General features: G+C 64.9%; 54 protein-coding genes (2 of these 54 only partly in view). 33 read left to right on the forward strand and 21 right to left on the reverse strand.

Translation table 11 applies throughout. From position 1 onward, the window contains the following. The 3 genes in view from ABIC75_RS04965 to ABIC75_RS04975 are tightly spaced (at most 5 nt apart) and all read right to left on the reverse strand, a layout consistent with a single transcriptional unit that may run on beyond the window. Window positions 1–664: the 5' portion of a hypothetical protein gene (locus tag ABIC75_RS04965; RefSeq protein WP_354012735.1), read on the reverse strand. Its footprint begins 281 nt before the window's first position; the window shows 664 of its 945 coding nt (coding positions 1–664); it begins with the start codon at window positions 662–664; the stop codon falls past the left edge of the window. Between the two features lie 5 nt (window positions 665–669). Continuing rightward, window positions 670–1,335, reverse strand: coding sequence for an acetyltransferase (locus ABIC75_RS04970; protein ID WP_354012736.1), 666 nt, complete (start codon window positions 1,333–1,335; stop codon window positions 670–672). Continuing rightward, a complete protein-coding gene (locus ABIC75_RS04975) occupies window positions 1,320–1,757 on the reverse strand; it encodes a sugar 3,4-ketoisomerase (RefSeq protein WP_354012737.1) in 438 nt (145 codons plus the stop codon). Before ABIC75_RS04975 ends, ABIC75_RS04970 begins: the two co-directional genes overlap by 16 nt. Before the next feature lie 235 nt (window positions 1,758–1,992). Between ABIC75_RS04975 and ABIC75_RS04980 the strand changes: the two genes are divergently transcribed. From ABIC75_RS04980 to ABIC75_RS05020, 9 genes are all read left to right on the forward strand, one after another. Then, entirely contained in the window at window positions 1,993–2,607 is a 615-nt protein-coding gene (locus tag ABIC75_RS04980; protein ID WP_354012738.1) for a cytochrome b, read from the forward strand. Between the two features lie 52 nt (window positions 2,608–2,659). Then, window positions 2,660–3,997 carry a cytochrome C gene (locus ABIC75_RS04985; RefSeq protein ID WP_354012739.1) on the forward strand — a complete coding sequence of 446 codons (1,338 nt, stop codon included), beginning with the start codon at window positions 2,660–2,662 and terminating at the stop codon, window positions 3,995–3,997. 61 nt (window positions 3,998–4,058) lie between these two features. Then, on the forward strand, window positions 4,059–4,415 hold the full coding sequence (locus tag ABIC75_RS04990; protein WP_354012740.1) for a c-type cytochrome: 357 nt from the start codon (window positions 4,059–4,061) through the stop codon (window positions 4,413–4,415). Between the two features lie 283 nt (window positions 4,416–4,698). After that, window positions 4,699–5,349: a hypothetical protein gene (locus ABIC75_RS04995; protein WP_354012741.1), complete on the forward strand. Its 651-nt coding sequence runs from the start codon at window positions 4,699–4,701 to the stop codon at window positions 5,347–5,349. A gap of 74 nt (window positions 5,350–5,423) precedes the next feature. Next, window positions 5,424–6,008, forward strand: a complete 585-nt coding sequence (locus ABIC75_RS05000) for a sigma-70 family RNA polymerase sigma factor (RefSeq protein ID WP_354012742.1) — start codon at window positions 5,424–5,426, stop codon at window positions 6,006–6,008. Beyond that, window positions 6,005–6,637 (forward strand): zf-HC2 domain-containing protein, encoded by a 633-nt coding sequence (locus ABIC75_RS05005; protein ID WP_354012743.1) that lies wholly within the window; start codon window positions 6,005–6,007, stop codon window positions 6,635–6,637. The genes ABIC75_RS05000 and ABIC75_RS05005 overlap by 4 nt, the downstream gene beginning before the upstream one ends. A gap of 10 nt (window positions 6,638–6,647) precedes the next feature. After that, entirely contained in the window at window positions 6,648–7,976 is a 1,329-nt protein-coding gene (locus ABIC75_RS05010; RefSeq protein WP_354012744.1) for a S8 family serine peptidase, read from the forward strand. 74 nt (window positions 7,977–8,050) lie between these two features. Further along, the gene (gene folE2 / locus ABIC75_RS05015; RefSeq protein ID WP_354013071.1) at window positions 8,051–8,944 is read left to right on the forward strand and encodes a GTP cyclohydrolase FolE2; all 894 of its coding nucleotides are present in this window, start codon (window positions 8,051–8,053) and stop codon (window positions 8,942–8,944) included. 151 nt (window positions 8,945–9,095) lie between these two features. Then, complete coding sequence (locus ABIC75_RS05020; RefSeq protein ID WP_354012745.1) at window positions 9,096–9,302, forward strand: dodecin; 207 nt, start codon at window positions 9,096–9,098, stop codon at window positions 9,300–9,302. A gap of 41 nt (window positions 9,303–9,343) precedes the next feature. On the opposite strand, the gene ABIC75_RS05025 is transcribed toward ABIC75_RS05020, so the two are convergent. Next, window positions 9,344–9,694, reverse strand: a complete 351-nt coding sequence (locus ABIC75_RS05025; RefSeq protein WP_354012746.1) for a putative quinol monooxygenase — start codon at window positions 9,692–9,694, stop codon at window positions 9,344–9,346. Between the two features lie 203 nt (window positions 9,695–9,897). Here ABIC75_RS05025 and ABIC75_RS05030 point away from each other — a divergent pair, with 203 nt between their 5' ends. Further along, window positions 9,898–10,692: an SDR family NAD(P)-dependent oxidoreductase gene (locus ABIC75_RS05030; RefSeq protein ID WP_354012747.1), complete on the forward strand. Its 795-nt coding sequence runs from the start codon at window positions 9,898–9,900 to the stop codon at window positions 10,690–10,692. A 60-nt stretch (window positions 10,693–10,752) separates the two neighbouring features. Here the strand turns inward: ABIC75_RS05030 and ABIC75_RS05035 are convergent, their stop codons facing one another. Further along, window positions 10,753–11,958, reverse strand: coding sequence for an aminotransferase class V-fold PLP-dependent enzyme (locus ABIC75_RS05035; protein ID WP_354012748.1), 1,206 nt, complete (start codon window positions 11,956–11,958; stop codon window positions 10,753–10,755). 305 nt (window positions 11,959–12,263) lie between these two features. Between ABIC75_RS05035 and ABIC75_RS05040 the strand changes: the two genes are divergently transcribed. Then, on the forward strand, window positions 12,264–12,422 hold the full coding sequence (locus ABIC75_RS05040; protein ID WP_354012749.1) for a hypothetical protein: 159 nt from the start codon (window positions 12,264–12,266) through the stop codon (window positions 12,420–12,422). Window positions 12,423–12,608: 186 nt separating this feature from the next. Here the strand turns inward: ABIC75_RS05040 and ABIC75_RS05045 are convergent, their stop codons facing one another. Continuing rightward, entirely contained in the window at window positions 12,609–12,848 is a 240-nt protein-coding gene (locus ABIC75_RS05045; protein ID WP_354012750.1) for a hypothetical protein, read from the reverse strand. A gap of 494 nt (window positions 12,849–13,342) precedes the next feature. Here ABIC75_RS05045 and ABIC75_RS05050 point away from each other — a divergent pair, with 494 nt between their 5' ends. Beyond that, window positions 13,343–14,173 carry an alpha/beta fold hydrolase gene (locus tag ABIC75_RS05050; RefSeq protein WP_354012751.1) on the forward strand — a complete coding sequence of 277 codons (831 nt, stop codon included), beginning with the start codon at window positions 13,343–13,345 and terminating at the stop codon, window positions 14,171–14,173. 67 nt (window positions 14,174–14,240) lie between these two features. On the opposite strand, the gene poxB is transcribed toward ABIC75_RS05050, so the two are convergent. The 3 genes from poxB to ABIC75_RS05065 all read right to left on the reverse strand — a co-directional run bounded on the left by poxB (window position 14,241) and on the right by ABIC75_RS05065 (window position 19,514). Then, a complete protein-coding gene (poxB, locus tag ABIC75_RS05055; RefSeq protein WP_436407886.1) occupies window positions 14,241–15,950 on the reverse strand; it encodes a ubiquinone-dependent pyruvate dehydrogenase in 1,710 nt (569 codons plus the stop codon). Window positions 15,951–16,116: 166 nt separating this feature from the next. Then, window positions 16,117–18,504: an isoamylase gene (locus ABIC75_RS05060; RefSeq protein ID WP_354012753.1), complete on the reverse strand. Its 2,388-nt coding sequence runs from the start codon at window positions 18,502–18,504 to the stop codon at window positions 16,117–16,119. Window positions 18,505–18,689: 185 nt separating this feature from the next. After that, window positions 18,690–19,514 (reverse strand): plasmid replication/partition related protein, encoded by an 825-nt coding sequence (locus ABIC75_RS05065; RefSeq protein WP_354013072.1) that lies wholly within the window; start codon window positions 19,512–19,514, stop codon window positions 18,690–18,692. A 143-nt stretch (window positions 19,515–19,657) separates the two neighbouring features. Between ABIC75_RS05065 and ABIC75_RS05070 the strand changes: the two genes are divergently transcribed. The 5 genes from ABIC75_RS05070 (at window position 19,658) to ABIC75_RS05090 (ending at window position 25,805) form a co-directional block, all read left to right on the forward strand. After that, on the forward strand, window positions 19,658–20,599 hold the full coding sequence (locus ABIC75_RS05070; RefSeq protein WP_354012754.1) for a peptidylprolyl isomerase: 942 nt from the start codon (window positions 19,658–19,660) through the stop codon (window positions 20,597–20,599). Between the two features lie 100 nt (window positions 20,600–20,699). Continuing rightward, window positions 20,700–22,859, forward strand: coding sequence for an AsmA family protein (locus ABIC75_RS05075; protein ID WP_354012755.1), 2,160 nt, complete (start codon window positions 20,700–20,702; stop codon window positions 22,857–22,859). Window positions 22,860–22,910: 51 nt separating this feature from the next. Then, complete coding sequence (locus ABIC75_RS05080; protein WP_354012756.1) at window positions 22,911–23,840, forward strand: DMT family transporter; 930 nt, start codon at window positions 22,911–22,913, stop codon at window positions 23,838–23,840. Window positions 23,841–23,938: 98 nt separating this feature from the next. After that, window positions 23,939–25,051: a calcium:proton antiporter gene (locus ABIC75_RS05085; RefSeq protein WP_354012757.1), complete on the forward strand. Its 1,113-nt coding sequence runs from the start codon at window positions 23,939–23,941 to the stop codon at window positions 25,049–25,051. Between the two features lie 112 nt (window positions 25,052–25,163). Continuing rightward, entirely contained in the window at window positions 25,164–25,805 is a 642-nt protein-coding gene (locus ABIC75_RS05090) for an NAD(P)-dependent oxidoreductase (protein ID WP_354012758.1), read from the forward strand. A gap of 103 nt (window positions 25,806–25,908) precedes the next feature. Here the strand turns inward: ABIC75_RS05090 and ABIC75_RS05095 are convergent, their stop codons facing one another. The 3 genes from ABIC75_RS05095 to ABIC75_RS05105 form a co-directional block, all read right to left on the reverse strand. Continuing rightward, window positions 25,909–26,832, reverse strand: coding sequence for a copper resistance protein B (locus ABIC75_RS05095; protein WP_354012759.1), 924 nt, complete (start codon window positions 26,830–26,832; stop codon window positions 25,909–25,911). Continuing rightward, window positions 26,829–28,556, reverse strand: coding sequence for a copper resistance system multicopper oxidase (locus tag ABIC75_RS05100; protein WP_354012760.1), 1,728 nt, complete (start codon window positions 28,554–28,556; stop codon window positions 26,829–26,831). The genes ABIC75_RS05095 and ABIC75_RS05100 overlap by 4 nt, the downstream gene beginning before the upstream one ends. Before the next feature lie 81 nt (window positions 28,557–28,637). Then, a complete protein-coding gene (locus tag ABIC75_RS05105) occupies window positions 28,638–28,997 on the reverse strand; it encodes a hypothetical protein (RefSeq protein ID WP_354012761.1) in 360 nt (119 codons plus the stop codon). A gap of 1,062 nt (window positions 28,998–30,059) precedes the next feature. On the opposite strand from ABIC75_RS05105, the gene ABIC75_RS05110 reads away from it, so the two are divergent. From ABIC75_RS05110 to ABIC75_RS05120, 3 genes are all read left to right on the forward strand, one after another. Further along, window positions 30,060–30,941, forward strand: a complete 882-nt coding sequence (locus ABIC75_RS05110) for a 23S rRNA (adenine(2030)-N(6))-methyltransferase RlmJ (protein ID WP_354012762.1) — start codon at window positions 30,060–30,062, stop codon at window positions 30,939–30,941. 83 nt (window positions 30,942–31,024) lie between these two features. Further along, the gene (locus tag ABIC75_RS05115) at window positions 31,025–31,540 is read left to right on the forward strand and encodes a Slp family lipoprotein (RefSeq protein ID WP_354012763.1); all 516 of its coding nucleotides are present in this window, start codon (window positions 31,025–31,027) and stop codon (window positions 31,538–31,540) included. Window positions 31,541–31,590: 50 nt separating this feature from the next. Then, on the forward strand, window positions 31,591–32,499 hold the full coding sequence (locus ABIC75_RS05120) for a cation diffusion facilitator family transporter (protein ID WP_354012764.1): 909 nt from the start codon (window positions 31,591–31,593) through the stop codon (window positions 32,497–32,499). 9 nt (window positions 32,500–32,508) lie between these two features. Here the strand turns inward: ABIC75_RS05120 and ABIC75_RS05125 are convergent, their stop codons facing one another. Both ABIC75_RS05125 and ABIC75_RS05130 read right to left on the reverse strand, forming a co-directional pair. After that, window positions 32,509–32,901, reverse strand: coding sequence for a VOC family protein (locus tag ABIC75_RS05125; RefSeq protein ID WP_354012765.1), 393 nt, complete (start codon window positions 32,899–32,901; stop codon window positions 32,509–32,511). A gap of 12 nt (window positions 32,902–32,913) precedes the next feature. Further along, window positions 32,914–33,288 (reverse strand): MmcQ/YjbR family DNA-binding protein, encoded by a 375-nt coding sequence (locus ABIC75_RS05130; RefSeq protein WP_354012766.1) that lies wholly within the window; start codon window positions 33,286–33,288, stop codon window positions 32,914–32,916. A 180-nt stretch (window positions 33,289–33,468) separates the two neighbouring features. On the opposite strand from ABIC75_RS05130, the gene ABIC75_RS05135 reads away from it, so the two are divergent. The 5 genes from ABIC75_RS05135 (at window position 33,469) to ABIC75_RS05155 (ending at window position 41,413) form a co-directional block, all read left to right on the forward strand. Continuing rightward, window positions 33,469–34,077: a GNAT family N-acetyltransferase gene (locus ABIC75_RS05135; protein ID WP_354012767.1), complete on the forward strand. Its 609-nt coding sequence runs from the start codon at window positions 33,469–33,471 to the stop codon at window positions 34,075–34,077. Window positions 34,078–34,242: 165 nt separating this feature from the next. Continuing rightward, the gene (mfd, locus tag ABIC75_RS05140) at window positions 34,243–37,695 is read left to right on the forward strand and encodes a transcription-repair coupling factor (RefSeq protein WP_354012768.1); all 3,453 of its coding nucleotides are present in this window, start codon (window positions 34,243–34,245) and stop codon (window positions 37,693–37,695) included. 1,153 nt (window positions 37,696–38,848) lie between these two features. Then, complete coding sequence (locus tag ABIC75_RS05145; protein WP_354012769.1) at window positions 38,849–39,766, forward strand: LysR family transcriptional regulator; 918 nt, start codon at window positions 38,849–38,851, stop codon at window positions 39,764–39,766. A gap of 60 nt (window positions 39,767–39,826) precedes the next feature. Then, window positions 39,827–40,246 carry a VOC family protein gene (locus tag ABIC75_RS05150; protein ID WP_354012770.1) on the forward strand — a complete coding sequence of 140 codons (420 nt, stop codon included), beginning with the start codon at window positions 39,827–39,829 and terminating at the stop codon, window positions 40,244–40,246. Between the two features lie 12 nt (window positions 40,247–40,258). Next, the gene (locus ABIC75_RS05155; RefSeq protein WP_354012771.1) at window positions 40,259–41,413 is read left to right on the forward strand and encodes a calcium:proton antiporter; all 1,155 of its coding nucleotides are present in this window, start codon (window positions 40,259–40,261) and stop codon (window positions 41,411–41,413) included. A gap of 48 nt (window positions 41,414–41,461) precedes the next feature. Here ABIC75_RS05155 and egtD read toward each other — a convergent pair whose 3' ends face one another. From egtD to ABIC75_RS05180, 5 genes are all read right to left on the reverse strand, one after another. Further along, window positions 41,462–42,451 carry an L-histidine N(alpha)-methyltransferase gene (egtD, locus tag ABIC75_RS05160; protein WP_354012772.1) on the reverse strand — a complete coding sequence of 330 codons (990 nt, stop codon included), beginning with the start codon at window positions 42,449–42,451 and terminating at the stop codon, window positions 41,462–41,464. Continuing rightward, window positions 42,448–43,701, reverse strand: a complete 1,254-nt coding sequence (egtB, locus tag ABIC75_RS05165; protein WP_354012773.1) for an ergothioneine biosynthesis protein EgtB — start codon at window positions 43,699–43,701, stop codon at window positions 42,448–42,450. The genes egtD and egtB overlap by 4 nt, the downstream gene beginning before the upstream one ends. Window positions 43,702–43,943: 242 nt before the next feature. Further along, complete coding sequence (locus ABIC75_RS05170) at window positions 43,944–44,297, reverse strand: hypothetical protein (RefSeq protein ID WP_354012774.1); 354 nt, start codon at window positions 44,295–44,297, stop codon at window positions 43,944–43,946. 128 nt (window positions 44,298–44,425) lie between these two features. Next, window positions 44,426–46,621, reverse strand: coding sequence for a bifunctional 23S rRNA (guanine(2069)-N(7))-methyltransferase RlmK/23S rRNA (guanine(2445)-N(2))-methyltransferase RlmL (gene rlmKL, locus ABIC75_RS05175; protein WP_354012775.1), 2,196 nt, complete (start codon window positions 46,619–46,621; stop codon window positions 44,426–44,428). Further along, the gene (locus ABIC75_RS05180) at window positions 46,618–47,142 is read right to left on the reverse strand and encodes an alpha/beta hydrolase (RefSeq protein WP_354012776.1); all 525 of its coding nucleotides are present in this window, start codon (window positions 47,140–47,142) and stop codon (window positions 46,618–46,620) included. The genes rlmKL and ABIC75_RS05180 overlap by 4 nt, the downstream gene beginning before the upstream one ends. Before the next feature lie 79 nt (window positions 47,143–47,221). On the opposite strand from ABIC75_RS05180, the gene ABIC75_RS05185 reads away from it, so the two are divergent. From ABIC75_RS05185 to ABIC75_RS05200, 4 genes are all read left to right on the forward strand, one after another. Beyond that, window positions 47,222–47,788 carry an N-acetylmuramoyl-L-alanine amidase gene (locus tag ABIC75_RS05185; protein ID WP_354012777.1) on the forward strand — a complete coding sequence of 189 codons (567 nt, stop codon included), beginning with the start codon at window positions 47,222–47,224 and terminating at the stop codon, window positions 47,786–47,788. 56 nt (window positions 47,789–47,844) lie between these two features. Further along, window positions 47,845–48,708 carry an acyl-CoA thioesterase II gene (tesB, locus tag ABIC75_RS05190; RefSeq protein WP_354012778.1) on the forward strand — a complete coding sequence of 288 codons (864 nt, stop codon included), beginning with the start codon at window positions 47,845–47,847 and terminating at the stop codon, window positions 48,706–48,708. A gap of 91 nt (window positions 48,709–48,799) precedes the next feature. Further along, entirely contained in the window at window positions 48,800–49,192 is a 393-nt protein-coding gene (locus ABIC75_RS05195) for a putative signal transducing protein (protein WP_354012779.1), read from the forward strand. Between the two features lie 78 nt (window positions 49,193–49,270). Beyond that, window positions 49,271–49,981, forward strand: coding sequence for an arginyltransferase (locus ABIC75_RS05200; protein WP_354012780.1), 711 nt, complete (start codon window positions 49,271–49,273; stop codon window positions 49,979–49,981). 33 nt (window positions 49,982–50,014) lie between these two features. Here ABIC75_RS05200 and ABIC75_RS05205 read toward each other — a convergent pair whose 3' ends face one another. Together ABIC75_RS05205 and purT are read right to left on the reverse strand one after the other, a co-directional pair. Next, the gene (locus ABIC75_RS05205; protein ID WP_354012781.1) at window positions 50,015–51,535 is read right to left on the reverse strand and encodes an FMN-binding glutamate synthase family protein; all 1,521 of its coding nucleotides are present in this window, start codon (window positions 51,533–51,535) and stop codon (window positions 50,015–50,017) included. Between the two features lie 126 nt (window positions 51,536–51,661). Then, window positions 51,662–52,843, reverse strand: a complete 1,182-nt coding sequence (purT, locus tag ABIC75_RS05210) for a formate-dependent phosphoribosylglycinamide formyltransferase (protein WP_354012782.1) — start codon at window positions 52,841–52,843, stop codon at window positions 51,662–51,664. Window positions 52,844–52,988: 145 nt separating this feature from the next. Between purT and ABIC75_RS05215 the strand changes: the two genes are divergently transcribed. The 4 genes from ABIC75_RS05215 to ABIC75_RS05230 all read left to right on the forward strand — a co-directional run. Further along, window positions 52,989–54,482: a transglutaminase-like domain-containing protein gene (locus tag ABIC75_RS05215; RefSeq protein WP_354012783.1), complete on the forward strand. Its 1,494-nt coding sequence runs from the start codon at window positions 52,989–52,991 to the stop codon at window positions 54,480–54,482. Between the two features lie 60 nt (window positions 54,483–54,542). Further along, complete coding sequence (locus ABIC75_RS05220; RefSeq protein WP_354012784.1) at window positions 54,543–55,418, forward strand: SPFH domain-containing protein; 876 nt, start codon at window positions 54,543–54,545, stop codon at window positions 55,416–55,418. Further along, entirely contained in the window at window positions 55,408–55,599 is a 192-nt protein-coding gene (locus tag ABIC75_RS05225; protein ID WP_354012785.1) for an Arc family DNA-binding protein, read from the forward strand. Before ABIC75_RS05220 ends, ABIC75_RS05225 begins: the two co-directional genes overlap by 11 nt. Window positions 55,600–55,699: 100 nt before the next feature. Then, a protein-coding gene (locus ABIC75_RS05230; RefSeq protein ID WP_354012786.1) for a hypothetical protein crosses the window boundary here: on the forward strand, window positions 55,700–55,849 show its 5' portion. 54 nt of this gene lie beyond the right edge of the window; only the first 150 of its 204 coding nucleotides appear in the window; the start codon lies at window positions 55,700–55,702; its stop codon lies beyond the right edge, outside the window.

Here is a 55,849-nt window from a genome sequence, read left to right on the forward strand (position 1 = left end):
TGCGGTACACGCGCGGGCGACCGATGCGGTATTCGCTGCCGCGCGGCATCAGGCAGACGTGATCGTCGCGCGGAATCTCGGCCAGGTCGCGCGTGCTCACACAACGAATGTGGTAGCGGGGAAAAGGACGCCCGTCGATGACTTCCCAGTCATCACCCACGGCATACCAGAGGCGCCATTCCCCGCCATGGAACATCGCCGAATGCACGGCTGCAATGGTGCTTCGGCCCGGCGCGCGATCCAGGATGGGCGTTTCCTGCACGCGTTCGAATCGCTCGCCGCCATCGGTGGATACGGCCAGGCCCGTGAAGGCCAGGAACTTGGCGCGCGCCACGCGCTGGAAGCCGACATAGAACATGTGCAGGCCGCCCGGCGCCTGCACCACGTCGCCGAGAATCATGCCGTTGTCGTCGAAACAACCGCCCCGCCCCACGTCGAGTACGGGTTCGGCGCTGACGCGAATGACTTGCGACGGATCGTCCGAGCGCACATCGACGTAGCCGATGCGGCTCACGCCGTCGTCATCGCGAAACCCTGCGTAGACGCGGATGGTCTCTTCGTCGAGCCGCCACGGCGTGGGAGTGAGCGCGGAATGGCGCATCCATCCGCCCACGCCCTGCTGCGCGGTATCGAATACCAGCCCTTGCTTGCGCCATGTCGCCACGGCGTTCAGAGCCTCACGTCGAAACTGGAACGGTCCGGCACCGCCTTGGCCGGCGAGCCGACATAGATGCGTCCCTGCTCGGTATCGCGGTGCACCAGCGCACCGGAACCAATGACATTGTCGGCCGCCACTTTCACGTGGTCGTTGAAGGTGGTGTTGACGCCGACGAAGCTGCTCTCGCCGATTTCGCAGAAACCGGAAATGACCGCATGCGAGGCCACGAACACATGATCGTGCACCACCGTGCGGTGGCCCACGTGGTTGCCGCTCCACAGGATACAGTTGTTGCCGATGCGCACGAACGGCTGGATCACGTTGTTCTCGAAGATGAAGCTGTTCTCGCCGATCTGCGCGTTGCGCCACACGAAGGCGCGCGAACTCACGTAGGTGGCGAAGCGGTAGCCGCGCTGCTTGGCATCGAGATAGAAGCGCGTGCGCAGGCGATTGAGCTGGCTCGCCGGAATGGCCACGAAGGCTTCGAACTCCGACGGCGGAAAATACGCTTCCAGTTCCTCGTACGGCACCACCGGCTTGCCGGCCAGCGTGGACCCCGTGAGGTATTGCCGTTCGACGCTGAACCCCGCCACTTCGTAGTCACTGTCGTGCTCGAAGTATTCGCAGGCGATCTGCGCCATTTCCCCTGCGCCGATCAGGACTAGGCGCTTTGGCATGCCACCATTTCCGTGGGATAGACGACGCCACGCACTTCGCGCAGGAAGTCGTCGTAGTTGGTGATGTAGTCGGCGGGGTCGTAGAGGTGGTCGGCCAGCACCATCAGCACGCAGTCGTCGCTGAAGTCGTACAGCTCACGCCACACCATGCGGCCCATCAGCAGGCCCTGCGATGGATCGTTGAGCACCACCTCGAAGGGGCCGCTGCCGTCATCGAGCAGGAAGGTGACCGAGCCACGCACTGCCACCGCCAGCTGGTGCAGGTGGCGGTGTGCATGCTTGCCGCGATGCACGTCTCGCTGCGTCGCGAAGATGTAATACACGCGACGAATCTCGAAAGGTACGTTTCGGTCCTGCTCGAGGGCTATGAGCATGCCGCCGTGATCGCCATGCTTCTGCAATTGAACGCGTTCGATTTCCATGTGCTCATCCGGTCTTCAGAGTGTCGACGACGGCTCTTGTCACTGAGTGCCGGACCGGTCCGTAAAGGTTGCGTCACATGGGGATCGTCAGGTTCGCCACAACCTTTCCGCGCGCACGGGGCACTTACCGCCACAAAGCTCGTTTCATTCCGCGTGCCTTTCCCTCCCCCGCAGGTCCTCGTGGGTGAAGTGCGCGTGATGTGGACGACCCGCGGTGAAGTTCAGAGGCCCCGACATGGAATGGCAGAAAGAAGCTCCGCCAACGACGAATGCCAGCGCGGCGCCCCGGTCCGCCGCCGGCAACCCGGCGCCTGAGGCGCTGCCGCGGCGGCCGCGCGCCCTGGTGGTGATGCATTGGCTGACGGCGCTGTTCCTGGCCATCGCCGCCGCCCTCATCCTGATACGCGACGACGTGGACGGGCGCAGCCTGCGTCTGTGGCTGCTGGAAGGCCACCGCCACTTCGGCCTGTTCGTGCTGCTGCTTTTTCTTGCGCGCGTCGCTTACCGCTTCCGTGCGGGCAAGCTGCCCAGCGAGGGCAACACCTCGGCCTTGATCCGCATTGCCGCGGGCACGACGCACATGGCGCTGTACGCCCTGCTGTTGATCCAGCCGGTGCTGGGCTGGGCACTGAGCAGCGCCGAAGACAAGCCCGTGCACTTCTTCGGCATCACGCTGCCTGCACTCGTGGCCAGCGACGAAGACCTCGCCGACACCCTCACCGTGTGGCACCAGAACATAGCCTGGGTGCTGCTTGCATTGATCACCCTGCACATCGGCGCGGCGCTGTGGCACCACTTCGTGCTGCGCGACCGGACGCTTCGCATGATGCTGCCCGAGCGCCGTCGCTGATGAGTGCCGGAGTTTACGCATGCCGACACCCCTATCGAGACAAGGAGCTTTCATGTCGCCCTCACTGACCCGACACCTGATGCGCCGGGCCGCGTACGCGCCGTGGGCGCTGCTCGTCGCCGTGCTGATGCTCGCCAGCAACAGCGCGCATGCCATTCCCGCGTATGCACGCCAGACCGGCTCTGCCTGCGCGGATTGCCACGCCGGCGCCTATGGCCCGGCGCTCACGCCGTACGGCATGCGCTTCAAGCTCAACGGCTATACCGATACCGACGGCCAGGGCACCAAGATCCCGGTCGCCGCGCAGATCACCGGCACGCACAACGTGCCCGCGCGCGGCGACGACACCACGCAGCTCAACGAAGTGGATGTGTATCTTGCCGGCCGCATCAGCGATCACCTCGGCGGCTACGTCAAGGTGTTGACGGACAACCAGGGCAATGACCACTTCAACACCAAGCTGAGCAACGTGGACCTGCGCTTCGTGGCGAAGGACCTGAAGATCGCCGGCAAGGACACCACCATCGGCGTGAGCGTGAACAACAGCCCGGGCTTCGACGACCCCATCGGTGCGATGCCGTATACGTCGGGCCTCGGGCCGCCGGCTGTCTCCGGCACCCTGCTGAATCTTTCCAGTGCCAACACGCTGTACAACCGCGTGATCGGCGGCAGCGTCTACGCGCTCTATGACAACGACTGGTACGGCGAAATCGGCACGTACAACACCATGCCGACCTCGGTGCAGGATCACCTGGGCTACAACCCGGCGAGCGATCCCGGCCATCTCAGCGATACCGGGTACTTCCGCTTTGCGTACATGAAGGACTTGAAGAGCCAGTTCTTCTCCGCCGGCGTGGTGGCGCTCACCACCAAGCGGCAGCTGCCACGCAATGCGCCCAGCGACGACGTCACCGATCTGGGTTACGACCTGACCTATCAGTTCCTGGGCAACCGCGAGCACATCGTGCAGGCGAGCTACGTGAATATCTACGAGCAGCGCGATTACGGCAGCACGCCGGTGGTCGGCGGGGTCGTGGCCAAGCCCACCGGCAATGCGCGCGACCAGACGCTCAGCGTCACGTACACCTTCAAGCAGAGTTACGCGTTACAGGTGGCGCACCTGATCAGCACGGGCAACCAGGACCCGGCGCGCTATCCGCCGTTCGGCAAGCCTGACAGCACGGCCAACATGATCAGCCTGTACTGGACGCCATTCGGCAAGGACGACTCGTTCACCTCCATCGCCAACCTGAAGCTCGCCGCCACGTGGTACCGCTACACCCGCTTCAATGGCGCCAGCATGAACATCTTCGGTGCGCCAGTAGGTGCGCTGATCACCAATGCCAAAGACCTTGATGCATTCACCTTGAGCGCGAGTGTTGCGTTCTGACCGAACCAGGAGCCCCGAAGTGACCAGAACAAGATTTGGGAGAGCGGCGCACTGCGCCTTGATGACGGGAATGTTGTGCTACGGCGCGAGTGCCCTGCCCGCGCTGGCCGGCGACGCGGATGCCGGCAAGGACGTGTTCAAGCAGGAATGCGCCGAGTGCCACACCACCAAGGAAGGCAAGAACAAGAAGGGACCGAGCCTGTTCGGCATCGTGGGGCGCAACGCGGGCAGCATTGCCGACTACAACTATTCGGACGCGCTCAAGAACGCCAAGTGGGTGTGGACCGAGGACAAGCTGCACTGGTACCTGTCACAGCCTGCAAAACAGGCCAACCCGGGCACCAAGATGAAATATTCGGGCCTGGACAATGCCAAGCAGCTCGATGACCTGATCAGCTATCTGCAAACGAACCACTGAGGTATCGGTGCATGTTTACGTGTACACGATCCCTCGCCTGCTACTAACCTTGGAAGGCGCCGACGCGGCTCACTCAAAGGATCGATGTTGCAGGTGGATGGTTTAGCCAGCGGTAGCCGGGCATCTCTACCCGTGGCGAGTCAGCGCCCACGGCGGACGGGCGTGGTCGCCTGACATGGCCATGGCGCGGCACGTTCGCCATCGCATTGCGCTCGCGGCCCTGGCAGCGGGCGGCGGGCTGCCGTGGGCGGCCCAGGCCCAGACCGCCACCGTCAATGGCACCGTGGCGCTGAGTTCGCAACTGGTGGACCGCGGCCTGGCGATCACGCCGGACACCGCCGTGTTGCAGGGCGCCGTCTCGGTGACGCTGCCCTCGGGCTGGGCGTTCGGCGCCTCGGCCAGTGCCGAACTGCGCGACGTCTCGCCGCCGGCCGAAGCGTTCGTGCAGGCCTCCCGCTATTGGCGCATCGCGCCGGACTGGCAACTCCAGGCGGGGCTTCTGTACTACGACTACCCGAGCCGCGGCGGCGGCGCGTTCAACCGTACCGAAGGCAGCGTCAACTGGATCTACCGTGACGTGCTCACCATGGGCCTGTCGGCCATCTACCCCACCGGCGGCACCAGCCGTCAGTTGCGGGGCGCCGCCGACGTGGCCTTCCACTGGCCGCTGCCCTGGGGCTTCGCCTTTTCCGCCGGCGCCGGCTACGCCCAGGCCCAGGTACCCTACTACCGCGTCTACGGCAACGGCAGCGGCGGCAGTTACGGCTATCACGGCGGCGACCGCGTAAACTCCTACGGGTACGGCCACCTGGGCCTGATCTGGGGCCAGGGACCGTGGCGCGTGGAGGTCGACCGGATGATCGTCGACCACACCATGCGGCAGGAAAACCTCGCCGCCTCGCCCTGGGTGGCCACCATTTCCGTGTCCTTCTAGGGATTTCAGGTCGCAGCAACCATTTCGGACCCAGTGGGCACTTACGTGGTAACCCCCATGCCTACGTCCTAGCCATGAAAGACTCCGATATCGATGCCGACGAGACAGACCGCCTGCTGCTCCAGCGCATGGCGACGGGCGATCGCGCCGCTTTGACGACGCTGTACCGCAGCTATCACGGGCGATTGTGTCGATTCCTGTCGAGACTGACGCGCCGCGCCGACCTGATCGAGGAAGTGATCAACGACTGCTTCTGGATCGTTTGGCAGAAGGCCTCGACCTTCAAAGGCGAGTCGCGCGTGTCGACGTGGATCATCGGCATCGCTTATCGCTGCGGCCTGAAGGCGCTGCGACAGCGCGGCGACGAACCGGTGGATGACGAAGGCGTGCCGGAAGATCGCATTCCCGCCCACGACCCCGGCGAGGATCGCGAACTGCGCGACTGGCTGAGCAAGGGCATGGAACGGCTTTCGGCCGACCAGCGCGTGGTGGTGGAACTGGTCTATGGCGTGGGACACACGCTGGACGACGTGGCGGCCATCATGCAGTGCCCGGTGGGCACGGTGAAGGCGCGGTTGTTCCATGCACGAGTGAAATTACGAAACGTACTGCCGGCCTTGGCCGGTGACCAACTCACGCAGAAAGAGAGCGTGCCATGAAGTTGACGAAGGATACTGACAGGGACTGTGCCCAGGCTTGGGAAGCGATGCCGTGGGTACTGCAGGACAGTGCCTCGCAGGAACAGAGCGCCTGGCTCACCGAACATCTCGCCCGTTGCGAGGCCTGCCGCGACGAGTTTGCGCAGCAGAGCCAGCTGCGGCTTGCACTCGCACTACCCACCGACATCCAGCTCGATCCCGAGGCTGGCCTCAAACGCCTGCTGGGTCGCATCGACGCGGCGGAAGCCGAAGAAACACACACCCACGTGCGTACCGGCACCTGGTTCACCCGCGCACTGGTGGCCGCCGTGCTGATACAGGCACTGGGCATCGGCGTGCTCGGCGTGAAGCTCTCGTCCGAGAGTGCGGCGCAACCGTATCGCACGCTCAGTGACCCATCGCAGGCTGCCATGCCCGGCGCCATTCATGTGGTGCCGGATGCGAACATGAAACTGGCCGACTGGAACAGCCTGCTCCACTCGCTGCAACTGCAGGTGGTGGGCGGCCCCAATGACGTGGGCGCCTATACCGTCGTGCCGGTGCATGCAGCGGCCACGCCGGACGCACTGCAGCAGTTGCGCACCATGCGCAGCATCCGCCTCGCCGAACCGGCCACCACCAGCCCGTGAACACGTGTCCATGAAACCTGGTTCGCTGTTGCTTCTGCTGGCCGTGTCGGTGCTGGGTGCGTGCTCGCCCTCGCGCCCGGCGTCCACGCAAGGCACCACCGTGACGCCGGTGGCGTCGGCCAGCGACAACGTGGCCACGATGAACAGCGCGCGCGACATCGTGCTGGCCGTGGCCAATCCGCAGGAGCCGCCGCCGACGCATGCCGGCTCCAGCATGCTTGGCTATGCGCCGCCGTCGAACTACGGCGCGGGACAGCGCGCCATCTCCATGCTGCACGAGATGCGCGAGCACTACGGCTGGCATGAAGTCACCGGCTGGCCGATCAAGGCGCTGAGCCTCTACTGCATCGTGCTCGAACCGCCGGCCGGCATGACGCGCGAGGATCTGCTCGCCGCGCTGGCCAAGGACGAACGCGTGGCGCTGGCGCAGCCGCTGCAGGATTACGCCGTGTATTCCGCGCAGAACGACGCAGGCACGCAGGACGCGGACGGTCCGCACAAGTACAACGACCCGTATGCCGACCTGCAACGCGGCTTCGTGGAAACCGATGCCGCGCTGGCGCACAACACCAGCCAGGGCGATCGCGTGCACATCGCCATCGTCGATACCGGCGTGGATACCTCGCACCCCGATCTGCTGGGCCGCATCCACGACACCAGCAACGAGGTGGACGACAACAACCCCGCGTTCAACCGCGACCCGCACGGCACCGAAGTGGCCGGCATCATCGGCGCCATCGGCGACAACCACGTGGGCATCGTGGGCATCGCGCCCAAATCCGAGATCAGCGTCTACAAGGCATGCTGGTATCCCACCACGGTGGAGGCCGGCGCGCGCTGCAATTCGTTCACGTTGGCCAAGGCGCTGGCAGCCATCCTCGATACCGATGCGCGCGTGATCAACCTGAGCCTGGGCGGACCATCCGATCCATTGCTCAACAAACTGCTCTCGCAATTGCTCGAGGAGCGACGCATCGTGGTCGCCGCGTTGCCACCCGATGGCAGCACACGCGGATTTCCGGACAGCGCCCCCGGAGTTCTGGTGGTGCGCGTGAGCGGCGAGAAGCCCGCGCCGCCCGACGTGCTCAGCGCCCCAGGCAACGACATCCTCACGACCCAACCCGGCGGAGGTTACGACTTCACCTCCGGCTCCTCGATGGCTGCCGCTCACGTGAGCGGCATCGTTGCATTGCTGCTGGCGCTGTCGCCCGGCCTCGATGCACGCACCATCCACGAGCTGCTGCTGAGCACCAGCAAGATGGTGGGCGGCATCCGGCAAGTGGATGCCGCCGCCGCAGTCGCAGCACTGCGCAAGAATTTCGTTTCATCCAGGCGTTGAGTTCCCCCGCTTTATTCCCGTTCACTCCATCGCGGATCCCCACCGTGAAGCAGATCGCCGAAGCCCCCTCCTGCATGCCCGACGTTGCCGTCCAGCCCCACCTCGGTGGCGCGCTCGACTGGGTCGGCATGGACGGTATCGATGCTCCCGTGCGCATCGACGCCGGCAATGGCACGACACAGCAGGTCAAGGCGCGCGTCGGCGCCTTCGTCAACCTGGTGCGCACCGACCGGCGCGGCATCCACATGTCGCGCCTGTACCTGCTCATCGACGAATACCTCGGCGCGACGCCGCTCAGCCCGTTCACGTTGGAACGCCTGCTGCGCGCCTTCCTGCAGTCGCATCACGAACTGGCCGACCGCGCACGCATCCAGCTGCGCTTCGATCAGCTGGTGCTGCGCAAGGCGTTGCGCAGCGATCACTACGGCTGGCGCAGTTATCCGGTGACCATCGAAGCCACGCTGGGCCGCGACGGCTTCGAGGTGTCGCTGGCCACGGACATCGTCTACTCCTCCACCTGCCCCGCGTCGGCCGCGCTCGCGCGCCAGCTGATCCAGGAGCGTTTCGCACAGGACTTTCCAACGACCACGCCCGTGCAGCACGCCGACGTGCTCGCGTGGCTGGGCAGCGAGCAAGGCATCGTCGCCACGCCGCATGCGCAACGCAGCGTGGCGCACGTATCGGCCCGCCTCGCCCACGATGCGCCGCTGGACGTCATCGACCTGATCGATCGCGTGGAAGCGGCACTCGGCACGCCGGTGCAGACGGCCGTGAAACGCGAGGACGAACAGGCCTTCGCGCTTGCCAATGGCGGCAACCTGATGTTCTGCGAAGACGCCGCGCGCCGCATCCAGCGCGCGCTCGATGACGACGAACGCCTCGCCGATTTCCACGTGCGCCTGGAACACCAGGAAAGCCTGCACGCCCACGACGCCGTGGCGTTCGCGAGCAAGCAGCGGCGCGAATAAGCCTTTCGACACCAACGCACGGTAGGCATGGCTCGGGCGCAAGCTGCCCGCCGGGTGGCGTGCCCATTGCCTTCACACCTCGTTGGCGAGCGTGGGTATGGACTGAGCGGACGCCTTGCGACCCGGCACGGCCCCAGCGGAGACCTCACGCATGTCCGAGCATGTCTACAAGTCCATCGAACTCACCGGCTCCTCCAAGACCAGCTGCGATGATGCCATCCGCACGGCCATCGCCCACGCGTCCAAGACCGTGCGCAATATCCGCTGGTTCCACGTCATCGAAACGCGCGGCCACGTAGACGATGGAAAAGTGGCCTACTGGCAGGTGACGCTGAAAGTCGGCTTCACCCTCGAATAGCGCATCCACCGGGTTGTGGTGCACACGCCTGCCCGTCGCGGTCAGGCGTGACGCGCGCGTGGCTGCGTCACACGGGGCGCTGCGTGATGGCTGCGCTTGAGATCCAGGAACTGGATGCTGCGCTCCTCGCGCAACCACTGCCCCAGCGAAGCCTCGTACGCCTGACGGTAAGGCTTGCCGAGATGATGCCTAAGAAAATGTTCCCGGCTGCACGCCCACACCTCGTACAGCACGAAGGTGTCCGGATCGTCGGGCGGCTGATTCAGGTAGCAGGAAACGAAGTCCGGCTCCTCGGCCATGGCGTCGAGGATGCCGAGCATGCCCTGCTCGAGCTGCTGCACGTGTTCGTGCCTGGCGGGAAGACGCACGATGAAAGCGGTGGACTCGTTCATAAGCGGATCTTCGGTTCGATGAAGTCATGGGATGCGATGAATGTTCCAACCAAGGCCTCACGAAGACATCCCGCGCCATCGATGAACACGTGCGACGTCGTCGAACGATGCGCGACGGGCCTTGAGCTTCGCGCCGCCAGCCTCAACGTCGCTAGCTACGCCCTTTGATCACACCCTTTTCGACCTATCCCTGGAGTCATCGCATGCATATCGATCTCACCGGCCGCACGGCCATCGTCACCGGTTCCACCGCAGGCATCGGCCTGGCCATTGCCACCGGGCTCGCCGGCACCGGCGCTCACGTCATCATCACGGGCCGCACGCAGGCGCGCGTGGACGAGGCCATCGCCTCAGTGAAAAGCGCGGTGCCTACGGCGAAAGTCACCGGCGTGGCCGGCGACCTTGGCAGCGCCGAGGGTGCACGCCAGCTCATCGCGCAGGTGCCCGAGGCGGACATCCTCATCAACAACCTCGGCATCTTCGAGCCCAAGGCCTTCTTCGACATTCCCGACGAAGACTGGACGCGCTTCTTCGAAGTGAACGTGCTGAGCGGCGTGCGCCTGTCGCGCCACTACGCGCAAGGCATGGCCAAGCGCGGCTGGGGCCGCATCCAGTTCGTGTCGAGCGAATCGGGCCTGCAGATTCCCGCCGAGATGGTGCATTACGGCACCACCAAGACGGCGCAGCTGGCGGTGTCGCGCGGCCTGGCCGAATCCCTTGCGGGCACCGGCGTGACGGTGAATGCGATCCTGCCGGGCCCGACGCGCTCGGAAGGCGTGGGCGATTTCTTCGCCAAGATCGCCAAGGACCAGGGCGTTTCGCAGGAACAGGTGGAGCGCGATTTCATCCAGACGCACCGCCCGTCGTCGCTGATCAAGCGCCTGGCCACGGTGGAAGAAGTCGCCAATCTTTCCGTCTACCTCGCCTCCGAGCAGGCCTCGGCCACCAATGGTGCGGCGATGCGCGTGGATGGCGGCGTGGTGCGTTCCATCGCGTGACGATCACCGTCAACGAACGCCAACACACCGGCGTTCGTCGACCTCGTTCGTTGAGAACCCTCAGTGTTCCGAGAGCAACCAGTCGGCGCACTGATCGATATCGCTGGTGGCGTGCCAGCCGTGGATCGCAATGCGCAAATAACCTTCGCGCGTGCTGGTGCTGATGCCGCGCGCTTCGGCGCTACGCAGCAGCCGTGCGCAGAGGTCATCGGGAATCGCGAACGACAGCGTCGAACCGATCCTGTCCGCCTGCACCAGCGCATCGAGCCGATGCGCTTCCGTCGCCCACGCCGCGTGTTCCGCCAGCTTCGCCAGCAGCGCGCGCTGCAACGTGGAGATATGCGACTGCAACGCCGTCGCGCCACCGCTTTCCACCAGCAAGCGTATGGATGAAGCCAACGCTGCACACGAGAGAATGGATGGGCTGCCCGCTTCCAGTCGTCGTCCATCCTCGGCCCACAGCGCATCGCTCGGCGCCTGCGTGCCGCCCTGCGAGAAATGATCGGGCGCGGACAACCACGTGCCCAGCGGTACCAGTTGTTGGCGAAACGCGCGATCCGTCCACAGCAAGCCCTGCCCCTGCAAGCCGAGCAGCCCCTTGTGGCCGCCGGTGGCGAACGCGCTCACGCCTTCGAACGACGTCGTCATCGTGCCTGCGCCCTGGATGCCATCGACCACCAGATGCACGCCGCGCGCGCGGCAGCCACGCCCGAGCTTTTCCAGGTCGAGACGGATGCCGTCCTGGTAGCGCACCCACGACACCGCGATGACGCGCGTGCGCGGCGTGATCGCTTCCAGCAGGCGTCGCTCGGGCTCCATGTTTGCGTGAGGCACGGCGGGCGTCTGCGCGGCATGACCATCCCACAGCGCCACTTCCGTGCAGCGCACGCCCTTGCTCGCCAGCGCCAGCCACGGCAAGCGGTTGCTGGGAAATTCGCCCACGGGAATGAGCACCTCGTCGCCGTGCTGCCATGGATAACCCAGCGCCACCACTTCCAGGCCGGTCGAGGTGCACGTCACCAGGCTCATGTCCTGCGCGTCGACACCGAGCAGCGTGGCGCCAATCTCGCGCAGCGCGCGCTGCACGTCGAGGAAATCCTCGTTCCAACGCACTTCCCACGGCCGCAGCTCCGTGCCCAGCAGCGCGTGCATCGCCGCGGCGGAGGCACGAGGCAAGGGACCGTCCTTGCAATGCGAGAACCACAACAGGTCCGTCGGCATGTCGAACAGGTCGCGGGACAACAGGGGAACGTCAACGTGCGGCACGGCGCGTGTACCTCGATGCGTCATGTGGCGGTAAAGATGCGCAAGCTAGCACACCGCTTTGCGTGCACTTCGACGGTCACGCCGCAATCACCTGTGGTCCATTCACGCCGCTTGCACAAAAACGTCCGCGTGGCGTGTCCGCCGTCCGTGCGGCTTGTCCGGACACCGTCCGCGGACACTTCCGCCACAAAAAGGCATCCGCCAAAAATGGCGTAACGGCGCGGTTTTCCAGCGATCTCCGAGGTTGGCACGAGGCTTGCCACATAGACAGCGAAAGCCACCCAACCCCGTCAAGGAGAATGACCATGAAATTCGAGAACGTGATGCTGCACAGCCTGTTCGCTGCCTGCCTGCTGGTTTGCGTGCTGACCCTGGGTGCCATGATCGCCGCTCCGGTCGCCTACTCCAACGCAGCCGTGGCGAGCGCCACGCCGGCCACCGCGACGGCACAGCCGGCCGGTTGAGGAAGAGCCGCTTGCGCTCCTTCCCGATTGCACACATACACGGAGACGGCGGGCCCGTCCGGCCTCGCAAGACTGCTTAGCCCCGGGATATCCCGGGGCTCGACGAAAGACGAAGACGCGCGCGCGCGCGCGCATCAGCGTGAGCCATCGGCAACGGCGGATGGCAACCGGCTCGCCGCGATGAGTTCAGCGTCCGCTGGACGCCTGCCGGCTCAGCTCGGTCAGTCCATGGCGTTCCATCATGGCGTAGACCTGTTCCCACCACCATCGGCGGTCCGCCTGCTCGATGGATGCGGATGGCACATGCACCAGATGTTCGAACGCCGCCCAGAGGTCTTCCTCCGGAGCATCGAGTATGGCCAAGCGGATCAGTTCGGCGTCCAGTTCTGCAAACTTGGTCGCCAGTTGTTCTCTGGAATAACGCACGTTCGTCGTACCATTGCCTGAGTCGCCAACCGTGGCACCGGCACCTTTCTATTCCATTTCGTCGCGGGTCGATGCACGAATCTGGCACGAATGGGTTCCTTGCCCTCGCCTTGCAGGCCGCGTCACTCGCCGACGCGGCCCCGCGCGCAATCACGTTCTCGGTCGCAAGCACCTTGCCGCTTGCGACCGGCGGCCTGCTCGCTTGACGCTGAATTCACCCCCGAAAGAGGAATCTTTTTTGGGTGTGACGTCGGATCGGCGCCTGCTCGATACGTCGGCTTTTCGCAGCCAATAACCCGCCCGGCGTTGGCTGCGCGATGTGCCCGATCCGGATGACATGCAAGCCACAGGGACACCCACGCATGGGAGATCCATCTGTCTCCGCGTTGTCGTGCGCGCCTGGTTTGCTATCGCTCGTTTCATCGCTCCACCCAAGCATTGGCGTCGCTGGCGCCAGGCTTCCGTTCCGCGCAACTCAACAAAGGTGCAAGCACATGGGCAGCAGCACGATCACCACGAAAGATGGCGTCGAGATTTTCTACAAGGACTGGGGCAAGGGCCAACCCATTGTCTTCAGTCACGGCTGGCCGCTGTCGGCGGACGACTGGGACGCACAGATGCTGTTCTTCCTCAGCAAGGGCTACCGTGTCATTGCGCATGACCGTCGCGGCCATGGCCGCTCCACGCAGACCGAAGACGGCAACGACATGGAACACTATGCCGACGACCTGGCTGCGCTCACCGAGAAGCTCGACCTGCACGATGCCATCCACGTCGGCCACTCCACCGGCGGCGGCGAAGTCGTGCACTACGTGGCCAAGCACGGCATGAAGCGCACGGCCAAGATCGTGCTGATCAGCGCGGTGCCGCCGATCATGGTCAAGACCAAGGACAACCCCGACGGCACGCCGCTGGAAGTGTTCGACGGCTTCCGCGAGGCGCTCGCGGCCAACCGCGCGCAGTTCTACGTTGACGTCGCCTCGGGCCCGTTCTACGGCTTCAATCGACCGGGCGCCAAGCCGTCGCAGGGCATCATCGACAACTGGTGGCGCCAGGGCATGATGGGCGGCACCAAGGCCCATTACGACTGCATCAAGGCCTTCTCCGAAACCGACTTCACCGAAGACCTGAAGAAGATCGACAAGCCCGCGCTGGTGCTGCACGGCGACGACGACCAAGTGGTGCCGTACAAGGATGCGGGCGTGCTCTCGGCGAAGCTGCTGAAGAACGCGACGCTGAAGATCTATCCCGGCTTCCCGCACGGCGCACTGACCACGCACCACGACGTGATCAACAAGGACATACTGGAGTTCTTGAAGAGCTGACGCTTGTGCAGCCCCCGCGCCTGGGCGGGGGCTGCCTTTTCCGCGATACGACGCAGCGACCGATCAATCAGCGGAACAGGTTGGTCTTGGCCAGTTCGATCAGCTCGTCGCCGCGACCGTTGATCACGGTGCGCAACGCCCACAATCCAAACCCCTTGGCCTGTTCCAGCTTGATGCTCGGTGGCATGGCGAGTTCCTGCGTGTTGGTGACCACGTCGAGCAAGGCCGGGCCGTCATGCGCCAGGATGTCCTTCACCGCGGAGGGAAGATCCGCCGGATCTTCCACCCGAATCGCATGCACGCCCACCGCTCTGGCCATGGCGGCGAAGTCGGGATTCACCAGCGACGTACCGGTTTCGAGATAGCCGCCGGCCTTCATCTCCAGCGCCACGAAGCCGAGCGTGTGGTTGTTGAACACCACCACCTTGACTGGCAGCTTCTGCTGCACCAGGGTGAGGAAATCGCCCATCAACATGGTGAAACCGCCATCGCCGGAGAGGCTGATGATCTGCCGCTCCGGATACGTTGCCTGCGCGCCGACGGCCTGCGGCATCGCGTTCGCCATCGAGCCGTGCACCAGCGAACCGATGAGCCGGCGCTTGCCGTTCATGGTGAGGTAGCGCGCCGCCCAGATGGACGGCGTACCCACGTCGAAGGTGAACACGGCATCGTCCGCCGCCGCTTCGCTCACCAGCTTGGCGAGGTACTGTGGATGGATGGGTTTGCGCCCGCCCGTGGCCAGTTCGTCGAGGCCCTCGCGCGCCTTGCGGTAGTGCGCAAGGCACACATCGAGATACGCCCTGTCCTGCTTCGGCGTCAGCTTGGGCAATAGCGCGTCGATGGTGGCCTGCACGTCGCCCACCATGCCGACGTCCAGGCGAACGCGTCGCCCGAGGTTTTCCGCGCGCAGATCCACCTGCGCGACCTTGGCGTCGGTGGGATAGAACTGGCGATACGGAAAATCGGTGCCAAGCATCAGCAAGGTGTCGCAGTTCAACATGGCGTGATAGCCGGAGCTGAAACCGATCAGCCCGGTCATGCCCACGTCGTACGGATTGTCGTATTCCACGTATTCCTTGCCGCCAAACGCGTGCACGATCGGCGCCTTCAGCGTTTCGGCGAGTTTCACCACGGCATCGTGCGCACCCGCGCAGCCGCGCCCGCACAGCAGGGTGACGCGCTTGCCGCTGTTGAGCAGTTGCGCCAGGGCGTTGACGTCTTCTTCCGCCGGCACCACCACCGGCGGCTGCAGCGCCAGGGACGAACCTGCCGACGGCTTCGCGTTCAACTCGCGCAGGGCGACGTCGCCGGGAATGATCACTACGGCCACACCGCGCAAACCTACTGCCGCGCGGATGGCGCTTTCGAGCACACCGGGCAATTGCTCCGGACTGGACACGAGTTCGCAGTAATGGCTGCACTCGCGGAACAACGATTCCGGATGCGTTTCCTGGAAATAACCGCGACCAATTTCCGCACTGGGAATATGCGCCGCAATAGCCAGCACGGGCACGCGCGAACGATGGCAATCGAACAGGCCGTTGATGAGGTGCAGGTTGCCCGGGCCGCAACTGCCGGCACATACGGCCAGCTCGCCGGTGAGATGCGCCTCCGCGCCGGCCGCGAAGGCGGCGCTTTCTTCGTGGCGTACATGGATCCAGTCGATGTCGCCGCGCCGGCGCAGCGAATCGGTGATGCCGTTGAGGCTGTCTCCCACTACGCCGTAGATGCGGCGAACGCCGGCCACGTGCAGCGTTTCCGTTACGACATCGGCCACTTTCGTCGTTGCCATCGCTCGATTCCCTGCAAGGAGAAGATGCGTCGCACGCAGCGACGGGTTTCGTCGAGTATGGCGGCGGCAACGTGACAACCTTGTCAGCCCGCCTCGAACCAGAGGCGCATGCGCACCACCCGAACGGGTCGTGCGCATGCGCCGTACGGCACTACTTGGAAATCAGCAGCAACAGCGACTGGCCGCACTGGCCGTACGTGGTCCCTGCCCCGCCGATCAGCGTTTCACTGCCAGGGGCAACGAAAGTATTTGCGCCATCGTTCCAGTTGCAGGTATCGGTAACGCGATACCACTGCGTGCCCGACGGCGGCGCAGGCAAGGTGAAGGTGACGCTGCCCGACCAGCCGTTATAGGCGACGTAGATCGAATTGCTGTCGCCCAGCGAGGGACCGTTGATGGTGTACGCAATCGCGTAGTTGCTGGTGTTGTTCCAGTAGCTGCTGTCCGCCGCTGCGCCGCTGGGTTGGTACCACACCAGTTGGCTGCCGCTGTACCAGCTGGCAGGACGCAGCGCGGGATGTGCCTTGCGGAAGGCGATCAGGCGCTGGGCGTAGGTGTAGAAATTCGTCTGGTCGGTGGTCCAGCTGCTGCTGAGCCAGTTGGCGCTGGAATCGAGGTTGTAGGCGTTGTTGTTGCACTGGAGCGTGCGCAGGTGTTCGTCGCCGCCCTGCATCAGCGGCGTGCCTGCCGAGAGCATCTCGAACGCCATGCCCGTGCGCGCCGCGCGTCGCTGATCCAACGCCGTGCCGGTGCCCGCGGACATGCCCTGGTCCCAGCTGTAGTTGGTGCTGGTGCCGCCGTCGGACGGGCCGTACGGCCAGGCCTGACTGTTGTTGGCGCCATTGCACGAATAGACGTCCTTCAAGGTCATGCCGTCATGCACGTCGATGAAGTTCACCGAGTTCCACGGCGATCGTCCATTGGCCTGGAACAGGTTGGACGAACCGGAGAAGTCGTTCGCATCCTGCGTGATGTGGATGGTCATGCTGCCCAGTTCGTTCTGCGCCTGGCGCAGGCTGTCGCGGAACAGGCCGTTCCATTCGGACCAGCCTTGCGGGAAACCGCCAAGCTGATACGAATTGCCTCCGATGGCCCAGGGCTCCGCGAACAGATCCAGGCCGCTGCCGCCGCCGGACGGGCGCACGGTGAATTCGCGCAGGATGCGGTTGATGGCAACGTTCGAATCCGCTGCATCGAAGTTGTAGCCACCGCTCGGGCAGTTGGGTGCCGATGCGGTGTACGCACCATTGAGGCAGCTGTTGCCCAGCACCGAGGCGAGATCAAAACGGAAGCCATCCACGCCCATCGTGTTGGCCCAATACGCGAGCGAGTCCACGATCAGGTTCTGCGCCACCGTGTTGTACGTGTTGAAGTTCGCGCCCGTGCCGGTGTTGTCGTAGAAATATTGGTTGCCCGACGTGAGTTCGTAATAGGTACCGTTGTCGAGGCCGCGCCACGAATAGATCGTCGCCGTGGCGGGATCGCTGCCCGTCCACGTGCCGCCTTCGGCGGTGTGGTTGTAGACCACGTCCATGTAGACCTTGATGCCGGCGTTGTGGAACGCCTGCACCATCGCCTGGAATTCCGCCGTGGGGCCGCCGGGCGCCTTGTTGTACGCGTAGCGGCGATCGGGCGAGAAGTAGTTCTCGGTCATGTAGCCCCAGTAGTTCTGGTTGGCATCCGAGTTGGGCACCACGTCGTTGGCATCGTTCTGCGTTTCCTGCACGGGCAGGAATTCCACCGCGGTGACGCCGAGGCTGGCGAGATAGCTCGCCTTCAATCCCGCGCCGTAGTACGTGCCGCGATACTGCGCGGGAATGGAGCTGTCCTGTTCGGTGAAGCCGCGTACGTGCACTTCGTAGATCACGTCGTCTTTCTGCGCACGCGTGGGCTTGGTGCCCGTGCCCTGCGTGCTGGGCGCCAGCACCACGCCCTTGGGCGCGTAGATGCCGCTGTCGGTGGTGCGATAGCTGGCGCCGGAGGCAAACACGTTGCCGTTCTGGTTCGACGGGTTCTGCGGATCCTGGCTCACTTCCTGCGCATACGGATCGAGCAGCAGCTTGTTGGGATTGAAACGGTTGCCGCTGGCGTCGACATCAGCAACAAAGCCCGCCTGCGAGCCCTTGCCCCAGCTGCTGTTGTACGGCCAGTTGGGTCCCCACGCGCGATAGCCGTAATACACCGAGCCGGTGATGCCCGCGGCCTGGATCGACGACACCGGCACCGTCACCGCCCATACGCCGCTACCCACCGAACTGAGCGCATACGTGGTCGATTCCTGCACGCCGTAGCCGGCCGAATACAGGTACAGCACCACGCGCGTGGCGGTGGAGGAATAAACACGAAAGGTGATGCTGGTCTTCTGCGCGTTGTAGCTCGCGCCAAGACTCATGCTGTTGATGGCCGCGTGGACTGGTGTGGCGGGCACGGCGGCGAGCACCGCGCAGGCCAGCAGCGCGGCGAGGATCTTCGAGCACTTCATTGGGGTCAGCCTCCATCCTGCTTCGTTGACGATCAGGTCGAACAGCATCGACGCCATGGAGCGCATCCCTGCCGCGGCTGGCGGGCAAGCAACATCACTGTCGTTCGCAAGGCGAGGCTCGCCGCGCGTCTTCCCCTCGCGCAGCAGCCGTTCGGGCGGCAGTGCTGCGCATCGTAGAAAGCATCGCAATGCAGCAACCAGCGGTTGCATACGTATTCATTGCGAACGGCGTCCGCAAAACGTCACTCGCCGGTGGAGCGTTCCCACCGGGCGAGCTGTTCGCGCAAGGCGTCGTTGTCGGCCTTGAGTTCGGCGACCTCCGCGGTCAGCTCCGCAACGCGGCGGCGCAAGGTCGGCAGATCGTCGCCCTCGCCTGCCTCGGCTTCCTTCTTCGGCTTGCGCTTGGCGTCGCGCACGCGCTTGGCCGCCTGCTTGAGTTCGTCGTCGCCGGCCACGGCGGCGGCGCGCTGCTCTTCCTCGGGCAAGGTCGCCACCGCGGCAGCCGCGTTGATCGACAACACGCCAGATTTCACCGCCGCCACCACTTCGGGCGCGGCCTGTTTCTGGATCTTCTCGATCATCACCACCTGGCTGTTGCTGAGCCGCGCCTCGCGTGCGATGGCCTGACGACTGGGCAGCGGTTCGGGCTTGGCGGATGGCTCGGCCACGTCCGCCACGGGAGCCGATGCCGGCGCCTCCACCGCGACGGCCACGTCTTCTTCCACGGGCTTGGCGCGCGAGCGGCGCTCCTGCAGGATCTCGCGCTTGCGCAGCGCCAGCACGCCGCGCTGGAAGTCGGACACGCTGCGCCGCCCCAGGTGTTGCTCGATCATCCACAGGTGCACGTCTTCCATCGACTGGAAGCGCGTGTTCTGCACCGTGTTGAACGGCAGGTCGTGCTTGCGGCAGATGCCGTAGCGGTTGTGGCCATCCACCAGCACATTGCCCCACAGCACCAGCGAGTCGCGGCAGCCTTCCGCGAGCAGGCTGCGCTCCAGCGCCTCGTATTCGTCGGGCGTAAGCGGATCGATATAGGCCTTGAGTTCTTCGTTGACGACGATGTCCATGGGGTCGGGCAAGAGCAGGCAAAGGGGCGGCATTGTAGAGAACCTGCGCCGCTGTTTCGCGACTTGTCACGAGCGCCGGAACGTGCACCACAACGGGGGCGCCGGCTCTGCTACCTTGCAGGCTTTACGACCTGGGGGTTTCCATGCTGCTGCGCCACTGCCTTGCCCTTGCCCTTGCGCTTGCCGTCTCGCTGTCCGCTGCCGTGGCAGCCGACGAAACCAAGCCTGCGCACACGCCCTCGCCCAAGGAACTGCTGGCCAAGTCGCAACCGCTTGAATGGCGCACGCCTGATCCGCAGAACCTGCTGGTGATGCAGCTGCCGCAAGGGCGTGTGCTGATCGAGCTGGCGCCAGATTTCGCGCCGCTGCATGCCGCCAATATCCGCACCATGGCGCACGAGCACTACTACGACGGGCTGGCCATCGTGCGCGTGCACGACAACTTCGTCACCCAATGGGGTGACCCCGCCAGCGACGACAACGGCGACAAGAGCAAGCTCAAGTCGCTGGGATCGGCCAAGGACAAGCTGCCGCCGGAATACACACGCCCGTACGACGCCAAGCTTCCGTTCACGCCGTTGAAGGATGGCGATTTCTACGCGCCGGAAGTCGGCTTCTCCGAAGGCTTTCCCACCGCGCGCGACAAGGCCAAGCAGCAGGAATGGCTCACCCATTGCTACGGCATGGTGGGCGTGGGACGCGACATCGATCCGGAAACCGGCAGCGGCAGCGAGCTCTATGCCGTGATAGGCCAGGCACCGCGCGCGCTCGATCGCAACATCGCCGTGGTGGGCCGCGTGCTGCAGGGCATGGAATATCTCTCCGGCCTGCCGCGCGGCACCGGTCCGCTGGGCTTCTACGAGAAGCCCGAGCAGCGCGTGGCGATCGGCTCCGTGCGACTGGCTGCGGACCTGCCGGCCAATCAGCGCCCGACCATCGAAGTGCTGCGCACCGACAGCGCCACCTTCGCCGCGCTGGTGGATGCCAAACGCAACCGCCTCGACGATTTCTACCGCCTGCCCGTGGGCAAGGTGGATATCTGCAGCGTGAGCATTCCGGTGCGCGACACCAAGACATCGCATTGATATGGATGAACCCTGCCCCAGGCTCGTCACCGCATGACGACACGCCCTTCACCGGGCAAGACGGCAGGATGTCGTTGCAATATCGCGGTGGGAGTCATGCATGCGGCGGCGCTGGAAAATAGTGACATGGATCATCGGCGTCTGTCTGGCGCTGGTCGTGGTGTTGTTGGTCGTCATCGCCACGTTCGACTGGAATCGCCTCAAGCCCACCATCAATGCCCGTGTCAGTGAAACGATTGGACGGCCATTTGCCATCAATGGCGACTTGAGCGTGCGCTGGCGACGCGAGGAGCGCGCCAGCGGCATGGAGAGCTGGGTGCCGTGGCCGGAGTTCGTGGCGCAGAACATCAGCGTCGGCAATCCAGACTGGACCGGCCAGCCGCATTTCGCGCAACTGGACGCGCTGCGCTTTCGCATCTCGCCGCTGCCGTTGATCGTGCATCGGGTGGAAATTCCGGTGCTCTACCTCACCCAGCCCAGCATTGACCTGGAACGCAATGCGCAAGGCCAGGCCAACTGGGACTTCTCGTTCGCCAACGGCGGCGCGCCATCGGCGTGGACGCTCGACCTGCACGCCATCGGCTTCGACCGCGGCCATATCGCGCTCAACGATGCCATCAGCAAGACGGAACTGCAGATCACCATGGAGGCGCTGCAGCGGGCGATTCCTTATGGCGACATCGTGTCGCAACAATCGTCCGACGCGCGCGAACAGGCGAGCAAGACCGTCGGCGCCAGCGCCAAGACGGCGCTGGCCAAGGATGCGGGCAAGCAGGAAAACGAGCCCGGGCGCACCAATGCCGTCTACCAGTTTGCCTGGCAGGCATTGGGCAAGTATCAGGGCGCGGCCGTGGATGGCAATGGCAAGACGGGGGGCGTGCTGGCGTTGCAGCAGACCGATGAGCCCTTCCCGATCCAAGGCGACGTGCACGTGGGCGATACGCATATCGCGCTGGTGGGCACGCTCACCGATCCGCTGCATCTAGCCGCCCTCGATATCCGCCTGTGGTTCTCCGGCAGCAGCATGGCCAAGCTGTATCCGTTGATTGGTGTGACGCTGCCCGACACGCCGCCGTATGCGACCGAAGGCCATCTGCGCGCCAACCTCAAGCGCGGCGCCAGCCATTTCGAGTACGACCATTTCCGTGGGCGCGTGGGCGGCAGTGATCTGGAAGGCGATCTGGCCTTCGACACCGGCGGCGCGCGCCCGAAACTCAGCGGCACGGTGACCTCGCAGCTGCTGCGTTTCTCCGACCTGGCGCCGCTGATCGGCGCCGATTCCAACAGCGAGAAAGAACTGCGCGGCGACGCCACGCCGCAGCCCACCGACAAGGTGTTGCCCATCGAGCCCTTCCGCACCGATCGCTGGCGCGCCATGGATGCCGACGTCACCTTCAGCGCCAACAAGATCGTGCGCGACACCGCGCTGCCCATCCACGCGCTGTCGACGCACCTGGTGATGGACAACGGCGTGCTCACGCTCAATCCACTGGGCTTCGATTTCGCCAGCGGGAAAATCGACAGCAACCTGCGCCTGGACGGCAGCACCACGCCGATGAAGGGCGACATCAAGCTCAAGGCGCGGCATCTGAAACTCAAGGAACTGTTTCCCAAGTTCGAGCCGATGCAGACCAGCTTCGGCGAGATCAACGGCGATGCCGCGCTGAATGCGCGCGGCAATTCGGTGGGCGAGCTGATGGGCACGTCCACCGGCGAACTCAAGTTATTGATGAACGATGGCGCCATCAGCAAGACGCTGCTGGAGACGGCTGGCCTGAATGTGGCCAACGTGGTGATCGCCAAGCTGTTCGGCGACAAGACGGTGAAGATCAACTGTGCCGCGTCGGACCTGTCGGCCACGAACGGTCTCTATCAGACGCAGCTGTTCGTGTTCGACACCGAAGACGCCACCATCCGCGTGGAAGGCACCGTGAACTTCGCCAACGAGAAGCTCGACCTCGACGTGCGGCCGGAGTCGAAGGGGTTGCGCATCCTCTCGCTGCGTTCGCCGCTGTACGTGAAGGGCACGCTGAAGAATCCGGACGTGGGCGTGCAGCCGGGGCCGCTGATCCTGCGCGGCGGCGGCGCGCTGGCGCTGGGCGTTCTGGCGGCACCGGTGGCGGCGCTGCTTCCGCTGGTGGCCACCAGCAAGGGCGAGCCGGACAACACCTGCGCCACCGTGCTGGAGCAAATGCGCGGCGCATCCAAGGCACGCCCGGCGCCTTTGCCGAGCAAGACCAAGGCGTCGACCACGCACTGAATTGCGTCGGCAACGCTAGAATGTCGGGTCTCCCCTCGCCGACATTCGCGCATGCAACCGGTCAACAAGGCCCGCTGGCAGATCCATTTCTGCGTCCTGCTGTGGGGCTTCACCGCCATCCTTGGCAAACTGATCACCTTGCCGGCGCTGCAGCTGGTGTGGTGGCGCATGCTGCTGGTGTCCGGCGCGCTGTTGCTGATGCCCAAGGTGTGGCGCGGGCTGAAGGCGATGCCCGCGAAACTGCGCTGGGGCTATGCCGGCATCGGCGTGCTGGTGTCGCTGCACTGGCTGACGTTCTACGCGGCCATCAAGCTGGCCAATGCCTCGGTGGGTGCCACCTGCATCGCGCTGGGGCCGGTATTTCTTTCGCTGGTGGAACCGTGGATCGCCCGTCGCAAGTTCGATCCGCGCGAGCTGCTGATTGGCGTGGCCGTGGTGCCCGGCGTGGCGATGGTGGTGGGCGGCGTGCCGACGGACATGCGCCTGGGCATCGCGGTGGGCGCGTTGTCGGCGCTGCTGGTGGCGCTGTTCAGTGCGTTCAACAAGCGGCTGGTGGAACACGGCGACCCACTCACGGTGACCTGCATCGAGCTGGGCACCGGCACGCTGTTCCTCACCCTGTTGGCGCCACTGCTGCCGCATGCGGGACCGGCCTTCGTGCTGCCGAGCCTGCACGACGCCACGCTGCTGGTGGTGCTCTCCTTCGGCTGCACGCTGCTGCCCTTTGCCCTGGCCCTGGTGGCGCTGCGCCACATGACGGCCTTCGGCACGCAGATGGTGACCAACCTCGAACCGGTCTATGCCATCGTGCTCGCCATCGTGCTGCTGGGCGAGCAGCGCCAGCTGGATGGCTGGTTCTATGCGGGCGTGGCGGTGATCCTGGCCGCCGTGTTCATGCACCCGCTGCTGACGCGCAAGCAGGCGGCGCCCTCGCAGCCCGAGCTGCTGGGCACTGCCGAAAGCCACAGTGTGGTTGAATAGGCTGCCGTCGCGGCGATGAGGCCGGTCCTTTCCTGCGACACCTGGTGACCAGCGCGACGCCTCGCGTCGCCTCACGGCAGTCGGGGGAGGTGCTTGCGATGACGACGGGCGGTTACGCAAAACTCTTGCGGCGCGAATGGTTCCTTTCCATCAGCGTCGCCACGTCCATCGCCTTTATCTGCTTCGGCACGCGCCTGTTGGAAGGGCTCGACCGTCCGCTGTGGCTGGCGGTGATCTTCGTATGGCTGTTCGCGGTGATCCTCGGTTCGGCACTGGCCGTGGTGCGTCACGCGGAGCATCTGGGCGAACGCCTGGGCGAGCCTTACGGCACGCTGGTGCTGACGCTGTCGATCACCGCCATCGAGGTGGTCAGCATCACCGCCATCATGCTGCACGGGGCGAACAACCCCACACTGGCACGCGACACCTTGTTCGCCGTCACCATGATCGTGCTCAACGGCATGGTGGGCTTGTCGTTGCTGGTCGGCGGCTGGCGGCATCGCGAGCAGCACTACAACCTGCAAGGCGCGAATGCCTACCTCAGCGTGGTGATTCCGCTCGGCATCCTGGCGCTGGTGATGCCAAACTACGCCGGTCCCCTGCAGCATGCACTCTCGTTCGCGCAGGAGGCTTTCCTGGCCGTGGTCTGCACCGGCCTTTACATCGCCTTCCTTGGCCTGCAGACGCGCCGACACCGCGCCTATTTCGCAACCTTGGAGGAAGACGACGCGGCAGCGACGGTGATGCATGGCGGCACCGCGCGCACCGTGTTCCACGCGCTGGCCCTGGCGGCCTACATGATTCCCGTGGTGTACCTGGCGGAAAAACTCGCGCACCCGGTGGATTACGTGGTGGAAACGCTGGGCAAACCTGCCGCGCTGGCGGGACTGGTGATGGCCGTGCTGGTGGCCACGCCCGAAGGCATCGGCGCCGTGCGTGCCGCGCGCCACAACCACATGCAGCGCTCGGTGAACATTTTCCTGGGTTCGGTGCTGTCGACCATCGGCCTCACCATTCCGGCCATTCTCATCATCAGCCACTTCACGGCGCATCCCATTGAACTGGGCCTGCAGCGCACTGACCTGGTGTTGTTCCTGCTGACGCTCACGGTGAGCCTGGTGACGTTTTCCAGCGGGCACACCAACGTGCTGCAGGGCGCCGTGCACCTGATCCTGTTCGTGGCCTACCTGTTCTACATGTTCCAGGGTTGAGGCCACCGTTACCCGGCGTGCCCCGGGGCCAATCATGTGCTCGGCTTTTCCTTCACGTTCGCCGCGCCATCGTTTGCCCTACTCCCCCTATCCCCGCTGGAGAGCCCTATCCATGAAGATCGCCTTGTTCGGCGCGACAGGCCATGTCGGTCACGCCATTCTCGACGAAGCCCTGGCCCGTGGCGCCGAGGTCACGGCCATCGTGCGCGACCCGTCGCGCCTGGCCACGAAGGATGCCCGTGTCACGGTGGTCACCGGCGACATCGCCGATCCCCAGAGCTGGCTGGATGCCGTGCGCGGCGCCGACGTGCTCATCGTGAGCATCTCGGCCCGTCGCGATGGCTCCAATGACGAAGTGCCTGCAAAAGCCGCCACGGTGCTGGACTATCTGCCCAAGGCCGGCGTGAAACGCCTCGTGTGGGTGGGCGGCGCGGCCTCGCTGGAAACATCGCCCGGCGTGCGCGTCATCGACGACCCGCACTTTCCGGAAGCCTGGAAGGGAGAAGCGCTGGGACAGATCAAGGCGCTGGAAGTGTTCCTCCACAGCAAGAGCGACGTGCAATGGACGTATATCAGTCCGGCGGCGCTGCTCGAAGACGGACCGCGCACGGGCAAATACCGCGTGGGCAGCGATCAGTTGCTGGTGGATGGCCATGGCAAGAGCCACATCAGCGTGGCCGATTACGCCGTCGCCCTGCTGGACCGCGTCGACAAGAACGATGCGCGCAGGCAGCGGATCACGGTGGCGTACTGAGGCCGCGTTGCCGGCGCGCCTTCACGCGTCAGCGGCCATGGCAGCTCGCCCAAAGGCGCTGGATCTCAGCGCCTTTCGTTTCATGCCAACGCGAGGCGGCCGATCAGAACCACATCCGCACGCCGGCCACCCACGTCGTCTCGTATGCATGCACTGGCGGCATGCCGGGCACGTCGTCGATCTGTCCAAAGCGCCGCGTCCAGTCCACGCCAACGTAGGGCGCGAATTTCCGCGTGACCTCGTAGCGCAGACGCAAGCCCGCCTCCACATTCGAAAGACCCGAGGAAATGCCCCGCTGCGGATCGTCCTTGCCATAGAGGTTGAGTTCCACTTTCGGCGTGAGGATCAACTTCTGGGTGAAGCGCATGTCGTAGCTGGTTTCCAGGCGAAGCGCGGTTCTGCCTTCTTCGCCCACGTAGAACGCGGCCTGCGTTTCGAACCAGTACGGCGCGAGCCCTTCCACACCCAGCGCCAGCCACTGGCGATTCGGGCCCTGGCCAAAATCCTGGCGCGCGCCCAGTTGCCAGTCCCAGAAGCTCGTCCACGCGTGACTCCATAGCGCTTCGAAGCGCGCATCCTGCGTGCCATCGTTGCCGCGCTCGCCTTCGGTCTTCAGCCACAGGCGATCGATGGCATTGCCATACCAGCCTTCGGCTTCCCAATTCGTTGCGTAGTCGCCGGAGGTGCTGCGGCTGCGTTCGAGGCGATCGACCAGCAGCATGCCAAGCGGTTCGTTGTCGTCCATCTGCATCATCGCGTTCATCTGCGACGGCGACATGTCGTGCAGCACCGTCTGCGGGGTCGATGGCGGCACGTGATCGTTCGGCGGCAACGCGTTGGCATCCATGGTGGCCATGTCGTGTCCGGCGTGCTGCGAACTGTCCTGCGGTGCCGTGGCCTGATGGTTTTCTTGCGATGGCGGCATCGACATGCCCGGCATGTCCTGCATGTCCATGCTTTGCGCCCATGCGGCTACGGGAAGCGCGGCGACGCACGCGGCGATCCAGAGTGAAAGCGTGCGGTTCATGCCACCACCACTTCGCGGAACATGCCCGCCTCCATGTGATAGAGCAGATGACAGTGATAGGCCCAGCGCCCCATGGCGTCCGCACTCACGCGATAGGCCACGCGCTGCGCGGGCTGCACCATCACCGTGTGTTTGCGCGCCTGGAAGCCGCCATCCGGCGATTCGAGTTCGCTCCACATGCCATGCAGATGGATGGGGTGGGTCATCATGGTGTCGTTCACCAGCACGATGCGCACATGCTCGCCGTAGCGCAGGCGTAACGGCTCGGCGCTCGAGTGGCGCTTGCCGTCGAACGACCAGAGATAACGTTCCATATTGCCGGTGAGACGCAGCGTCAACTCGCGATCCACGCGCGACGAAATGGGCGCATCGACGGCATGCAGGTCGGCATAGGTCAGCACGCGACGACCGTTGTCGCGCAGGCCAACGCCCGGATCGTCGAGGTTGCCGCGCGGCGTCGCCACGCGCATGTCCACCTCGGGGCCTGTCTTCAGTGGTTCGGTCGGCGTATCCGCGTGCGACATCGCCATGCCGGGCATGGCCATCATGTCCATGCCGGACATGTCGTGCCCCATGCTGCCGTGATCCATCGCGCCCATCATGTCGCCCATGCTGAGCAGCGGGCGCGGCTCCAGCGCCGGCACGTCGGCCGCCATGCCGGCCCGCGGCGCCAGCGTGGCGCGTGCGAAGCCGGTGCGATCCATGCTCTGCGCGAAGATGGTCCACGCGCGATCGGCCGACGGCTGCACAATCACGTCGTAGGTCTCGGCGGTGCCGATGCGAAATTCATCCACGGTCACCGGTTCGATCGCCTGGCCATCGGCAGCGACCACCGTCATGCTCAAGCCGGGAATGCGCACGTCGAAGAAAGTCATCGACGAACCATTGATGAAGCGCAGGCGCACTTTCTCGCCGGCGTTGAACACACCGGTCCAGTTGCCAGCCGGCGTGCAACCGTTGGTCAAATACGTATAGGCGACGGAAGAGACGTCGGCCAGGTCGGTGGGATCCATGCGCATCTGGTTCCACATGCGGCGTTCGTCAAGCGCCTGGGCGATGCTCGCGCCATGGGCGTCATGCATGAAGTCGCCCGCGGTGCGCTTGCCGACGTTGTAGTAGCCGCTCTGCTTTTTCAGGTTGGCGTAGATCGTTTCCGGATCGAGATCGGTCCAGTCGTTGAGCATCACCACGTAATCGCGGTCGGCCGGATAACGCTCACCATCGCGCGGTTCGACCACGATGGGACCGAGCAGGCCGGTCTGCTCCTGGAAGCGCGAATGACTGTGATACCAGTACGTGCCGGACTGGTTCACGGTGAACCGATAGGTGTATTCGCCACCAGCGGGAATGCCCTCGAAACTCAGGCCCGGCACACCATCCATATCGGCCGGCAACACGATGCCGTGCCAATGGATGGAACTGGTGACCTTGAGCCGATTGCGCACGCGCAACGTCACCGTGTCGCCCTGCCGCCAGCGCAGCAGCGGCGCCGGCAATTGGCCGTTCACGACAGTGGCGATGCGTCTGCGCCCGGTGAAGTCGACCGGCAGCTCGCCGATCTCCAGCTCGAAGTGATTGCCGCGCAACTCTGCGCGCGGCGTCGTCACCTGCGCCATCGCGTTGCCGCGCCAAAGCCCCAGCCCGGCGGCGACGCCGCCGAGCGCGAGCCCCTGTACGAAACGCCGACGCGGCATCTGGAATCCGCGCGGTTCCTGCTTGTTCATTGCCTTGCTCCGTGTCGCGCGCCTGCATGCAGGCGCATCGAATCGGCCGGCGCGTGCCGGCCCGCTGCCTTCAACGGAGAATCAAGCGACCGGTGGCCGCAGCGGCGGATCGTAGACGGGTTGCGGTGCAGCTTCGCCATGCGACTGCCGCGGCGACGAGTCCGCCTGCACGTGCAGCACGTGCGGCACCATCGATTCCGGCACGCTTGCTGGCGCGTGCGCGCAACAGCCGTCGGACATGATGTTCGACGTGTGCGTGGCCATGTGATCGGGCGACGCATGTTGCATGCCCATCACGCCCATCGCCGCCGTCGCCTGAGGGCAGCAATCGTCACGCTGCGGCATCGCCCAGGCCATGCTGGACAGCGCCAGCCACGCGCATAGGGCCAGCACCAGCAAGGTGCGGCAGCGGCGTAGGTGGCGGAAGAGGTGGCGGGTCATGGGGCAAGCATAGCGATGGGGTGGTTGGTGGCTCAACTCTGGAGGTGGGTCTTGTTGGGTTGGGGCTTGTGTTGGGGGGGGTGAGGTGGACTGGTTGCGGTGGTTTTGGGGTTTGTCATCGTGATGCTTCGAGGCGCGCCTAGCTCGTCATTCCTGCGAAAGCAGGAGGCGCTTTACAACAGCCGAATGGCTGGTCATCCAGTGACTTTGCGTCTGGTTGTCGCGATTTCTTAGCTCGCAATTTTGCCGCGCTGCCGCGATCTGGCCGCCTACGCAGCGGGCGTTTCGATCGGCTGCCGCCGCTCGAGTCACTTTTCTTTTGCTGGCCCAAAAGAAAAGTAACCCAAAGAAAATGGCCTTCAAGGCAAAGGCTCATAGCGTTCTGTGGGATACGAGCCTTGCAGGTTTTGGAGCCCGGAACGTCACGATCCCTCTAATCGACGCGGCGGCTACACCGCAACGCGCCGGGGCGAAGAGGGCTTAAAGCAGGATGTCGCTGCGCTACCCCATGGCTGCGATCGTTGGATCTTCGCCAAGCACCGCACCTCTCCCTCTCCCCTTGTGGGAGAGGGTCGGGGAGAGGGGGCGGGTGCTCGCGAAAGCGCAGCTAATTCGCGCTTTGTTCTTGGCTCTACGGGTCCCCGTATGACAGCGGCGGGCGGGTGGAGGAAAGCCCGCAGGGTGGCCGCAGGGATGCGGCCAGTTTTTCGACAGGACACGGATGTCCTGTCGAAAAACCCCGTAACCCGCACGCGGACCTTCCGTCCGCAGGACGGAAGGCGCGTCATCCGGGGGGCCCTTTCTTTGGGTTACTTTTCTTTGGGCAAGCAAAGAAAAGTGACCCAGCCTGCGGCAGCAGGTCGGAAGCCCGCCGCAGGCGAGCAACCTAGCCATATCGCGACAATCAAACACCGAGGCTCTGGATGACCAGCCTTCGGTTGTTGAAAAGCGCCTCCGGCCTGCGCCGGGATGACGAGCAGGTCACTGCACCGCGACAAGAGCCAAAAAGCGCATGGCGACACCCTACCCCTATACTGTCCCACCACCCGGCCCCTCCCCACCATGAACTATCGCCACGCCTACCACGCCGGCAACTTCGCCGATGTCCTCAAGCACAGCGTGCTGTTCGCGCTGATCGAGGCCATGCAGGCAAAAGCCACGCCGTTTGCCTTCATCGACACGCATGCCGGCAGCGGCTGCTATGCCCTGGACAGCACGGAGGCGGGCAAGACGGGGGAATACAAGGATGGCATCTCGCGCCTGCTGTTTCCCGACCTGCATCCGAACAACGGCAAGGCCCATGCCCTGCCTCCGCTGTTGCGCCGCTGGCTGGACGCCATCCTGCGCCTGCCGGGCAATGATCATGGCCTGAAGCTCTACCCGGGCTCGCCATTGCAGGCGGCCAACGCGATGCGCGAGAGCGACAGCGCGCAGCTGTGCGAACTGCATCCGGAAGAAGCCACGCGCTTGCGCGAGCTGTTCCATCACGACCATCGCGTGCACGTGCATCAGCGCAACGGCTACGAGGCGCTCAAGGCGCTGCTGCCGCCGAAGGAGAAGCGTGGCCTGGTGCTGATCGATCCGCCGTACGAAGCGCAGGAAGCGGAATACCGTGTGATCGAAAAGGCGCTCAAGGCCGCGCTGGAGCGCTGGCCTACCGGCGTGTATGCCGTGTGGTACCCGATCAAGCTGCGCAGCCAGGTTCAGCCGTTCCACCGGTGGCTGCAGCATTGCGGCGTGCGCCGCGTACTGCGTGCGGAATTGCTGGTGCATCCGGACGACTCGCCGTTGCGGCTCAATGGGTCGGGCATGGTGATCCTCAATGCCCCGTGGAAGCTGGACGAGGCCCTGCGCGACTCGCTACGCGTGATGGCGCCCATGCTGTCGCAGGAACGTCCCGCCCAGTGGCGGCTCGACTGGCTGGTGGAAGAAAGCGCCAGCTGAACGCGGCGCCGGACTTCCACCCGCTGTATACCCTCCGCGCGGCGAGCCCGTTAAGCTCAAACCAACCCACGCGGAATCCGGCCATGACCCACGTCACCAGCACACTCCTGCGCAGTGCCATTGCCCTGGCCATGCTGACGCTGGCCGCATGCGCACCCGCGCCGATCTACAAACCCTCGACCGCCACCGTGGCCACGGCGCCCAACATCGTGGCGCAGTCGCCCGACCGCTACGCCAACGCCGATGTGATCTGGGGCGGCACGGTGGTGCAGGTGAGCAATTTCCCCGACCGCAGCGAAGTGGAAATCGTGGCCTATCCATTGGACAGCTCGCAGCGACCCAAGCTGGACAACAACGGCGGCTGGGGCCGTTTCGTCGCGGTGATGCCGGGCTTCGTGGAGCCCTTCAATTACCCGACCGGCGCACTGATCACGCTGACCGGACGCATCACCGGCACGCGCCCCGGCAATGTGGGCCAGGCCGCCTACGTGTTCCCGACGGTGAGCGTGGCCCAGTCGCACGTGTGGACGGCTTCGGAGATGGAAGCGGGCAAGTCGAACGTGAGCTTCGGCATCGGCGTGGGCGGCGTCATACACTGAGACCACGCATAGCCGGCTAAACTCAATGCCTTCGTCCAAAGGAAGGCACGATGTCCGGTCAGGCAAACTCACTGAGGGCGATCCTGCTCGCCCTTGGCGCCAATTTCGCTATTTTCATCAGCAAGCTCGTGGCCGCGTTGATCACCGGCTCGGGCGCCATGCTGGCCGAGGCCGTGCATTCGCTGGCCGATTGCGGCAACCAGGGCTTGTTGCTGCTGGGCATGCGACAGGCCGATCGCCCGCCGTCGGATGAATATCCACTGGGCCAGGGCCGTGCACTGTATTTCTGGTCCTTCCTGGTCGCCATCCTGCTGTTCAGCGTCGGCGGCATGTTTTCGATCTACGAAGGCATCCACAAGCTCAACCATCCGGAGCCGCTGAAATGGGCGTGGCTGGCCATCGGCGTGCTGGCCTTCGGCGTCGTTGCCGAATCCATTTCCATGCACGGCTGCCTGCAGGAAGTGAACAAGGCGCGCGAAGGTCGCAGTCTGTGGCGCTGGTTTCGTGAAACGCGCTCAAGCGAGTTGCTGGTGATCTTCGGCGAGGATCTCGCCGCCCTGCTCGGCCTGACCATCGCGCTGCTCGCCGTGCTGGCCACCATGATCACCGGCAATCTGCTCTACGACGCCGCGGGCACCATCGCCATCGGCGCCTTGCTGATGCTGGTGGCCGTGGTGATTGCCAACAAGGTGAAGGATCTGCTGATCGGCCAGGGGGTGGAACCCAAGCGTCGCGAGGAGCTGATGGCCTTCATCAATGCGCGCCCGGAAGTGGATGTGGTGCTCAACCTGCTGACGCTGCAGATGGGTCCGGACGTGATGGTCGCCGTGAAGGCGCGCATGTCGCCGGCGCCCGATCAGACGACACTCATCGAAGCCATCAACAGCGTGGAACGCGCCATGAAGGCCCAGTTCCCGGATATCCGCTGGAGTTTCTTCGAGCCGGACATTGCCGACTGAGCGATACGCTCAGCGCTTGAGCTGCAACAGATCCCACTTGTTGCCATACAGATCCTGGAACACCACCACGGTGCCATAGGCCTCTTCGCGCGGTGTTTCGCAGAACGTGGCACCGGCCGCTTCCATGCGCCGGTAGTCGCGCCAGAAGTCGTCAGTGTGCAGCAGCAGGAACACGCGGCCGCCGGTCTGGTCGCCCACGCGCGCCGACTGCTCCGGCGTGGACGCCTTCGCCAACAGCACGCGCGTTTCGGCGGCGCCCTGGGGTGCCACCACTACCCAGCGCTTGCCACCGCCCATGTCGGTGTCTTCAATCAGCGTGAAGCCGAGCACGCGGGTGTACCAGTCGATGGCTTCGTCGTAGTCGGCCACGACGAGGGCGATGCTGCCGATGTACTGCTTCACGGGTAATGCTCCTTAGGATGGCGGCCACTCGCCCAGTTCCGCCTGCAGCTTCTTGGTGAGCTTGGCGCGGATCAGCCCGTAGGCCGTGCGGATCAGTGCCGACAGCTCGTCGGTGGTGAACCGCTTGGGCTCCACCACCGAAACCCAGCGGGCCCGGGCGAGATAGGGGGCAGCGATCATACCCGGCTGGTCGGTGAGTTCCAGGAAGCGCTCGTCCTCCACCTTGAAGGACACCCGTCCGCCGTCGGCGGGCATGACCGCGAACATCTTGCCGCCCACGCTGAAGACCAGGTCGGCGCCCCATTTGATGTCCTTGGTGACACCGGGCCAGCGGACGCAGAGCTTTTCGAGCTGTGCGGGCGTGATGCCTTTGGACGCAGTAGCCATGGATTTCACTCTCCCTCAACGCAGGCACGGACGTGCTGGCGCATTCTGCACGGGCCAGGGCGAGGCTCCCAGAAATCGCGACCCGGCGATCAATGCGGTGCGACATGACGTCAACAAAGAACACTGACTGGAAGGCCTTTTGTTCATGTTGCACTGCACACAGTACGGTAAAGTATGGGTATGACTCCTGCCATCGACTACTACTCCAATAGCCGCGCGCTCGTACCGCTGCGCAGCCCCGAGCGCTTCGCACGCCCTCGCCTGGTGGAAGTGGGCAAGCCGAAGGGTGAGCGAGTGCAGACCCATGACGGCCGCGAGCTGTTCCTGCGTGGCATCGAGCCCACGGACGTGGCCGCGCTGAAGCGCCAGTTCTCGCGCCTGTCGCCCGAGGACATCCGCCGCCGCTTCCTGCATTCCATGGGCGAACTGCCCGATTCGATGGCCTTTCGCCTTACCAACATCGATCCGGCCATCGAAACCGCCCTGGTGCTGATGGACGAAACCGTGCAGCCGGCCGAGTTGCGTGGCGTGGGCCGCATCTTCGTGGACGAGGCCGCCAACAGCGCCGAGTTCTCCGTGCTGGTCGAGCACGACTGGGCACGCCAGGGCCTGGGCGCCCTGCTCTTGCAGCGCCTGGTCGACGATTGCCGTCGCCGCGGCCTGAGCGAGATCTGGGGTTACGTACTGCTGGAAAACCGCCCCATGCTGGAGCTGTGCAAGGAGCTGGGCTTCGTGCACCGCTTGACGCCGGACGAGCCGGGCACCGCGCAGATCTCGCTGCAGCTCTGACGCGCCCTGGCACAAAGCCACGGGTTCTCGCTGCCCGGGCTTGTCGCGCCGAAGTACGTTCCCATATAGAGAAGTCCATCCGCCCCGGCTCATCCGGGGCGGTCGCGTTACACTTGCCCGCTTTCCAGCGCGGCCGGGTGCCGCGCCTCTGATTGTCGGGTTCGCATGACCAAGTCGATTCCCCACCCTTCCCTGCCCACCAATCCCAAGCAGCGCCGTTTCTGGACGTCGCCGCACGGTTCGTCGCGCGCGCTCCTGGTCGCCGAGGCCGCGCGCACGCACCAGGGACTGCTCGTCGCCGTCACCCGCGACACGCAACGGGCCAGTGCACTGGAAGACGAACTGCGCGTGTTCGCGGGCAACCTGCCGGTACTGCATTTCCCCGACTGGGAAACGCTGCCCTACGACGTGTTCAGCCCGCACCCGGACATCGTCTCGCAACGCATTGCCACGCTTTACCAGTTGCCCAACGTACAGCGCGGCGTGCTGGTGGTGCCCATCGCCACGCTGATGCAGCGCATCGCGCCGCGCAGCCACATCACCGGCGCTGGCCTGGTGGTGAGGAAGAAACAAAAGCTCGATCTGGCCGCCGAACAGCGCCGCCTGGAAGCGGCCGGCTACCGCAACGTGCCGCAGGTAGGCGAGCCCGGCGATTTCGCCGTGCGCGGCGCATTGATCGACATCTTCCCGATGGGCGCGGCCGAGCCGTACCGCATCGAGTTGTTCGACGATGAAGTGGAATCGATCCGCAGCTTCGATCCGGAAACGCAGCGCTCGCAGCAACAGGTGGAACACATCGAACTGCTGCCGGCGCGCGAATTCCCGCTGACGGAAAACGCCGCCAAGGACTTCCGCACGCGCCTGCGCGAGCGCTTTCCCATCGACGTGCGCCGCTGCCCGCTCTACCAGGACATGAAGGAAGGCGTGACGCCCGGCGGCATCGAATACTACCTGCCGATGTTCTTCGAGCAGACGGCCACGCTGTTCGACTACCTCGCCGACAATGCTGTATTCCTGCTGGGCGAAGGCGCGCTGGAATCGGCCGAACAGTTCTGGACGCAGACCGGCGAGCGTTACGACCAGCGCGCGCACGATATCGAACGTCCGGTGCTGCCGCCGGCGGAACTGTATCTGCCACCGGAACTGCTGCGCGAACAACTCAACAAGCGCCTGCGCATCGAAGTGGTGGAAAGCGGCCACGAGCATGCGTTGCCCACCGGCACGCAGCCTGCACCGGAACTGCCGCTCAATCGCAAGGGCGAAGAACCGGGCACGTCACTGCGTCATTTCCTGTCGAGCTATCCGGGACGGGTGTTGATCACGGCCGACTCGGCCGGCCGCCGTGAAGCGTTGATCGAGCAACTGGCCAGTGTGGGTCTGAAGCCCGAGACGATCGACAACTGGTCGGCCTTCCTCGACAACGACAAGCTGCGCCTCGCCATCACCATCGCGGGGCTCGAACAAGGTTTCGCGCTCAACGATCCCGCTTTCACCGTGCTCACCGAACGCGAACTGTTCGGCGAGCGCGTGCGCACGGAACGCAAGCGCCGCCGCGGCGCCGCGCGTGATCCGGAAAGCATTATCCGCGACCTCACCGAGCTGACCATCGGTGCGCCCATCGTCCACGTCGATCACGGCGTGGGTCGCTACCAGGGCCTGGTATCGATGGAACTGGGCGGCATGGAGGGCGAGTTCCTCACCATCGAATACGCCAAGGGCGACAAGCTCTACGTGCCGGTGGCGCAGCTCGGCCTGGTCAGCCGCTATACCGGCACCGCGCCGGAACTCGCGCCGCTGCATTCGCTGGGCGGCGATGCGTGGGAACGCGCGCGCAAGAAGGCCGCCGAGAAAGTACGCGACGTGGCGGCCGAACTGCTCGGCATCTACGCGCAGCGCGAAGCGCGCGGCGGCGAATCCATGCCTATCGATCGCCAGATGGTGGAGGAATTCGGCGCCACCTTCCCGTTCGAGGAAACGCCGGACCAGCTGCAGGCCATCGATTCGGTGCTGCACGATCTGGCCGCGCCACGCGCGATGGATCGCGTGATCTGCGGCGACGTGGGCTTCGGCAAAACCGAAGTGGCCTTGCGCGCCGCCTTCGCCGCTGCCACGGCCGGTCGCCAGGTCGCCGTGCTGGTGCCCACCACACTTCTCGCGCAACAGCACTACCGCAACTTCGCCGACCGCTTCGCCGACTGGCCGGTGAAGGTAGATGTGCTGTCACGCTTCAAGTCGGGCAAGGAAGTGAACGAGGCGCTGAAGCGCCTTGCCGACGGCCAGATCGACGTGATCGTGGGCACGCACAAGCTGCTCGCGCCGGAGATCAAGTTCAAGAACCTGGGCCTAGTCATCGTCGACGAGGAACAGCGCTTTGGCGTGCGCCAGAAGGAACAGCTGAAGAAGCTGCGCGCCGAAGTGGACCTGCTCACCATGACGGCCACGCCGATCCCGCGCACGCTCAACATGGCGATGAGCGGTTTGCGCGATCTCTCGTTGATCGCGACGCCGCCGGCGCATCGCATGGCGGTGCGCACCTTCATCGCGCAATGGGAACCGGCGCTGGCGCGCGAGGCCTTCCAGCGCGAGCTGCAACGCGGCGGCCAGGTGTATTTCCTGCACAACGAAGTGGACACCATCGAACGCGCCGCGCGCGAAGTGCAGGAACTGATCCCCGAAGCGCGCGTCGGCATCGCCCACGGCCAGATGGCCGAACGCGATCTGGAACGCGTGATGGCGGATTTCCATCGCCAGCGCTTCAACGTGCTGGTGTGCACCACCATCATCGAAACCGGCATCGACATTCCCACCGCCAACACCATCATCATCAATCGCGCCGACCGCTTCGGTCTTGCACAGCTGCACCAGCTGCGCGGCCGCGTGGGACGTTCGCACCATCGCGCGTATGCGTATCTCGTGGTGCCCGATCGCAAGGCGATGACGGCCGATGCCGAGAAACGCCTCGAAGCCATCGCCTCGCTGGAAGAGCTGGGTGCGGGCTTCACGCTCGCCACGCACGACCTGGAAATCCGCGGCGCCGGCGAACTATTGGGCGACGAGCAGTCGGGCCAGATCCAGGAAATCGGCTTCGGCCTCTACACCGAATTGCTCGAACGTGCCGTGCGCGCCCTGAAGTCCGGCAAGGTGCCCGACTTCGATCTGAGCAGCGAACACGAAACCGAAGTCGAGCTGCATCTGCCGGCCCTGATTCCCGACGACTACCTGCCCGACGTGCACACTCGCCTGACGCTCTACAAGCGCATCGCCAGTGCCCGCAACGAGGACCACCTGCGCGACCTGCAGGTGGAAATGATCGACCGCTTCGGCCTGCTGCCCGATCCGGCCAAGCAACTGTTCGCCGTTGCCCAGCTCAAGCTGATGGCCACGCCGCTGGGCATCCGCAAACTCGATTTCGGCGCCAACGGCGGACGCATCACCTTCCGCGACAAGCCGGAAGTGGATCCGATGGCGATCATCCGCCTGATCCAGGGGCAGCCGCGCGTGTACAAGCTCGATGGGCAGGACAAGTTGAAGGTGAACCTGGAGTTGCCTGGCGCTTCCGAACGTATTCGGTCGGCGCAGGAGGTGTTGGTGCAGTTGGGGGCGCGGCGGCTGGGTTGAATCGGCGACGCTTCTCTTTGCTTTTGCCTGCGTGCATAGACGCGAGGCATGCGCCTCTGCACCCAACTCGCCAATCCTGCTCCTCGCATAGGGGCGAGAGCAGGAGGCGCGTTTCAATGGCCGAAGACGCCCTAGCTCGTCATTCCTGCGAAGGCAGGGGGCGCTTTACAACAGCCGAAGGCTGGTCATCCAGTGACTTTGCGTTGCGGCTATCGCGACTCCTTTGATCGCGCTTTTGCAGCGCTGCCGCGATCTGGCCGCCTACGCGGCGGGCGTTTCGATCGGCTGCCGCCGGTCGAGTCACTTTTCTTTTGCTGGCCCAAAAGAAAAGTAACCCAAAGAAAATGGCCTTTAGAGCGAAGGGCTCGCAGCATCGTGTTGGGATAAGCCCGAACGCTCGAGGATGGTTGTGGCGGGACACCCATGGGAGGCCACATAGCGAGCACTCCCAAGCGCTGCGCAACGCGCCCGAATCGCAGAGGACTTAAAGCGGAGCCTCGCTCCGCATCGGCCTTTGCATTGACTTCGTTCTTCACGTCCTCTCCGTGCACGGCACTTCTCCCTCTCCCCTTGTGGGAGAGGGTTGGGGAGAGGGGGCGGGTGCTCGCGAAAAAGTTTCTATCTCGTGCTTTGGCTCTGAGTCCTTCGGGGTCCCCGTATGACAGCGGCGTGCGGGTGGAGGAAAGCCCGCAGGGTGGCCGCAGGGATGCGGCCAGTTTTTCGACAGGACACGGATATCCTGTCGAAAAACCCCGTAACCCGCTCGCGTACCTTCCGTCCTCAGGACGGAAGGCGCGTCATCCGGGGTGCCTTTTCTTTTGGCATTGCCACCATCTCGGTGGTTACTTTTCTTTGGGCAAGCAAAGAAAAGTGACCCGGACCGCGGCAGCGGTTCGGAAGCCCACCGCAGGCGAACCAGGTCGCCGTACCGCGACAACCAAGCGCAAAGTCACTGGATGACCAGTCATTCGGCTGTTGAGAAGCGCCTCCTGCCTCAGCAGGAATGACGAGCAAAAGAAGACCAGGGCACTTCCACATTGAGAGGCAAGATTGCCCTCCACGCCCGATCCACGGATAAAACATCGAAGGAAAACCAAACCCAGCGCAGCACCTTGTCGTACCATCCCTTCACACTCGTTCGAAAGGCCCGAACATGTTGTCCGAGGATGAACTGGCACTGCTGGAAGCCATCCGGGAAAGCGGCAGCCTCTCGCGAGCCGCGGCTCGCCTTGGCAAGGCGCCCTCCACCATTTCGCATGCGGCCCGCCAGCTGGAAACGCGCTTCGATGCGCTGCTGTTCGATCGCCGCCGTTATCGCCTGCAACTCACGCCTGCCGGCCAGTTGCTGGCGCTGGAAGCCGCGCGGCTGATGCAGGATGTCTCGCGCCTCAGCCGGCGCGTGAAGCAGATTGCCAGCGGCTGGGAAGACCGGCTGTGGATCGTCACCGACGAAATCCTCGAATTCGAGATACTCGCGCCCGTCATACGCAGCTTCGATGCGCTGCAATCGGGCGTGGCACTGCGCATGACGCATGAAGTGCTTGGCGGCACGTGGGAGGCACTGCGCGATGGCCGTGCCGATCTGATCATCGGCGCCACCAACGAGCCGCCGGCGATTCCCAAGCTGCGCTGGTTCGAATTGGGGGTGATGGAGTGGGTGTTCGCCGTATCGCCACGACACCCGCTGGCCAAGGCTGCCGAGCCACTTGAACGCGAAGTGGTGATGCGCCATCGCAGCGTGGTGGTGGCTGATTCGTCGCGCAATTCGGCTGGGCGCGCCTATGGCCTGCTGGGTGGACAGGCCACGCTCGCGGTGCCGAGCATGGCCGCGAAGATCCATGCACAAAGGGAAAACCTCGGTGTGGGATGGCTGCCTCGCCACCGCGTTGCCGGCCTGCTCAAGCGTGGCGAACTGATCGAGAAGCGCACGGCCGATCCACGCGAGCCGAATGTGTTGTACGTGGCGTGGCGCGGCGACCAGGAAGGCCGCGCGTTGTCGTGGTGGCTGGAGCAGCTGCGCCAGCCGCGACTGGCCAAGCGGCTGGTCCGCGGCATCGAGATCACCGGCTGAGCACGCCATGACGTGCAACCTGCCACCCTCTTTCCATCGTCGTCTTCAGGGGAACGTTGCATGATCACCAACCGCTCGATGCCGCCGGGTGTGATCATTCCCGAGCTGGCTTACCCGGATGTCGTGGCCGCCGCGACGTGGCTGTGCCATGTGCTCGGTTTCCGTGAGCGCCTGCGCGTCGGCGATCACCGCGTGCAGCTGATTTATGCAGGCGCATCCATCGTGGTCACTGAACGTGACGATGCCTCGCACGCAGCAGACCAGGCGCATGCCGTGATGGTGCACGTTGCCGATGTCGATCAGCATCACGCGCACGCTCTCAGCAACGGCGCACGCATACTGCAACCACCCACCGATCACTTTTATGGCGAGCGCCAGTATTCCCTTGTGGACTTAGGCGGCCATCGCTGGACGTTTTCGCAATCCATTGCCGATGTCGACCCCGCCGATTGGGGCGGCATCCCGGGCGATGCACCCTGAGCCGGAGAAACCATGAGCCTCGACTCGACGCGCCCCGAAGGGCAACCGATATTCAACCCGAAGATGCTCATACGCCCCGCCATCGCGTGGGGCACGGTGGCGTTGTTCCTGATCTTCGGTTCGGACTGGATGCAGCACCTGAGCAACCACGCCATCGGCCTGTCACTGTTCGCGTGGCTGTTCCTGGTGATCGTGTGGGGATCGTTCGGCGTAGTGCACGAGGCCGAGGAGCTTGCCGGCCTGCTGGGCGAACCGGTGGGCACGCTGGTGCTCACCTTGTCCATCGTGCTGATCGAGGTGGTGCTGATCTCGGCCGTGATGCTGGGCGCCGGAGACACCGCCACGCTTGCGCGCGACACGATGTACGCGGTGTTGATGATCGTGTTGAACGGCGTGGTGGGATTGGGCTTGCTGATCGGCGGCATTCGTCACCATGAGCAGGCCTACAACCTGCACGGTGCCTCCGCGTTTCTCGCCGTGATCATCCCACTGGCCACCATCGCGCTGGTGCTGCCCAACTTCACCGCGTCCACGCCGGATGGCTCGCTGACCACAGTGCAGGCGGTGAGTTTCTCCATCCTCACCATCGGTCTCTATGGCCTGTTCCTGTGGTTGCAGACGGGCCGTCACCAGGGCTATTTCGTGGCGCCGCGCTCCGATATCGACCAGAGCGTGCCCGAAGAACCGCCGCCGCCGCCGCGCCGCGCGCGCAAGGGTGAGATGGCCTTCCATCTGGTGTTGCTGCTGGTCAACATCCTGCCGATCGTGATCCTGTCCAAGAGCCTCGCCAAGGTGCTGGATTACGGCATTGCAGCGACAGGCGCACCGCATGCGCTCGGTGGCGTGATCATCGCCATGCTGGTATTCACGCCCGAAGGCATCTCGGCGCTGATTGCCATTCGACGCGACCAGCTCACCCGAGCGATCAATCTCTGCCTGGGTGGCGCGGCATCGACGGTGGGCCTTACCGTGCCCGCGGTGTTAGCCATCGGCCTGTTCACCGGCAAGCCGGTGGTGCTGGGCCTGCCGCCGGCCAGCATCGTGCTGCTCGCTTCGACGCTGGTACTGAGCACGCTGACGTTCTCGGGATGGCGCACCACGATGCTGGAAGGCGCGGTACATCTGTCGATGTTCGCGGTGTTCCTGGTGCTGGTGTTCAGTCCGTAGCGAAGGCACGGAACGGGCGCGCTCCTGCACAAGCGCGCCCTGCCCGGCTCAGGCGACGTGCGCGCCGGCGCGCATCAGGTAGTAGACGGCGAACATGCCTTGAGGATCGGTCCATTCGTGGGTCACGGCCAGCCCCGCCTTGCCGGCGAGCGCGGCGAAATCCTCGGGCGAATACTTGCAGCTGTATTCCACTTGCATCGCCTCTTCCTCGGTGAAGCTCACCTGCTGCTTGCCCACGCGAACCTTCTGGTCACGCGTGCTGACGATGAAGGTTTCGATGCGCCCGGCCATGGCGTTGTAGTGCGCACGGTGGCGGAAGCTGGACAGGTCGAAGTCGCTGCCGATCTCGCGATTCAGGCGCACCAGCATGTTGAGCGTGAACTCGCTGGTGACGCCGGCCTTGTCGTTGTAGGCCGCCTCGATGGTCGCGGTGTCCTTCTTCAGGTCCGCACCGATCAGGATGCCGCCGTTGTCGCCCATCTCGCCGCGCATCTTGCGCAGCAACTCGGCGGCGTCACGCGCCTCGAAATTGCCGATGGTGGAACCGGGGAAATAGATCACCGTGCGGCGCGGTGCACGCGGCGGAATCGGCAGGCGCAGTGGCCGCGTGAAGTCCGCATGCAAGGCCTGCACCGGCACGCCGGGGAAGCTCGAGTTCAAGGCCTGCGTGCTGTTGCGCAGCGGCTCCGCGGAAATCTCCACCGGCACGTACGACACCGGTGCATGGAGGTGCTCGAGCAGCATGCGCGTCTTGATGGCGTTGCCGCTGCCATATTCCACCAGGCGCACGTCCGGACCGAGCACGTCGGCGATGTCGCCCGCATGCGCGTCCATCAGCGCGATCTCGCTGCGCGTCAGGTAGTACTCGGGCTGCTCGCAGATTGCCTCGAACAACTGCGAACCGCGTTCGTCATAGAACAACCACGACGGCAATCGCTTGGGCCGCGCGCGCAGGCCGCGCTGCACGATGCCGAGCAGGTCATCGACGGGCGGGCGGCGGTCGTCGTCGCGGATATCGAAAGAAGCTTGCACACTCATCGGTCCTGTCCCAAGCGAATCCCCATGAATTGCCAGCGGGCATGGGGAGGAAAGAAATTCCGGTAGGTCGCGCGAAGGTGTTCGCGTGGCGTTGCGCACGAACCGCCGCGCAGCACCCACTGTCCGTTCATGAATTTGCCGTTGTATTCGCCCAGCGCACCCGCCAGCGGACGGAAGCCGGGATAGCTGACATAGGGCGAGGCGGTCCACTCCCACACGTCGCCGAACATCTGCAGCATCCCTTCGCCGGCCGTCGCGGCCTGTGGATGGAACGCCATCGTATCGAGCAGGTTGCCCTGCACCGGCATGCCGGCGGCGGCGTTTTCCCATTCCGCTTCGGTGGGCAACCGTGCGCCGGCCCAGTGGGCGAAGGCATCGGCTTCGAAGTAGCTGACATGGCTCACCGGCGCATCCGGATCGATCGGCTGCACGCCGGCCAGGGTGAATTCGCTGGAGAGATCTTCCTGCCAGTAGAACGGCCGCTGCCACTGTTCGCGGCATACGGTGTCCCACCCTTCGGATAACCACAGCGAGGGTTCGCTGTAGCCGCCGTCACGCACGAAGGCCGCGTACTCGGCATTGGTGACCGGCCGGTTGGCCAGCGCGTGTGGCTGTAGCAACGTGCGATGGCGGGGCGATTCGTTGTCAAAGGCAAACCCGGTGCCCGGGTGGCCCATCTCCACAATGCCTTCCCGTCCCGCAATGAAGGTCATCGGCACGGAAGTGGTCGCTGAGGACGACGCCAGCGGCGCCGTATACGCAGGCAGCAGCGGGTTGATGAAGAACGCATGCTTGATGTCGGTGAGCAGCAGCTCCTGGTGCTGCTGTTCGTGCTCCAGTCCCAGCTCGACGATGCCCATCGTGGTGGCGTCCATGCCACGCGACAGCCATTCGCCGATGGCCTCGTCCACGCGCTCCCGATAGTCGCGTATCTGCGCGGCACCCGGACGCGACAGCAGGCCCCGACGCGGACGCGCATGCATCGGCCCGACGGACTGGTAGTAGGAGTTGAACAGGTAGTTCCACTCCGGATGCGGCGAACGGTACGCGGGATCGCGCTCAAGCACGAACCGTTCGAAGAACCAGGTGGTATGGGCAAGATGCCACTTCGTCGGACTGGCGTCCGGCATCGATTGCACCATCATGTCTTCAGGCGTGAGCGAAGCACACAGGGCCATGCTGCGGGAACGGATTCTCCGGAACCGCAGCGTCAGCGCCTCGGCTTGCGCGGCCGAATGCGCCAACGTCATCGCGACCTCCCGAATGGGGTGACGCCGACGCCGGCCGTGCCGGTCATTCCTTGAACACCCATACCGTGACCAGTGCGCCGTGACATTCGCGCACGATGCCGGACGGAACGTTCAAAAGGTGTGATGCGAGGATGGGGGATAGTTGACGACGCGGCTTGCCGAGTTGCCGCCATCGTTACCGCGCTGCAAAAAGAAACCCGGCACAAAGGCCGGGTCTCTTGGTAGCGACGAACGCTGGCTGATCAGTGACCGTGACCGTAGTAACGGTAACCGCCGCGATAGTAGTAACCGCCACCGCGATGGTAGTAGCCAGGATGGCCGCCCACGACTACTGCTGCGCCCACGGCCGGGTAAACCACCGGGCCACCGTAGACGGGGCCACCGTAGACCACTGGAGCCGGCGCGTAGTAGACCGGCGGAGGCGGTGCGTACACCACCGGGGCCGGTGCGTAGTAACCCACGCCCGCGACCGGCAGACCGATGCCCACGTTCAAGCTGACGTGGCCTGCGAACGCCGGGGCAACGGCGACACAGCCAACGACCATGGCCGCAGCCACCGCAACGCGCTTGATGGTGGAAATCTTCGTCTTATTCATGAGGTTTGTCTCCCAAGGGAGGCTTGATTCCGACAGAAGGATTCGACCGTGCCTTCTATCGCTCTTTGCCGGGATCAATGCTGTGACTTTTGCGCTGAATCCGGACTGAGTAGAAAGCGTGAAAATGCTTAACGACGCCCCTTGTTCCTGACGTAGTTCACACTGTCGCCCCAAGGCGATTCCTGCGGGTGCAGGCGCAGCAGCCAGCAGCCGTGGATATCCGAGCGGCGGGTGAAGTCGAACGGGATGCTGGGAGCGCTCCAGTCCTCGATGATGAACCGTTCAGCCAATGCCTCATGGTTCAGCTTGAAGCGCCGGAAATTGTTCGAAAACACGATCACGCCATCGCTGGAAAGACGCTCGGCACAGGCCAGCAACAAGGCCGCGTGATCGCGCTGGACGTCGAAGTCTTCCGCGCGCTTGGAGTTGGAGAAGGTCGGCGGATCGACATAGATCAGTCCATAGCGTTCCTTGTCCTGCCTGAGGAACGTCATGGCGTCCGCCTGCATCAGCCGATGCTTGCCGCCGGTGAATCCGTTGAGCGCAAGATTGCGAGAGGCCCAGTCCAGGTAGGTGGCCGAGAGATCCACGCTGGTGGTGTCGCGCGCCTCGCCCGCCGCCGCGTACACGCTGGCCGTGGCGGTATAGGCGAACAGGTTGAGGAAGCGCCGGCCCGAGGCCAGCTCGCGCAGCTTGGCGCGCACCAGGCGGTGATCGATGAACAGGCCGGTGTCCAGGTAATCGGTGAGGTTCACCAGGAAGCGCAGGCCGCCTTCGGCCACTTCGACGAACTCGCCGCGCTGGTCGAACTGGCCGTACTTGGAACCGCCCTTGCCGCGTTCGCGCGTCTTCAATGCGATGCGGTCGCGCGGCACGCCCAGCACCTCACCGGCCACGCGCACGATCTCGCGCAGGCGGTGGCGCGCGGTCTCCACGGGAATCTCCGCAGGCGCGCGGTATTCCTGCACGTGCAGCCAGGGCTCGGCGCCCTCCCTGCCATAGACGTCGATGGCGGCGGCGTATTCGGGCAGGTCCTGGTCGTAGGCGCGCCAGCAATGAATGTCTTCGCGTTCCAGTCGCTTGCGCAGGTGGCGCAGGTTTTTCTCCAGCCGGTTGCGCAGCATCTGCGCGCCTTCGGAGAGCGGCTTCACCTCGCGCGGCGTTTCGCTGCGCGCGTGCAATTCGAACACGAGCAGCTGCGTTTCCAACGCACCGTTGTAGAGCGCGTACTTCTTTTCGGCGCGCAGCGGAATGGCCTTGCCCAGTTCCGCATCGCCCGCCAGCACGGCAGCGCGCCAGCCGGCAAAGCGCTCGCGCAACGTTTCGCCCAGGGCGCGATAGAGGCGCGGCATTTCCACGCGATCACCAAGACGCTCACCATAAGGCGGGTTGGTGATCACCAGGCCGCGCGTGTAACCGGGCGGCGGCGACACATGCGTGGCGTCGTGCTTGTCCAGCGTGAGGAAACCGGACACGCCCGCTTCCTGCGCATTGCGCTTGGCCGTCTGCACCATGCGCGGGTCCGCATCGCTGCCGAAGAAGCAGCTGCGCAATGCGCGCAAGCCGGTGTCGGCGCGCTGGCGTGCTTCTTCCAACAGGCCGCGCCACACGGCAATGTCGTGCTGCGCCCAGCCGAGGAAACCGTAGTACTCGCGGTGCAGGCCCGGCGCGACGTCGGCGGCCATCCAGGCGCCTTCGATCAGCAACGTGCCCGAGCCGCACATGGGATCAAGCAGCGCGCCGCCTTCGGCATAGGTCTCAGGCCAGCGCGCGCGCAACAGCATCGCCGCGGCGAGGTTTTCCTTCAGCGGTGCTTCGCCCTGCACCTCGCGCCAACCTCGACGGTGCAGCGGCGCGCCGGCCAGGTCGAGCGAGAGCGTCGCACGGTCACGACGCAGGCGCAGGTTGATGCGCACGTCCGGCTCGTCGGTATCCACGCCGGGACGCGAACCATCGCGCTGGCGGAACTGGTCGACCACGGCGTCCTTCACGCGCTGCGCGATGAACTGGCTGTGGGTCAGCTTGCTCTGCGCCGAGTTGGCGTCCACCGCCAGGGTGGCATGCGAGGCAAGGTGCGCGGACCAGTCGATGGATTGCACGCCGGCATAAAGCGCGTCGTCGGTGGCGGCATCGAATTCGGCCAGCGGCATCAGCACGCGGCTGGCGAGGCACGACCACAGGCAGGCGCGGTACGCGGTTTCCAGCGTGCCGGAGAAATGCACGCCGGCCAGCGCTTCGCGCACGTCGCCCGCACCGAGCGCGACCAGTTCGTCGCGCAGCAGATATTCGAGCCCCTTGGGACAGGTGGCGAAGAAAGCGCTCATGCGGCTGCCAGTGAAGTGAGGAACAGGCCGAACTGTTCGACGATGCGTTCCACGCTGTCGCTCAGTCGATGGTCGTCATCGACCACGACCAGGGGCAGGCGGCGGCGCCCGGCGAAGGCAATGATGCCTTCGGGCGGGCAAACATCATCGCGCCAGCCGTGGTAGAGCAGCGCGGGCACGCCGTCGGCCATGTCGAACGCCTGGCGGTAGCCAGGGATCTCGCTGGGCGTGGCGAGCAGGAACAGGCCGGCTACCGGGCGCTGCAAGGAGGCCAGACCGGAAACGAAGGCGCCCATGCTGGAGCCGACCAGCACCGGCGGCGTGTCGACCGCATCGATGGCGGCAAGCAGGCGCTGCACGCGCGGATCGACCGAGCCGGCATAGCCCGGCAGGTCGTCGCTGCGATAGTCCGGACGCTGGGTTTTCCAGCCCAGGGATTCGGCGAAGGCGGCCAGCACGCTGACCTTGGTGGCGTCCGGACCGGAGTCCGAGCCGTGCGAAAGAATGATCTGGCCGCTCATCGCGGTCTCCACTACTGCGTCCTCAGGCCGCGCATCGTAGCAGGCGACGTCCTACGCCACGGTCGTTAGACTGCCGACCATGCCCATCGCCATCATCGACCAGCCCCTGCCCTACGTGTCCCTTCTGCCCGAACGCCCGGCCAGCGCGGTGGAAATGGTGGTGATCCATTGCACCGAGTTGCCGGACCTCGGCATGGCCCGCGAGTACGGCGAACGGGTGCTGTACGAGAGCGGCGCTGGCGCCAGCGGCCATTTCTACATCGACCGGGACGGCAGCATTTACCAGTATGTGCCGGGCACCCGCGTGGCCAACCACGTGCGTGGCCACAACCCCAACTCCATCGGCATCGAGCTGGTGAACCTCGGTCGCTATCCGGACTGGTGGGATTCGCGCCGCCAGACCATGACCGAGCCCTACACGCCGGCCCAGATCGCCTCCCTGAGCGCCCTTCTGGCCCAGCTGCGACGGGACTACCCGCACCTGCACCTGATCGCCGGCCACGAAGACCTGGATACGGCGCGGCTGCCGGCCAGCAACGATCCGGCGCTGGACGTGCCGCGCAAGCTCGATCCCGGCCCGCTGTTTCCCTGGCCGGAAGTGCTCGAAGGCAGTGGACTGGAGCGGATCACCGCGCCCCGTCGATGAAGCCACCGGGGCGCCAGCTATAATTGCCGGCCACTCCTCCCGAGCTTTGTACGTCCATGACGGAAAACCACGTCCGCGAACTCGTCGACCTGCTCGAACTCGAGCGTCTGGAGGACAACCTGTTCCGCGGCCAGAGCCGGGATATCGGCACGCATTTCGTGTTCGGCGGCCAGGTGCTGGGCCAGGCGTTGTCCGCCGCCCAGCGCACCGTGGACGCGGATCGCGAAGCCCATTCGCTGCACGCTTATTTCCTGCGCGCGGGCGACATCAATGCACCCATCGTCTACAGCGTGGAACGCACCCGCGACGGCGGCACCTTCTCTTCGCGCCGCGTGGTGGCCATCCAGCACGGCCAGCCCATCCTCAACGGCTCGATTTCGTTCCAGGTGCCGGAAACGGGCTTCGAGCATCAATCGTCGATGCCCGAAGTGCCGATGCCCGAGGACATCGAGCCGATGCAGGCCGTGCCGCCGGAGCAGTTGGCCAAGCTGCCGGAGAAGCTGCAGCGCTGGCTGGGCGTGGACGCGCCCTTCGAATTCCGCCACGTATGGCCGCAGGACAAGCTGCATCCCACCAAGCGGCCGCCGATCCAACACATCTGGTTCCGCCTGACCGCGCCGGTCAGCGATTCGCCGATGCTGCAGCGTTCGCTGCTGGCCTATGCCTCGGACTTCAACCTGATCGGCACCGCCACCCTGCCCCACGGCATTTCGTACTACACGCACAACGTGCAGATGGCGAGCCTGGACCATGCGCTGTGGTTCCATCGCCCGTTCCGCGTGGACGAATGGCTGCTGTACTCGTTCGACAGCCCGACCGCCCAGGGCTCCCGCGGCCTGGCGCGCGGCCAGATCTTCACCCGCGACGGCCGCCTGGTTGCCTCGACCGCCCAGGAAGGCCTGATCCGCCTGCGCGGCTGAGGCGCGGGACCACCGTAGTAATATCGGACTGGCCGATCCCTGACGGCCAGCCATTCCCGCACCTGCCCGCCCGGCGAATCAAGGTTTCCTTATGCGTCAGCTCTATACCTCGCCCCGCCAGGAAAATATCGATCGCGTCTTTGCCCTGCTCAACGAGCAGGGTATCGAGTGCACCATCGAGAACCGCTCCAACTACAAGCGCCAGACCTACCAGCGCTTCAGCTACTCGCAGCGCCAGGAAAACCGCGACAACTGGGCCCAGGTATGGGTGACCCGGGCCGACGACTACACCCGCGCCCGCGCCCTGCTCAAGGAGCTGGGCATCGAGCCGGTGGTGCGCCACGGCGAGGAGCTGGCACTGGCCCGCAACCCCACCCCGGACATGAAGCGCCAGAGCGTGGCTACCCGGGTGCGCCGGATTGTCATATTGGCCGTGGCTGGTGCTTTTGTGGTCCTGATGCTGCGTTACATGGGTGTCATCTGACTGAATCAGGGCCGGCCAGTCGCTATATCAGGTTTTTCCTACTGACACAGTGAAGCAGACCGGACATAGAATCAGGCCATGCGCTCTGACCGTGTCCGCCTCTTCCAAACCCTGCCGCACGCCTGCGGCTACTTTGCCGAGCGCACGGCACAGAACCTCGTGATCGATCCCGCCGCCCCGCAGCTGGACCAGCTCTATGGTCCCGCGCTCGAACGCGGCTTCCGACGCGCGGGTGGACACCTCTATTACCCCTACTGCACCAGCTGCCGTGCCTGCACGCCGTGCCGCATCGACGTGGAGCGCTTCACGCCCGATCGCAGCCAGCGCCGCTGCCTCAAGCGTAATGAGGATCTGCAGGTCATCGAGTCGATGGCCGGCTACAACGCCGAACGCCATGCGCTCTACGAACGCTACCTGCGCCAGCGCCATCCGGGCGGCGGCATGGACGAGGCCGACGCGAGCGACTTCCGCCGCTTCCTCACCGCGCCGTGGAGTCCCACCATGTTCCTGGAATTCCGCCAGGGTTCGCGCCTGCTCGGCGTGGCCGTGACGGACGTCTGCCAGCAAGGTCTTTCGGCCGTCTATACGTTCTACGAGCCCGAGGAAACCGCGCGTGGCCTGGGCACGTTCGCGATCCTGCAGCAGGTCGCGCTGGCCAAGCGCCGTGGTCTGCCGTGGATCTATCTCGGTTTCTGGATCGCCGGCCATCCGAAGATGGATTACAAGCGCAAGTTTCGCCCCATGCAGATCCGCACCAGCGAAGGCTGGGCGGAAATGCAGGAGCCCTGAGTTCCCGCATCGGCGTGGCTGGCGCGCCGCGCCTCAGGCGTGCGACGTCGCCCTCGGCACCACCGGATACGGATACAGCTTCACCAGCGGCACGGAAATACCGTCGTCGCCCACCACGCGGCAATGCGTGCGGTTGAGCTGGCGCGGTTCGTCCACGCCGCAGCTGTGCGCGATGATGCCGACCTCATGCATCACGTTGGTGGCGTAGTTCGCCACGCGCTCGCTCTTGTCGGCCACCACCAGTCCGCGTTGCAGCTTGGGGTTCTGCGTGGTGATGCCGGTGGGACAGGTGTTGCGATTGCACTGCAACGACTGGATGCAACCCAGCGATAGCATGAAGCCGCGTGCGGAATTGACGAAGTCCGCGCCCATCGACAGCGCCCACGCCACGTCGTACGCCGTGATGCATTTGCCCGAGCAGATCACCTTGATGCGCTCTCGCAGTCCCTTCACCACCAGCAGATCAACCAGCGCCGGCAAGGCTTCGTGCAATGGCAGGCCCACGCCTTCCATCAGCGTTTGCGGCGCCGCGCCGGTGCCGCCTTCCGAACCGTCGACGATGATGAAGTCCGGCGCGCTTTCGATGCCGCGCTTGCTCACTTCGTCGCACAGGTCGGCAATCCAGTCCACACCGCCGAACACCGCCTTGAAGCCCACGGGTTTACCGGTGAGTTCGCGGATGTGGTGGATGGCATCCATCAGCTCCTGCACGTTGCCGATGTCGAGGTGACGATTGGGACTCTGCGAATCCTGGCCCACGGGAATGCCACGGATGGCAGCGATTTCCGGCGTGACCTTGGCTGCCGGCAACAAGCCACCCATGCCGGGCTTGGCGCCCTGGCCGAGCTTGATGCTGACCATCTTCACCTGCTTGTGCGCGCAGATGTCCAGCAGCTTCTGGTCATCAAGCTTGCCATCGGGTGTGCGCACGCCGTACTTGGCCGTGCCGATCTCGAAGATGATGTCGCAGCCGCCTTCCAGGTGATACGGCGCAAGACCGCCCTCGCCCGTGTCCATCCAGATGCCGGCCTTCTTCGCACCGTGCGACAACGCGCGTACCGCTTGCGCGGACAGCGCGCCGAAACTCATCGCCGAGATGTTGAAGAACGCCGCGTGCGAATACGGTTCGCGCGAATACGGCCCCAGCGTCACCGGCAGCGGCTCGACGTGCTTTTCGCCCAGCGCGGGAAACGGCGCATTGACGAAGAACGGCACGCCTTCGCCGCGCAGGTCGCGGGTGGAGCCGAACGCATTGGTGTTGTCCACGTTCTTGGCCGCGCGATACACCCACATGCGTTGTGCGCGGTTGAACGGCAATTCCTCGCGGTCACTGGAATACAGGTACTGGCGGAAGAACTCGCCCAAGTGCAGGAACCAGTAGCGGAAGTGGCCGATGACCGGGAAGTTGCGCAGCACCGAGTTGCTGGTCTGGTTGCGGTCCACCAGCCAGACCACGGCAATCACCACGACCAGCAGCACCAACAGCAGGAGAAACAGGGCCGCGAAGGTTTCCACCACCACGACCAGCCAGTGAGCAAAGCCTGTCGATTGCATCAAGGTCTCTCCGTTTGTGCAGCGTCTTGCAGGTCACATGATGCGGGCGCTGGGACGATCCGTTCCGCGCACCCGCTCCTCGGTCAAAGATACTGCGCCGTTCCTTTCATGCTCCTCTGCGGAGCATTACAACGTGACGCGAATGCGCCTGGCCGCGCGGATGGCCTTGGCCTTCGCCGCTTCCACGTTCTCGTCACGCGCAAGCGTCACCGCCATGCGGCGACGCCCTTTCACCGCCGGCTTGCCGAAGATGCGCAGCTGCGTGTCCGGCTCCTTCAGGGCGTCGGCTATGTCGTGGTACTGCGGCGCCTCGCCGTCGCCTTCCACCAGCACCGCGCACGAGGCCGACGGGCCAAGCTGGCGAATCACGGGAATCGGCAGGCCGAGGATCGCGCGCGCGTGCAGCGCGAATTCCGAAAGGTCTTGCGAAATCAGCGTCACCAGGCCGGTGTCGTGCGGACGCGGGCTCACTTCCGAGAAGATCACGCTGTCGCCCTTGACGAAGAACTCCACGCCAAACACGCCCCAGCCGCCCAGTGCGCCGGTGATGGCGGCGGCCTGCCGCTGGGCTTCTTCCAACGCAACGGCGCTCATCGGTTGCGGCTGCCACGACTCGCGATAGTCGCCGTCTTCCTGGCGATGGCCGATCGGCGCGCAAAAGCTGACGCCGTCCTTGTGGCGCACGGTGAGCAAGGTGATTTCGTAGTCGAAATCGACGAAGCCCTCGACGATCACCCGACCCTTGCCGGCACGGCCGCCCGATTGCGCGTAATCCCACGCGTGCTGCAGCTCGCTTTCCTGGCGCACCACGCTCTGGCCCTTGCCGGAGGAACTCATCACCGGCTTGATCACAAACGGCAGGCCGATGCTGGCGACGGCCTCGCGGTATTCGGCCTCGGTGTCGCAGAAGCGGTAACGCGAGGTGGGCAGCTTGAGTTCTTCGGCGGCGAGGCGGCGGATGCCCTCGCGGTCCATGGTGAGCCAGGCGGCGCGCGCGGTCGGGATGACGCGCAAGCCTTCCTTCTCCAGTTCGATCAGCGTGGGCGTGTGGATGGCCTCGATCTCCGGCACCACCAGATCGGGCTTCTCCTGCGCAATGAGCGCACGCAGCGCGGCGCCGTCCAGCATGTCGATCACGTGGCTGCGATGCGCTACCTGCATGGCCGGCGCGTGGGCGTAGCGATCCACGGCGATCACCTCCACCGCATAGCGCTGCAACTCGATGGCCACCTCCTTGCCCAGTTCACCCGAACCCAGCAGCAGCACGCGCAGCGCATGATCGGAATAAGGCGTGCCAAACGGCTTCATCGGTGTCTCCGGAGGTGGCAAAGCGCCATTGTAAGCGGGCCTTTCGAAGATCGCGCCACGCATCGTTCGTCATCACGCAAATTCCATTGACGAATCACATCGACCGGCATTGACTGTAGGCGTCACCGTCCCCACGGAGCGACCTATGCGCAAGTGGCTTGCCGCGCTATGGATGGCGCTCGCGCTCATTCCCTCACCCAGCCTCGTGGCCGGGACCGTGGCGCGCGTGTCCAGCGACACCACGTGGATGAGCGTGCTGCTGGCCGGTCGCCGCATTGGCCACCTGCGCATCGACCGGGTGAACGACGGCAAGGTCGTCACCACCACGCAGGATCTGCAGATCGAGATCAACCGCAACGGCAAGACCATTCCCATGGCCGTACTCACGCGCAGCATCGAAACGCTCGACAGCCAGCCGCTGGGTTTCTATTCGCGAAGCACGCTCTCCACCTCCGACAGCACGGTCGATGGGCGGCGCCTGGCCGATGGCCGTTACGCCGTCACCACCACGGTGGCCGGCCTTGCCAGCCAGTCCACGCTGTCGTGGCCCACGGGCGCCCTGCTCAGCGACGGCCAGCGCCAGGCCATGGCCGGCGCCGCCAGCCGCGGCGGCCACTACGCGCTGAGCCTGTTCGACCCCGCCAGCCAGGATGTGGCCACCGTGGACATCGAAGTGCTGGGCAATGAACGCGTCTCACTGCCTGGCGGCGACGAGACGCTGAACCACCAGCGCGAAATACTGCAGACGCCGCGCGGCGCGCAGCGCATGGATCTATGGGTCAACGACCGCGGCGAGACGCGCAAGGGTTCGCTGGACATGCTCGGCCATCCGCTGGACATGCTGGCGTGCAGCCAGGCCTGCGCGCTCGCGCCGGTGGAGAACATCGACATGCTGCGCGCCTCGATGGTCGATTCGCCGCAAAGCCTGTCCCGTTCGATGCGCCAGGGCTTCCTGCGTTACGTCATCCACGTCGCCGACGGGGACGCGCAACCGGTGATCGCCACCGACGAACAGCGCGTCACCCGGCTGGGTGGCGGCAACTGGCTGGTGGACGTGGGCAACGCGGTGCCCGGTGGACAGGCACCGCCGACGCCAGAGGACACCCAGGCCAATGCCTGGGTGCAATCCGACGCGCCGGAGGTTCGCGTGTTGGCCGCACAGGCCGTGGTCGGTGCCGAGGACGACCAGCAGAAGATGATCCAGTTGCGCGACTTCGTGAGCGCTTACATCGAACCCCATAGCCGCGACATCGGCTACGCCTCGGCGGTGGAGATCGTGCGCATGCGCGCAGGCGACTGCAAGGAACACGCGGTGCTGCTGGCCGCCCTGGCGCGGGCGCAGCACATCCCGGCGCGTGTGGTTACCGGCATGGTCTACGCCGACCATTACGGCGACAGCCGCCAGGTGTTCGTGCCGCACGCCTGGGTGCAGGCCTGGGTCCATGGCCGCTGGCAAAGCTTCGACGCCGCCCTCGGCCACTTCGACAGCGCCCACATCGCCCTGGACAGCGGCGACGGCGACCCCTGGCACTTCTTCAACCTGACCAGCTTGTTCGGCCAGATGCGCATTGCCCAGGTCGGCGCGGCGCCGGAGCAGGCAGCCACCGTCACAGGGGGCGCCGTCGCGACCCGGAATTGAGCCCTCCTTGAGAAAGATATCATTTTGATATCTAATAAGCACACCCAGGGAGGACCACCCATGAACGAACAGCAAGGCTTTTCGACCGCCGGCATCCCCACCATCTTCTTCGTGCTTCTTCTCGGCCTGATCGGCCTGGCCCTGGAAGGCTACGGGCTGGTGCACCAGGCGTCGGTGTTCGGCGCGCTCGCCCTGGGCATCCTCACCCACGTGCTCGCGGTGTTCATGGCGAAGGGTTTCTTCCAGGTCGCCCCGAACGAAGGCCAGGTCTTGCAGTTGTTCGGCAAATACCACGGCACCGTGCGCGAGGAAGGCCTGCGCTGGACCAACCCGTTCTGCAGCCGCCGCCGCGTCTCGCTGCGCGTGCGCAACTTCGAAAGCGGCAAGCTCAAGGTCAACGACAGCGACGGCAACCCCATCGAGATCGCCGCCGTGGTGGTGTGGGAGGTGGTCGATACCGCCGAGGCCGTGTTCTGCGTGGACGATTACGAAAATTTCGTGAACATCCAGAGCGAGTCGGCGCTGCGCCAGATGGCGCAGAACTATCCCTATGATGCGCACGACGACGGCAAGCCCGCCTTGCGCAGCCACGGCGAAGTGATCAACAACCACCTGCGCGATGAAATCCAGGCGCGCCTTGAAAAGGCCGGCGTGCGCGTCATCGAGGCACGCATCAGTCACCTCGCCTACGCCCAGGAAATTGCGCAGGCCATGCTGCAGCGCCAGCAGGCCAGCGCCATCGTGGCGGCGCGCGAACGCATCGTCGAAGGTGCCGTGGGCATGGTGGCGATGGCGCTGGACAAGCTCAAGCAGCAAGGCGTGGTGGAGCTGGACGAAGAGCGCAAGGCGGCCATGGTCAGCAACCTGCTGGTGGTGCTGTGCGGCGATCGCGCCACGCAACCGGTGGTGAATGCCGGCACGCTCTATGGCGGCTGAGAAAAAAGCGTATCCGCTGAGAATCAGCGCTGCCGTGCTCGAAGCCATGCAGCGCTGGGCCGATGATGATCTGCGCAGCGTCAATGCGCAGATCGAGTTCGTTCTGCGCGAAGCCTTGCGCAAGCAGGGACGCCTCAAGCGCGATAGCTCCGAACCGGTGCAGGACGACGACACCGAATGACGCGTGCAAGGCCACCGCGTTTATCCCGCTTCGACGCAACCTGCACGACACCGGCGCTAGCTTCGCTTCTCCACGACCCGCGATGTCCCGGAGAACTGCCATGGCCAACAGCCCAACCTATCGCCCGCTGCCCGACGGCCCCGTGTTGTGCGATGCCTGCTCCCGCACGGGCGCCAGCATCGAGATGGAGCCCGACGACTCGCTGCCCAGGGAAGCCCTGAAATGGTCCGAGGAACAGGACGTGGGACTG

Source organism: Dyella japonica (assembly GCF_040545895.1).
GTDB lineage: Bacteria > Pseudomonadota > Gammaproteobacteria > Xanthomonadales > Rhodanobacteraceae > Dyella > Dyella japonica_D.

Coding starts and splice junctions, on each gene's coding strand:
- ABIC75_RS04970 (WP_354012736.1), bottom strand. CDS start 1,335: ATGCCAAAGCGCCTAGTCCTGATCGGCGCAGGGGAAATGGCGCAGATC.
- ABIC75_RS05135 (WP_354012767.1), top strand. CDS start 33,469: ATGACTCCTGCCATCGACTACTACTCCAATAGCCGCGCGCTCGTACCG.
- tesB (WP_354012778.1), top strand. CDS start 47,845: ATGACGGAAAACCACGTCCGCGAACTCGTCGACCTGCTCGAACTCGAG.
- egtB (WP_354012773.1), bottom strand. CDS start 43,701: ATGACGTTGGCGCATTCGGCCGCGCAAGCCGAGGCGCTGACGCTGCGG.
- ABIC75_RS05105 (WP_354012761.1), bottom strand. CDS start 28,997: ATGACCCGCCACCTCTTCCGCCACCTACGCCGCTGCCGCACCTTGCTG.
- ABIC75_RS05155 (WP_354012771.1), top strand. CDS start 40,259: ATGAGCCTCGACTCGACGCGCCCCGAAGGGCAACCGATATTCAACCCG.
- folE2 (WP_354013071.1), top strand. CDS start 8,051: ATGCCCGACGTTGCCGTCCAGCCCCACCTCGGTGGCGCGCTCGACTGG.
- ABIC75_RS05215 (WP_354012783.1), top strand. CDS start 52,989: ATGCGCAAGTGGCTTGCCGCGCTATGGATGGCGCTCGCGCTCATTCCC.
- egtD (WP_354012772.1), bottom strand. CDS start 42,451: ATGAGTGTGCAAGCTTCTTTCGATATCCGCGACGACGACCGCCGCCCG.
- ABIC75_RS04990 (WP_354012740.1), top strand. CDS start 4,059: ATGACGGGAATGTTGTGCTACGGCGCGAGTGCCCTGCCCGCGCTGGCC.
- ABIC75_RS05110 (WP_354012762.1), top strand. CDS start 30,060: ATGAACTATCGCCACGCCTACCACGCCGGCAACTTCGCCGATGTCCTC.
- ABIC75_RS05025 (WP_354012746.1), bottom strand. CDS start 9,694: ATGAACGAGTCCACCGCTTTCATCGTGCGTCTTCCCGCCAGGCACGAA.
- ABIC75_RS05095 (WP_354012759.1), bottom strand. CDS start 26,832: ATGAACCGCACGCTTTCACTCTGGATCGCCGCGTGCGTCGCCGCGCTT.
- ABIC75_RS05050 (WP_354012751.1), top strand. CDS start 13,343: ATGGGCAGCAGCACGATCACCACGAAAGATGGCGTCGAGATTTTCTAC.
- ABIC75_RS05120 (WP_354012764.1), top strand. CDS start 31,591: ATGTCCGGTCAGGCAAACTCACTGAGGGCGATCCTGCTCGCCCTTGGC.
- ABIC75_RS05065 (WP_354013072.1), bottom strand. CDS start 19,514: ATGGACATCGTCGTCAACGAAGAACTCAAGGCCTATATCGATCCGCTT.
- ABIC75_RS04975 (WP_354012737.1), bottom strand. CDS start 1,757: ATGGAAATCGAACGCGTTCAATTGCAGAAGCATGGCGATCACGGCGGC.
- ABIC75_RS05150 (WP_354012770.1), top strand. CDS start 39,827: ATGATCACCAACCGCTCGATGCCGCCGGGTGTGATCATTCCCGAGCTG.
- ABIC75_RS05080 (WP_354012756.1), top strand. CDS start 22,911: ATGCAACCGGTCAACAAGGCCCGCTGGCAGATCCATTTCTGCGTCCTG.
- ABIC75_RS05225 (WP_354012785.1), top strand. CDS start 55,408: ATGGCGGCTGAGAAAAAAGCGTATCCGCTGAGAATCAGCGCTGCCGTG.
- ABIC75_RS05000 (WP_354012742.1), top strand. CDS start 5,424: ATGAAAGACTCCGATATCGATGCCGACGAGACAGACCGCCTGCTGCTC.
- ABIC75_RS05100 (WP_354012760.1), bottom strand. CDS start 28,556: ATGAACAAGCAGGAACCGCGCGGATTCCAGATGCCGCGTCGGCGTTTC.
- ABIC75_RS05075 (WP_354012755.1), top strand. CDS start 20,700: ATGCGGCGGCGCTGGAAAATAGTGACATGGATCATCGGCGTCTGTCTG.
- purT (WP_354012782.1), bottom strand. CDS start 52,843: ATGAAGCCGTTTGGCACGCCTTATTCCGATCATGCGCTGCGCGTGCTG.
- ABIC75_RS05085 (WP_354012757.1), top strand. CDS start 23,939: ATGACGACGGGCGGTTACGCAAAACTCTTGCGGCGCGAATGGTTCCTT.
- ABIC75_RS05220 (WP_354012784.1), top strand. CDS start 54,543: ATGAACGAACAGCAAGGCTTTTCGACCGCCGGCATCCCCACCATCTTC.
- ABIC75_RS05040 (WP_354012749.1), top strand. CDS start 12,264: ATGAAATTCGAGAACGTGATGCTGCACAGCCTGTTCGCTGCCTGCCTG.
- ABIC75_RS05060 (WP_354012753.1), bottom strand. CDS start 18,504: ATGGCGTCGATGCTGTTCGACCTGATCGTCAACGAAGCAGGATGGAGG.
- ABIC75_RS05115 (WP_354012763.1), top strand. CDS start 31,025: ATGACCCACGTCACCAGCACACTCCTGCGCAGTGCCATTGCCCTGGCC.
- ABIC75_RS05090 (WP_354012758.1), top strand. CDS start 25,164: ATGAAGATCGCCTTGTTCGGCGCGACAGGCCATGTCGGTCACGCCATT.
- ABIC75_RS05180 (WP_354012776.1), bottom strand. CDS start 47,142: ATGAGCGGCCAGATCATTCTTTCGCACGGCTCGGACTCCGGTCCGGAC.
- ABIC75_RS05005 (WP_354012743.1), top strand. CDS start 6,005: ATGAAGTTGACGAAGGATACTGACAGGGACTGTGCCCAGGCTTGGGAA.
- ABIC75_RS05145 (WP_354012769.1), top strand. CDS start 38,849: ATGTTGTCCGAGGATGAACTGGCACTGCTGGAAGCCATCCGGGAAAGC.
- rlmKL (WP_354012775.1), bottom strand. CDS start 46,621: ATGAGCGCTTTCTTCGCCACCTGTCCCAAGGGGCTCGAATATCTGCTG.
- ABIC75_RS04985 (WP_354012739.1), top strand. CDS start 2,660: ATGTCGCCCTCACTGACCCGACACCTGATGCGCCGGGCCGCGTACGCG.
- ABIC75_RS05170 (WP_354012774.1), bottom strand. CDS start 44,297: ATGAATAAGACGAAGATTTCCACCATCAAGCGCGTTGCGGTGGCTGCG.
- ABIC75_RS05070 (WP_354012754.1), top strand. CDS start 19,658: ATGCTGCTGCGCCACTGCCTTGCCCTTGCCCTTGCGCTTGCCGTCTCG.
- ABIC75_RS05200 (WP_354012780.1), top strand. CDS start 49,271: ATGCGCTCTGACCGTGTCCGCCTCTTCCAAACCCTGCCGCACGCCTGC.
- ABIC75_RS05030 (WP_354012747.1), top strand. CDS start 9,898: ATGCATATCGATCTCACCGGCCGCACGGCCATCGTCACCGGTTCCACC.
- ABIC75_RS05010 (WP_354012744.1), top strand. CDS start 6,648: ATGAAACCTGGTTCGCTGTTGCTTCTGCTGGCCGTGTCGGTGCTGGGT.
- ABIC75_RS05185 (WP_354012777.1), top strand. CDS start 47,222: ATGCCCATCGCCATCATCGACCAGCCCCTGCCCTACGTGTCCCTTCTG.
- ABIC75_RS04980 (WP_354012738.1), top strand. CDS start 1,993: ATGGAATGGCAGAAAGAAGCTCCGCCAACGACGAATGCCAGCGCGGCG.
- ABIC75_RS05130 (WP_354012766.1), bottom strand. CDS start 33,288: ATGGCTACTGCGTCCAAAGGCATCACGCCCGCACAGCTCGAAAAGCTC.
- ABIC75_RS05020 (WP_354012745.1), top strand. CDS start 9,096: ATGTCCGAGCATGTCTACAAGTCCATCGAACTCACCGGCTCCTCCAAG.
- ABIC75_RS05195 (WP_354012779.1), top strand. CDS start 48,800: ATGCGTCAGCTCTATACCTCGCCCCGCCAGGAAAATATCGATCGCGTC.
- ABIC75_RS05205 (WP_354012781.1), bottom strand. CDS start 51,535: ATGCAATCGACAGGCTTTGCTCACTGGCTGGTCGTGGTGGTGGAAACC.
- mfd (WP_354012768.1), top strand. CDS start 34,243: ATGACCAAGTCGATTCCCCACCCTTCCCTGCCCACCAATCCCAAGCAG.